This window comes from Streptomyces sp. NPDC048481 (assembly GCF_043200075.1).
In the GTDB taxonomy this organism is placed as follows: domain Bacteria; phylum Actinomycetota; class Actinomycetes; order Streptomycetales; family Streptomycetaceae; genus Streptomyces.
Genome location: NZ_JBICXC010000006.1, coordinates 396063 through 453733 on the forward strand (window position 1 = coordinate 396063; position 57671 = coordinate 453733).

The window sequence follows — 57671 nt, forward strand, 5'->3', positions numbered from 1 at the left end:
TTCTCCACCGGCCGGGGCACGGGGGCGGCCGGACCGCAGGGACGGGAGCAGGTAAGGTAAGGCTAACCTGTTGAAGCTCCCGGAACGGCGGTACCGGCATGCCCCCAGCCCCGTCGGCCACGGCTCCGTCGGCCGCCCTCCCGCCGTCCGCCGCTCCACCGGCCGCCGCCCCGTCCGTCACCGCGGAGGCCTACGCCCGTCTGACGCGGGTGCTGCCGAGCCTGACGGTCAGGGAGCCGGCGCCCGCGGAGCCCTTGCCCCGGGGCGGCGGATGGGTCACGGCGGCCGCCCTGGCCGAGGGCGGCGCGGCCGTGGAGACCTTCCTGGCCTGGGACGACGCCCAGGTCGTCCGCGACCACGGCCGCAGGGCGCGCCCCGACGTGGTGGCCGGCTTCGGGCTGCACCGCTACGCCTGGCCCGCCTGTCTGCTGATCACCGTGCCGTGGTTCCTGCACCGGCGGGTCCCCCGGCTCCTCGTGACGGACGTCTCGTACGACCGCAGCGGGGGCGGCATGCGGATGGCCGTCCGCCCGCCCTCCTCCTTCGCGTGCCTGCCGGGCGACCCGGCGGCCCGCACGCCCGGCGCCCGGGTGGTCCCGGACGAGGAGGCGCTGCGCGCGGAGGTCCGGGCGGCGGTGGCCGAGCACCTCGAGCCGCTGCTCGCGGCCTTCGGCCCGCGCGCCCGGCGGCGCGGCCGGGCCCTGTGGGGCATGGTCACGGACGAGGTCGTCGAGGGGCTCTGGTACGTCGGCGGGCTGTTCGGCGACGACGAGGGTGAGCGGGCGCGTCGGGAGCTGGAGCTGCTGCTCCCGGGGGCCACCCGTCCCTACGTCGGCTCGGCGGCCTTCCGCGAGCTGACCGGCCCCGACGGCGAGCCCCTGCCCACCCGGGACCGGGCGAGCTGCTGCATGTTCTACACCGTGCGCCCGGAGGACACCTGCGTCTCCTGCCCGCGCACCTGCGACGCAGACCGCGTCGCCAGGCTCACCGCCACTGCTTCCGCGGCGAGTTGACGTCGCCTCAGCCGCCGCCGAAGGCGACCCCCGGAGCGAAGGCGCGCCGCACGTCCCGTAAGATCACCCGAACGAGACTCCCGTACGGTCACAGGCGATTCACATATTCCTCACGCGTCACGGGAACTTTCCGTGGAACCACCCTTACGGGTAGTCTTATTCGAACTCAACTCCCGCCCCTCAAGCGGCAGTTCGAGCAGAACGTCGCCCTGGGCATCCCCTTGCACCTCCTTGGCGGCCTCTTGCCCCGAAACCCCCTGAGGCACGGCGGGATTGGGCCACTATGGCGGGCGTTACGCCCTATCCCAATGCAAGGGACCCCAGATGAGACTTACCGACATATCGCTGAACTGGCTGCTTCCGGGCGCCGTACTGCTCCTGGGCATGCTGGCGGCGGTTGCGGTGCTCGCGCGCGGCAAGCGCTCCTCCGGGGCGAGCGCGAGCGCGGACGACTCGTGGGAGCGCACCGAGGAGCGCCGCAGGCGCAAGGAAGCCATATACGGGACCGCTTCCTACGTCCTCCTGTTCTGCTGTGCGGCCGTGGCCGCCGCCCTCTCCTTCCACGGCCTGGTCGGTTTCGGCCAGCAGAATCTCGGCCTCACCAACGGCTGGGAGTACCTGGTGCCGTTCGGCCTGGACGGCGCGGCGATGTTCTGCTCCGTCCTCGCGGTGCGCGAGGCCAGCCACGGCGACGCGGCTCTCGGCTCCCGGATACTCGTATGGACGTTCGCCGGTGCGGCGGCCTGGTTCAACTGGGTGCACGCGCCCCGCGGCCTGGGCCACGACGGCGCCCCGCAGTTCTTCTCCGGCATGTCCCTCTCCGCGGCCGTGCTCTTCGACCGGGCCCTGAAGCAGACCCGCCGGGCGGCCCTGCGCGAACAGGGTCTCGTGCCCCGTCCGCTGCCGCAGATCCGCGTCGTGCGCTGGGTCCGCGCCCCCCGCGAGACCTACAAGGCCTGGTCGCTGATGCTGCTCGAGGGCGTGCGCAGCCTGGACGAGGCCGTCGAGGAGGTCCGCGAGGACAAGGCCCGCAAGGAGGAGACCAAGCTGCGCCGTCGCGAGCAGCAGCGGGTCGAGCGGGCGCAGTTGAAGGCGATCAGCCGCGGCCACGGCCGCTTCCCCGGCCGCGGCGGCGGCCGTCAGGTCGAGGCCCAGGCCGCGCTGGAGCGGGCCACGGCCGAGCGTGTCCCCGCGGAGCCTGCCATAGCGAACTCGGCCGAGCAGCTGCCCGTTCGGTCACGGCCCTCCCTCCAGCCCGTCCGCCACGGCTCCGAATCGACGACGGTCGACCTCACCGCGGAGGACGACACGATGGCGCTTCCGCGCCTCGACTCCCTGGAGCGCAAGCTCAAGGACCTGGAGCAGCAGTTCGGCTGACGACCGGACGGGAATGACGGGAAGGGGGCGCGACCACCACGGTCGCGCCCCCTTCCCGTGCCGCGTGCGGTGCGCCGACCCACGCTCCGGTGGGTCCGGTCCGCTCACGCGGCTCCGGCGCCCAGTTCGAACCAGACGACCTTTCCGCCGCCCTGGGCCCGGACGCCCCAGGTGTCCGCGAGGGACTCGACGAGCACCAGACCCCGCCCGTGCGTCCCCTCGTCGGGGGCCGGCGCGCTCGGCCGGGGCCGGCGGGCGACGCAGTCCCGCACCTCGACCCGCAGACCGGCCGACGAGACGGTGGCCGTCAGGAGCGCGTCGTCGTCCGTGTGCACCAGCGCGTTCGTGACGAGTTCGCTGGTCAGCAGTTCCGCCGTCTCGGACCGGCCGGGCTTGCCCCACCCCCGCAGCAGCTCCCGCAGCGCCCGGCGCGCCTCGGGCACCGCCCGCAGGTCCGCCCGGCCGAGCCGGCGATTGAGCTGCGCCGCGCGATCCCGGTCCGCCGCGTCCCCGGCGGCGTCGTCCCCGGTCTCCCCCGGCTCTCCGGTCGCCGAGCCGTCCACGACCGTCGTCGCGCCGCTTCCCCGTGCCTGCCTCTCCATGACCCCCGCCCGCGTGCCGATGTCGGTTTCCCCCTGCTCGAACACGTTCACGGGGATCCTTGCCCGGTCGGCACCGCGCCAGTCATGTGGAATCGTCAACGACCGGCTGTTCGGCCATGTTCGGACGCGCCGCCGAGGGCGTCCGCACGGCGCGGGGCGGGACGACAGCGTTGTCCGGAGCTTGGCGGAGCCGCCCGCGCGAGCGCCGCACCCGGGTTCCGGCGCGCGGGAGCGGGGCGAGGCACGGACCTCTGCGGCCGATGCGCCGCCGGGAGCGGCGGGCGCGCACGGGGCCGCGTGACGGTCGCCCGACGCGGCCTCGGCGGACGGCCGGGCGCGCGGGCCGGCCCGCCGCCGTCCGCGCCCGACGCCGGGAGGGAGGGCGAAAGCCCTGGTCGAGGCACTGGCCGAGGCACCGGTTCCCGTTGACTCGACGGCGGCGTGCGGGACGGCCCCGGCGACGGGCGGACGCGGCCGCCGGGCGCGGAGCCGCCGAGGGCTCACCAGGGCGGCCGGTCCGTGAGCAGGCCGCACGACGGCGCGGGCAGGCCCCCGGAAGGCGTGCACCGGCGCGGAGCGCTCCCGGCGTTCACCTCCCGCGCGAGCCGAGGTGAGCCGGGGCGCCGGCCCGTCCGGCACGGCCTCCCGCCTGGCCGTTTCGCGCCCCTGTCGCGTGCGTGTCCGGGTGGCCGGGGACCGCCGGGGGTCGTGCCGGCTGCGGGCGCGGGCCTACCGACCTGGTCGTAGACGCGGCGCGCAAGCGGCGATCGCCGGAAGCCGGACACGCACACGACAGGGGATCCGCGGGCCGGCGTCCGGGACGTGCCCGGCCCGCCGGCCCGCGGATCCCCTTCGGGTTCCGGCGCCCCGGTCCCCCGGTCCACGAGGTTGGCCTGAACTCTTCGGTGACCCCGCGACCCCCGAGGCGGCGGTCAGCTGCCCGCGACGCCCTTCGTGCCGATGTGGAAGATCTTGTGGCTCTCGCGGTTCACGTCCACGATCAGCTTCGTGGTGGTGTTCCTGCTCCAGGTGAGGGTGACGACGGCCTCCGTGTGCCCGGTGGCGCCGTTGTCGGTGACCTTCCAGGCGAGCGGGACGTTCTGGGCCCGCAGGACACCGTTGGCGTGGTTGGCCTCCTCCCAGGCGTTCAGCTCCTTCTGGAGGGCCGGCGTCAGGTAGTGCGCGCGCAGCGCGTCCGCGAGGTCGCCGCCGCCCTCGTCGGTCACCGCGTCGATGTAGGCGCCGTAGAAGTCGGCGACGCGGGTGATGTCGTCCGACGACTTGCCGCTGACGCTGCGCGGGCCGCCGGCGGACGCCTGCGCCGTCACGCCGAGCCCGAGGACCAGCGCGAGGCCGGCGGCGACCGCGGTACGGCGGGTGGCGCGCAGACGCGCGGTGCTCTTGACGGCCGTGCCGGTCTCGGTGGCGCCGGTCGTGCTGTTGATGACGTCGTTCGTCATGTCCGTGTTCCCCGTGTCTCTCATGTGGTCGAGCGGTGATCGGTCGAGTGGTGATCGGTGGTTCGGCCGTGCGGTGGTCGTGCCGGTTGCGGCGGGGCCGCCGCCTCTCCCGACCCCCGTGGCGGGAGGGGCGGCGGCCCGCTCTTCTCGGCGGTCTCGTCACGCACGGTTCGTGCGTCGCGTCCCCGTCGGCGTGGGCGGCCGGCCGCGCCCGTGCTCCAAAACGTCAGCGGAGCCTGTCGACGGCGGTGACGGTCGTCTTCCTGAACGCCTTGACCGGGGCGTCGGCGAAGTCGCCCATCTGGCGCCAGTCCACGACCGTCACCCTGGTGCCGTCCCGGCCGACGGAGATGAGCCGGATGTCGCTCGCGCCCGAGGACGTCTCGGTGTGCAGGCCGTAGACGTGGGCGCCCTCCTCGACGTCCAGGCGTCCGTAGTCCCTGAGCGTGGCCTCGACCTCCGGGTCGGCCCGCTCGATCCGCCGGGCGCAGGACCGGATGTCCTGGTCGACCCGCGCGTACCGCCCCTTGGCCGCGGCGACGCTCGGCGTCCGGACGGCGATCTGACGGGCGCTCGTGTCGAGGTCGGTCCGGAAGTCGCGGTACCAGGAGCGGGAGCCGTCGCCCAGCGCCCTGCCGAGGCACAGGTCCAGCTCCACGTCGGGCGCTGCGCCGGCGGTGATCCGGCCGGCGGTCCAGGGGGCGCCGGGGCGGACGGGGAGGTCCGGGGCGGAGAGGAAGCCGGGCCGCTGGGAGGCGGGCCCGTTCGCCGCCGGGGCGGGCGAGGCGCCGAACGCGGTGCCCGCGGCCGTCAGTGCGGTGAGCCCGCCGAGCGTGGTGATCATCATGGCGGTTCGAAAGCGCTTGGGCATGGGTGTCCCCCGTGAGTGAGTGCCGGGTGAGTGCCGGGTGGCTGCATGAGTGCGGGTCGGCGCCGAGGGGCCGGCCGGTCGGTTCCGGCCCGGTCGGTGCGACACCAAGAGCATCGGCGGTTCCCCCGCCGGGCTGCAACGGTCTGCGCCCGATCGGCGGCGGTGGAACCATCCCAGGCCATCTGACGTGCAGGTATATGAGTGCCTGGGATGACCGCCCGGGCCGGACGAGCGCGGGGGACCCGGTGTCGACCGACGACTGTGTGAGCGATGTGACGGAGTTCGCGGCACTGCTGACGGAACTGAAGGGGCGCACCGAGCGCAGCTACGGCTCGCTCGCCCGTCGCGTGGGCATGAACACCTCGACGCTGCACCGCTACTGCGCGGGGGAAGCGGTTCCCCAGGACTTCGCCCCGGTCGAACGGCTCGCCGAGTTCTGCGGGGCGACGCCCGAGGAACGCCTCGAACTGCACCGGCGGTGGCTCCGGCTGGCGGCGGCGCGACAACGCCCCCGGAGCACGACGGCCGCGGCGTCACCGCACCGGGCGGAGGCACCGGGGCAAGCCCCGGACGCCCGGCACAGGTCGCCGGACCCGCACGACCCGCACAACCCGGACGACCCGGACGACCCGCACGACCCGAACGACCCGGATCACGCGCAGGACCCGTCCGACGCAGCCGAGCGGGATGAAGCACCGGCGGCGGGCGGGGTCCGGGAAACACGGGCGGCGTGGGAGGCGCGGGAAACGCGGGATCCGGCCCCGGGGCGGGCGCCCGCGCGCCCTTGGTACCGCCGCCGCCGTACCGCTGTCCTCGCCGGCGCCGCGTGCGCGCTCCTCATCACCCTGGGCACGCTGGCCGCACTGCCCGGAGGAGGCGGCGGACACCGCCCTCCCCGAGCCTCGGACGACGCCGTCCGGTCCGCCGCGGTGCCCGTCGTGCCGTCCCCCGGGGCCGCCCCCGCCCGATCCTCCGCACCCGGCCGGGCGAAGACGACCGCCCCCACCGGTTCCGCCGAGCCCTCGCCCTCGCCCTCCCCCGGACGCACCAGGACCTCGCCCGTGACCGAGGCCGCCCCGGCCGGCGGCGGAGCCGCGGCGGTCCCGGCCGCGGGCGTGCCGCTCACCTGGACCGCCGACTCGCAGGTCTGGGCGCAGGGCTGCGGCCATGACTACGTCATCTACAGGCCGCCGGCGCAGGTTCCGCCTCCCCCGATGGCGCAGGACGCCGGGGCCTGGGCGTCGGCGCAGGGCGCCGTGCACGGACGCGAGACCAATGTGGAGATCACGCTCCAGGGACGCGGCTCCGCCGCCGTCGCGCTGACGGCGGTGCGCGTGCGGGTCGCCCGGCGAGCCGCTCCCGCCCCCGGCACCGCGTACGCGATGGACCAGGGCTGCGGCGGCTCGCTGAGCAAGCGCTACTTCGCGGTGGACCTCGACAGCGACCGGCCCGTGGCGCGCTCGGTCGCCGGCGACGACGGGGAGAGGACGATCCCGGCGGTGCGCCTGCCCTACCACGTGTCCGGCAAGGACCCCGAGGTGCTGCTGGTCACGGCACGGACGCAGACGTGCGGCTGCGACTGGTACCTGGAACTCGACTGGTCCTCCGGGGGCCGCACCGGCACGGTCCGCGTCGACGACCACGGCCGTCCGTTCCGCACCACGAGCATCAAGGGGCTGCCCCGCTACTGGTACGCATCGGACGGCGGCGGAGCACGGCGGTGGGTCCCCGCCACCGACTGACCCGCCGGCCCCCACCGGCCCAGCGGCTCACCCGCCGCCGGAGTGGGCCGGTACTCAAGGCCGGGGCATGTGGCGCAGGTTGGAGCGGGCCATCTGGAGCATGCGTCCCACTCCCCCGTCCAGGACGATCTTCGAGGCCGACAGGGCGAAGCCGGTCACCATGTCCGCGCTGATCTTCGGCGGGATGGACAGCGCGTTGGGATCGGTGACGACGTCGACCAGGGCCGGACCCTTGTGCCGGAAGGCGTCCTTCAGCGCGCCGGCCAGCTGCTTGGGCTTCTCGACGCGGACACCGTAGGCGCCGCAGGCGCGCGCGACCGCGGCGAAGTCGGGGTTCTTGTTGGTCGTGCCGTACGAGGGCAGACCGGCGACCAGCATCTCCAACTCGACCATGCCCAGCGAGGAGTTGTTGAACAGCACGACCTTCACCGGCAGGTCGTACTGGACGAGGGTCAGGAAGTCGCCCATGAGCATGGCGAAGCCGCCGTCGCCGGACATCGACACGACCTGGCGGCCGCGGTCGGTGAACTGCGCGCCGATGGCCATGGGCAGGGCGTTCGCCATGGAGCCGTGCGAGAAGGAGCCGATGACCCGGCGGCGGCCGTTGGGGGTGAGGTAGCGCGCGGCCCAGACGTTGCACATGCCGGTGTCGACGGTGAACACGGCGTCGTCGTCCGCGAGTTCGTCGAGGACGGACGCCACGTACTCCGGGTGGACGGGAACGTGCTTGTCGACCTTCCTCGTGTAGGCCTTCACCACCCCCTCCAGCGCGTCGGCGTGCTTCTTCAGCATCCGGTCGAGGAAGCGCCGGTTGTCCTTGGTCCGCACGCGCGGGATGAGACAGCGCAGCGTCTCGCGGACGTCCCCCCAGACGGCGAGGTCCAGTCTGGAGCGGCGGCCGAGGTGTTCGGGCCGCACGTCGACCTGGGCGATCCGCACGTCGTCGGGAAGGAAGGCGCTGTAGGGGAAGTCGGTGCCGAGGAGGATCAGCAGATCGCACTCATGGGTGGCCTCGTAGGCGGCGCCGTAACCGAGGAGACCGCTCATCCCCACGTCGTACTGATTGTCGTACTGGATCCATTCCTTGCCGCGCAGCGCGTGTCCCACCGGGGACTTGATCTTCCCGGCGAACTCCATCACCTCGGCGTGCGCGCCGGCTGTTCCGCTGCCGCAGAACAGGGTGACCTTGCCGGCCGCGTCGATCATCTCGACGAGCGCCTCGATCTCGGCGTCGCCGGGCCGGACGGTGGGGCGGGCGGTGACGAGGGCCGTTTCGACGGCCTTCTCCGGCGCGGGCAGGTCGGCCACGTCGCCGGGCAGGGACACGACGCTGACGCCGCCGCGGCCGACGGCGTTCTGGATCGCGGTGTGCAGCAGCCTCGGCATCTGCTTCGGGTTGGAGACCAGCTCGCTGTAGTGACTGCACTCGCGGAACAGCTGGTCCGGATGGGTCTCCTGGAAGTAGCCCAGGCCGATCTCGCTGGAGGGGATGTGCGAGGCCAGGGCGAGCACCGGGGCCATGGAGCGGTGGGCGTCGTACAGGCCGTTGACGAGGTGGAGGTTGCCCGGCCCGCAGGAGCCCGCGCAGGCGGCGAGCCGCCCGGTGATCTGGGCCTCCGCGCCCGCGGCGAAGGCGGCGCTCTCCTCGTGGCGGACGTGGATCCAGTCGATGCCCCGGTGGCGCCGCACCGCGTCCACGACGGGGTTGAGGCTGTCCCCCACGACGCCGTAGAGGCGCTTGACCCCCGCGCGGGCCAGGATGTCCACGAACTGTTCGGCGACGTTCTGCTTGGCCATGGACCGACGCATCCCTTCGGTTTCCCGGGTCGATGCTCTCCACAGTGGCCGCGGTGGCGCGCTCACGCCTCCCAGACGGCCGCGGCCGTACGGTCGTCGGCGTAACCCTTGACCCTGACCTGGGTGTCGGCGAGGAAGGCGGCGAGGCCGGGCGGGGCCGGGTCCGACCAGCGCTCCGTCAGGTGCGCGGAGAGTTCCGGCTCACCGCGCAGGGGGTCGGCCATGCCGCCGGTGCACATCAGGAGCGTGTCACCCGGGCGGGCTACGGAGGCCCGGAAGCGGAACGGCTCGCGGGGCGGTCCGGGCTCCGGGTCGTACGGGTCGGGCGGTGTGGGGACGCCCAGGTCCATCGTGAGCCGGTCCCCTTCGGGCGTCTCGGCCGGGCGCGACCCGAACCCCACGACCGGATCGCCCGCGACCTCGCTCACCTGCGGTTCGATGTCCCGCCAGACGCCGCCGCGCAGCCGGAACAGTCCGCCGCCGCCCACCCCGAAGAAGACGCGGGTGCGGCATTCGGGGTCGGCGGGCAGCAGCAGACAGCGCAGGGTGGCCGCGTACTCCTCGGGTTCGAGTCCCTGCTCGGCGGCGCCGGCCCGCAGCCGCCCGAGGCTGCGGTCGGTGAGCCGGTGCAGCCCCGACTTCAGATCGCCGCGCCGGGACGCCCTGATGTCCTCGGCGAGCCGGACATGGCTGCGGCCCACGGCGCGTCCGATCCACCGGCACACCTCGGCGGCCGCACGGTGCGCGCCCGGAGTGGCTCTGGCGCCCGTCGCCATCGCGACCAGGACGAGCGCGTGCTCGCCCGTCCCGAAACGGGCGGTGAGCAGCGAGTCCCGGCGCGGCTCCCCCCGGTACCGGGCGGAGTCGCCGCGCACCGACGCGGCGCGCAGCGCCCAGGACCCGTAGCGGGCGCCCTCCAGGACGGTGTCGGCGACCAGGTCGTCCAGCTCGTCCGGATCGGCGGCGGGCAGGGCGGTGGGTTCGGCGTCGTAGGTGGGCGGGCCGGAGCCGACGTGGTCCGTGGCGGCGGGCGGTGCCGGGATCGTGAGGACGGTGGGCGGGTGGCCGGGCGGAGCGGGCTCGGCCTCCGTGTCCGGACCCGGCTCCGGGGACCGGGCGGGGGCGTACGGCGCGGCGCCGGCCGGGGTGAACGAGGGCGACCGCCCGTCGGTGTGGGCGGTGGGGGCCGTCGGGGGCGGCGGGGCATGGGGAGGCACGGGCGGCGGGGCGGCCGGGGGTACCGCGGGGGCGGAGGCCGGCGCCGGGGTGCCGGGAGGCGCCGGTGCACGAGGGTCCGGCGGTGCGTCAGGGGCGGGTGGTACGACGGGGGCGGCGGCGGATCGGGGCCCGGCCGTCCGTGGCGCCTCGGGCGGAGTCTGCGGCGGGGACGGCGGACGGGGTGGAGGCGGCGGCCGGCGGGCGGGGTCCGCCGCGGGTGACGGGGGTGACGGGGGTGGCGACTCGGGCCGCCGGGGGTCCGCGGCCTCCGTCCACGCCGGCGCGTCGCCGTCGTCCGCGGAAGCGGGTGCGGAGGCGGATGCGGAGGCGGATGCGCCGTGGACGTCCCCGTAGCCGTCCCCGTGGAACGGCTGCTCGGCGAAGCCGGGCGGCAGCGGGCCCGGCGGGAAGCCGGTGGGACCGGCCGCCCCGTCCGACGGCGGTTCCGGCCGGAGGCCCCCGCCCACACCGCCCCCACCGCCCTGCCGGTCCGGCCCGCCGACCGGCCCCGCGTCCGGCGGGGCGGGGGCCGCGGGCGGGCCGGTTCTGGGCTGCGGGACGGTGGCCTTCCGCGGCACGGGCGGGGGCGAGGGCGGAGTCGGGGGCGGGCCCTGCGGCGTCCACCAGTCGGCCCGGGCCTCGGCGCCGGACCGTTCGGCGCGCGGCGAGGGCAGCGCACCGGCCGGGCCGGACGCGGGCCTGCCGTCGTCGGCGCCGTCCACCGCATCGCCGGTCGCGTCGCCGGTGGTCCCGTCCGTCGCGTTCGTGGTGCGCACCGCTCCGGCCGCCGAGGCGAAGCGGTCGTCCAGGGAGTCGGCGGCGGGCGCGGGCCCGGTGTCCTCGGTGGCGTCGTCGTACAGCTGCCGCCACCAGTCGTCCTCGCGACCGGTGGGCCTTCCCCCCTGCTGGCTCATGCCGACAATTGTCCACCGCACGGGCCGCGAGAGAACGGGGCATCCGGAAAATCCGCCACGCCACGGGTGTCGAACAGTCTGGCGAGGGCGTCACCGGGCGAGGCGGGTACGGGGCCCGGTGAGGCGCGAGGGGGGTCGCCGGGCGATTCCACCCCCCACGGGAGAACCGCCCGGCGACTGCGGTGACCTGGGCTCGAGTCCCCTGGTGCGCCCCTGCGCGGCAAGAGCCCGGATCACGTCTCGCGGACCCGGAGGCGCGGCGCGGTGGCCGGGCCGCTCCGGGTGTGGACGGCGGATACAAAGCCCCACCCTGGACGATCGATGGATGATCATATGTTTCCGCCGTGGCCACACATTGGCAGAGTGACCGCCGGTACGGCGATGATGTGGGGCGGCGGGTTCGCGCCGTGGCCGTTTCCCGCCACTCACGAAAGGTGAGGAGGCCGGCCGTCGCCGACGGGACCCGGCGAGGAGGGACGCCACCGCGATGCTGGGAGCGATCGGGCTCGACGAGACGCACGAGTCGGCCTACCGGGCCCTCGTGTCGGTGGGCGCGGCGGACGTGCCCGACCTCGCACGGCGGCTGGCGCTGAGCGAGCACGACACGGAGAGCGCGCTGCGCCGCCTGGAGCGGCACGGGCTGGCCGCGCAGTCCTCGGGCCGGCCCGGACGCTGGGTCGCCGCCCCGCCCGGGGTGGCGCTGGGCGCTCTGCTCACCCACCGGCGGCACGAGCTGGACAAGGCGGAGCTGGCGGCGGCACGGCTCGCCGAGGAGTACCGGGCGGCCGCCGCGGAACCGGCGGCGCACGACCTGGTCGAGGTGGTGACGGGCGCCGCCGCCGTCGCCCAGCGCTTCCTTCAGCTCCAGCTCGGGGCGAGCGACGAGGTGTGCGCCCTGGTCACCGGCTCCCCGGTGGCCGTCACCGGCAGCGAGAACGACGCCGAGGAGCTGGCCGCCTCCCGGGGGGTGCGCTACCGGGTCGTGCTGGAGCGGGCGGTCCTCGATCAGCCGGACGGCATGCGGGAGCTGACCACCGCGCTGGCCCGGGGCGAGCAGGTGCGGGTGGTGGACACCGTGCCGACGAAGCTCGTGGTCGCCGACCGTTCGCTCGCCCTGGTGCCGTTGACCGGCCGCTCGGCAGAGCCCGCAGCGCTGGTGGTGCACGCCAGCGGGCTGCTCGAACTGCTGTCGGGACTGTTCGAGTCGGTGTGGCGGGAGGCGCTGCCCCTGCGCCTGGGCTCGGCCGGCGTCGCCGAGCGGGACCCGGGCACGCCCGACGCCGGCGACCTGGAGGTCCTCTCCCTGCTGCTGGCCGGGATGACCGACGCGAGCGTCGCCAAACAGCTCGGCCTGGGGCTGCGGACCGTGCAGCGCCGGGTGAAGGTGCTGATGGAGCTGACCGGCGCGACGACCCGGCTGCAACTGGGCTGGTACGCCCACGAACGCGGCTGGGTGACCCGCGAACGGTGACGCCACCGCCCGCAGGTGTGCGCACGGCCGTTCAGCCGCCCGCCTTGACCTGCGCGTTCTCTCCGGTTCGGGCAGGCTGGGCAGATGGGAGTGTGGGAACTCCTGCTGGTCGCGGTGGTCATCCTGCTCGGCCTGTGCGGAGTGCTGGTGCCCGGCGTCCCTGGATCGTGGCTGGTCTGGGCGGCGGTCCTGTGGTGGGCGCTGGACGACCCGCGCCCGGTCTCCTGGTTCGTCCTGGTCGGGGCGACCGTGACGCTCCTCGTGTCCCAGGCGGTGCGCTGGGCCCTTCCCCCGCGCCGGCTGCGCGCGAGCGGCGCGACCCCGCGGATGGCGGCCTACGCGGGAGCCGGCGCGTTCGTCGGCTTCCTCCTGCTTCCCGTGCTCGGCGCGATCCCCGGCTTCATGGGCGGCGTCTACCTCTCCGAACGCCTGCGCCTGGGCCGTCGCGGCGAGGCCCGCGCGGCCCTGCGCACGGCGATGCGCTCCGGCGGCTGGAGCGTGCTGGCCGAGCTGTACGCCTGCCTGCTGATCGCGGGAGCCTGGCTGGGCGCGCAACTGTGGGGCTGACGACGACGGGCGGCGGCCCGGCGACCGGCCGGGCGGCCTTGTCGTCACACCGGTGGCGCCGGGAGCACCCCTTCGAGGGTCAGCAGCCGGATCTTGCGGTCCAGGCCGCCCGCGTAACCGGTCAGTGTGCCGTCGGCGCCGATGACCCGGTGGCAGGGCCGCAGGATCAGCAGCGGGTTCGCCCCCACGGCGCCGCCGACCGCGCGTACCGCCATGCGGGAGGTCCCGACCCGCGCGGCGACCTCGCCGTACGTCGTGGTCGCCCCGTAGGGGACCGAGTCCAGGGCGGCCCAGACGAGCTCGCGGAACGCGGTGCCGTCGCTGCGCAGCGGCAGCGTGAACTCCTTGAGGTCGGCGGCGAAGTAGGCGTCGAGCTGCTCCCTCGCGGACCGGAAGGGCCCGGGGTCGTGCCGCCAGTCCGCCAGGACGCTGCGCCCGCGCTTCTGCCCGGGCACGGAGAGCGAGGTCAGCGCGCCGTCGGCGTCGGCGGTCAGCAGCAGCGTGCCGAGCGGGCTCTCCACCCGCGTCCAGTACGCCGTCGGGTCCGCCGCCCGCTCCCGGGGCCGCGCCCGCTCCGGCGTCCTCGGCCGCTCCTCCGTCTCCGCCCGCGGGTCCGGGCTCGGTTCCGTCGGGCCGGTGGGGTCCGTCCGCTCCCGCGGTCCCGGCGGTTCGGCCGGGTGCGGCATACGGTCCGGCAGGGTCAGGTCGGTCATCGTTCCTCCGCGACGCGCAGATGGTGCAGGGCGTAGGTGCGCCAGGGGCGCCAGGTGTCGGGGACGTCCGTGCCGGGCGGCGCGACGTCGGGGTCGCCGAGGGCGCGGGCGCGGATCGCCGCGACCGTCCGGGCGTCCAGGCCGGGCAGGGCCAGCAGGGCCGCCTGGACGTCGTCCCGGTCGGCGCCGGGGTCCAGCCGTACGGCGCCGTCGGCGAGGGCGGCGACGAGCGGGCCCAGCGGCCCGCCGGGCTCGGACTCCGCCAGGACGGCCGGCTCGGGGAAGAGGTGGGTGAGGGTCCCGCAGGGCGCGTCGAGGGCCTTGCCGTAGACGCGCACCAGCCGCTCGGCCCGCGCCCGCCCGGCCAGCGCGCGCACCGCGTGCTCCTCCGGGTCGGCCGCTCCCGGCGCGCGCAGTCCGGGACGGGCGGCGACCAGCGGGGCGAGCCGCGGATCGGCGCCGAGCCGTTCGTCGACGGCGTACGGGTCGGCGTCGAGGTCGAAGAGCCGCCGCAGCCGCTGGACCGCGGTGGTGAGGTCGCGGGGGTCGGTGAGGTGCAGGCGGGCCGCGAGCCAGCCGCCGGGGTTGACGGCCGAGGCCCGGCCCGGGTTCCCCGCGCGCTCGTCGACGGCGACGATCCCGGTGCCGTACGGCAGGCGCAGGGTGCGGCGGTAGGTGCGCCGTCCGGCCGGTCCGCTCACCTCCTCCACGCCGGCCAAGGCCTCGCGCTGGAGCAGGTCGAACACGGCCCGCGCGTGGTACGGGCCCCGGTGGGCGAGTCGCAGCGGGATCCCGGCGGCGGGTGTGGCGGTGCGGTGCTGGGCCCGTACGGCGGCCCGCAGTTCGGTCGGGGTGGAGGCGTACACGGTCCGCACGGTGTCGTTGAACTGGCGGACGCTGGCGAACCCGGAGGCGAAGGCGATCTCGGTGACCGGCAGGCCCGTCGTCTGCAACAGGACCCGCGCGGTGTGCGCGCGCTGCGCCCTGGCGAGCGCCACGGGTCCCGCGCCCAGCTCGGCGGTGAGCTGCCGCTGCACCTGACGGGCGCTGTAGCCGAGCCGGCCGGCCAGTCCGCCGACGCCCTCCCGGTCGACGATCCCGTCGCCGATCAGACGCATCGCCCGGCCGACGACGTCGGCTCGCGCGTTCCACTCCGCCGAGCCGGGCACGGCGTCCGGGCGGCACCGCCGGCAGGCCCGGAACCCCGAGCCCTGCGCGGCGGCGGCCGTCGCGAAGAACCGCACGTTGTGACGTTTCGGCGTCACGGCCGGGCAGCTGGGCCGGCAGTAGACGCCGGTGGTCCGGACGGCGAAGAAGAACTCGCCGTCGAACCGGGCGTCCCTGCTCCGGACCGCTTCGTAGCGGGTGTCCTGGTCCGTCATGGCTCCCAGTCTCGGCCCGCGACGACACACGTGCTAGCGGAAATCGGACGTGACGTCCGTGACGCCGGCACGGCGCCGTCGTCGCGTTCCGCCGACCCGGCCGCCCGCCGCCGGCCCGCCGGCGGCCGGTCAGTGAGGCGGCGCGGGCCGCCACGGGCCGCGGCCCCGCTTGGCCTCTCCCGCGGCACGGGCCTCGGCATGCCTGCGCTTCCAGTCCTGCCGGAACCCGGCGCGCACGCGCGCGTCGGACTTGGCGACGATCCACTCGTTCTCGCGGACGAGTTTGCGGTAGCTCTCCAGTCTGCGCGGCGGCAGTTCGCCGTCCTCGACGGCCTCGCGCACGGCGCAGCCGGGCTCGGCGTCGTGGGCGCAGTCGTGGAACCGGCAGCCGCGGGCGAACTCCTCGATCTCGGAGAACACCCGGCCGACGCCCTGGCCGGCATCCCAGAGGCCGACGCCGCGCAGTCCGGGCGTGTCGATGAGGACGCCGCCGCCGGGGACGGGGAGCAGGTTGCGGGTGGTGGTGGTGTGCCGGCCCTTGCCGTCCATGTCACGGGTGGCCCGGACGTCCATCATGTCCTCGCCGACGAGCGCGTTGGCGAGGGTGGACTTGCCCGCGCCGGACACCCCCAGCAGCACGGAGGTGCCCTGCCCGATCAGCGCGGCCAGTTCCCCGACTCCGTCGCCGTCCCGGGCGCAGACGGTCAGCACGGGCACGCCGGGCGCGCCGGCCTCGACATCGTCGACCAGGTGGGACAGCGCGACCGGATCGGGCACCAGGTCGGCCTTGGTGAGGACGACGACGGGCTGGGCGCCCGACTCCCAGGCCAGTGCCAGGAACCGCTCGACCCGGCCGAGGTCGAGTTCGACGGCCAGGGACACGGCGACGACGGCGTGGTCGACGTTGGCGGCGAGGATCTGTCCTTCCGAGCGCTTGGAGGAGGTGGAGCGCACGAAGGCGGTACGCCGCGGGAGGATCGTGCGCACGTACCGCGGATCGCCGCCTTCGGGGTCGACGGCGACCCAGTCGCCCGTGCACACGACCTTCAGGGGATCGCGGGGCACGACGAACTCGGTGTCGGCGCGGACCACGCCGGCCGCCGTCACGACGTCGCACAGACCCCGGTCGACGCGCACGACACGGCCGGGCAGCAGATTCTGCTCGGCACAGGGAAGGAACGCGGACTCCCAGCCCTCGTCCCAGCCGTAGGCGACGAGAGGATGCGAGGAACCCGCAAAGCCCGAAGAGCCCGAAGTCCCTGAAGAAGCCGGGGAATCCGGGAAATCCGGAGAAGACGGGGACGCCGGAGAACCGGAAGAAGCCTCGGAATCGCGGGGAACCGAGGAAGAGGAGAAATGCAAGGGGGACCCTTCACAGGGGCGGCCCCGGCAGCGCTCCGCCTCCGCACGGCAAACACGTCACGTGCGGAAATGAGAAGAACAGAGCGGAGAATTCGGTCAGCCGGAGACCGCGGAGGTGGAGTGGACGAACGTCCGGTCGCTGCGCACAGCGCCCTTGGCAGTGACAGTCATCGGTCACACCCCCTGTCTCGCACGGCTGACGGCGGCGGCCGGCCCGGCCCCGCTCGGAACTCCCTCAGCGTACGGACGCCGTCGACGGGTCGCCACTCCTTTTTCCGGAACACGAACGGCGACGAGAACCGCACGAGCGCGCCGGGAACCGGAACGAGAAAAGGCAAGGAGACAACCCGCTCCCTGCCACTCTCAACGTATAGCGCGGCGGGGGGCTTGCCGCAAGGCCCCCGTCGTCACCGAGAATTCCGGGCCGGGAACGACGTCAGGGAAACGGGGTAGCGATGATCGACGTCATCGTCGTCGGCGGTGGACCGACCGGGCTGATGCTGGCGGCCGAACTGCGGCTGGCCGGCGTGCGCACGGTCGTGCTGGAGAAACTGGCCGCACCGACCGGGGAGTCCCGCGGCCAGGGCCTGCATGTGCGCAGTGTCGAGATCATGGACCAACGCGGTCTGCTGGACCGGTTCCTGGCGATCGCCGGGACGTTCTCGGTGGGCGGGCACTTCGGGGGCATCGCCAAGCCGTGGCCGGAACGGCTGGACACCGCGCACCCCTACGGGGTCGCCGTCCCCCAGCCGGAGACCGAGCGGCTGCTGACCGAACGGGCCCTGGAACTCGGCGCCGGGATCCGCCGCGGTCACGAGGTCGTGGGGCTCGGCCAGGACGAGGCCGGGGTGAGCGTCGAGCTGGCGGACGGCACGCGGCTGCGCTCGCGGTATCTCGTGGGCTGCGACGGCGGTCGCAGCACCGTCCGCGGGCTGCTCGGCGTCGGCTTCCCCGGCACCCCGGCCACGGTCGAGACACTGCTGGGCGAGATGGAGGCCACCGAGGATCCGGCGGTCGTCGCGGCCGTCGTCGAGGAGGTGCGCAGGACGCAGCAGCGGTTCGGGGCCGTCCCCCTCGGGGGCGGGACGTACCGCGTGGTGGTGCCCGCCGAGGGGGTGCGCGAGGACCGGGCGGCCGCGCCGACGCTGGAGGAGTTCCGGGAGCGGCTGCGGGCCGTGGCGGGGACCGATCTCGGCGTGCGCGCGCCGCGTTGGCTGTCCCGGTTCGGCGACGCGGCCCGGCAGGCGGAGCGTTACCGGGTGGGCCGTGTGCTGCTGGCGGGCGACGCGGCGCACGTGCATCCGCCGACCGGCGGGCAGGGGCTCAACCTCGGCGTCCAGGACGCGTTCAACCTGGGCTGGAAACTGGCCGCCGAGGTGAACGGCTGGGCTCCGGAGGGGCTGTTGGACAGCTACCACGCGGAGCGGCATCCGGTGGGCGCCCGTGTCCTGGCCAACACCCGGGCGCAGATGGCGCTGCTGGGGACCGACCCGGGCGCGACCGCGCTGCGCGAGCTGCTGTCCACGCTGATGGACTTCGAGGAGGTGAACCGCCACCTGACCGGGATGATCACCGCCGTCGACGTCCGTTACGACCTCGGCGAGGGCCATGAGCTGCTCGGCCGCCGGCTGCGCGACGTGCGGCTGGGGCGGGGGCGTCTCTACTCGTTGACGCACGCCGGCCGCGGTCTGCTGCTCGACCGGACCGGCCGGCTCTCGGTGCGGGGCTGGGCGGACCGGGTCGACCATGTCGTCGACGACTGCGAGGAGCTGGACGTCCCCGCCCTGCTGCTGCGGCCGGACGGTCACATCGCATGGGTCGGTGAGGACGGGCGGGAGCCGGCCGGCGCGCTGGAGCGGTGGTTCGGCGCGCCCGCCGCCCTCCCCGGGACCTGACGCCGGCCGGCCGGGCGGCCCCGCCCCGGGAAGGCGGCCGCCCCGGCCGGCCGTCGTCCGCCGTCCGCTCAGGAAGCGGTGCAGGTCTTGCCGTTGAGGGTGAACGCGTAGGGCGCGGAGTTCTTCTGGTGCCAGGAGGCGAGGAAGCCGAAGGTGAGCGTGCCGTTGGCGGACACGGTCCGGTTGTAGTCGGCGTTGGCCGCGGTGACCCGGGAGCCGCTCTGGGCGAGGCTCGCGTCCCACATCTGGTCCACCCGCTGGCCGTCGCGGAAGGACCAGGCCACGCGCCAGGAGTCGAGCGCCTGGGCGGTGGTCACGGTGACGGTGGCCTGGAAGCCGTCGGGCCACTGGTTGACGAGGTCGTAGCGGACCTCGCAGGCCGCCTCCCGGCCGCTTCCTCCGGCGGCCGCGGTGGACGAGGAGGTGCCCTGGGGCTCGGTGTCGGGCTTGCTCGCGCCGTCGGCTGCGGTGCCGTCCGCCGACGGTGTGCCGTCCGCGGAGGGCGCGGGGCCGGACGAGGACGGCGCGGGACCGTCCGCGGAGGCCGCGGGCGAGGAGGCGGACGGCGGGGCGGAGCGCGGCCCGGCCACGGGGCTGCTGTCCGTGGGGCTGCCCTTGGCGAGGGCGTCGCCCCCGCCGTCGCCGGGCATCATCGAGACGGCGAGCGCCAGTCCGGAGACGAGAACGGCGGCGGTGAGCAGCGCGTTGCGCCGTACGCGCGCCCGGCTCGCGGCGGCCCGGACGGCCGCGCCCTCCGGGTCGGCGGTGTCGGGGCGTCCGGGTCCGAGGCGCACCTCGGCGGCGCGCCGTCGGCGTTCCAGGTAGGCGAGGCCGCCCCAGCCGATCACGCCCTGGGCGAGGGCCGCGGGCAGCCCGCCCCCGTGCAGTCGCAGACAGGCGGCGGCCTCCGCGCACTCCACGCAGGTCGCGAGGTGGCGGGAGAGGTCGGGCGGGGTGTCGGCGGCGGGCGAGCGGGTGACGGCGTCCAGCAGCCGGACGTAGCTGCGGCACTCCGCGTCCATCGGCGTGTCGAGATGGTTGCGGTGGCAGCGGTCCCGGAACAGGCCGCGGACCTCGTTGAGTTCCTCGACGGCCGCGGACGGGTCCAGGCCCTGGCGGCGGACGACGGCGTGCAGCGGCAGCGCCTCCACCTCCGCCAGCCACAGCAGGGCGGCGTCCGGTTCCTGCATGTCCCTCAGGCCGCGCAGGGCGATGGGGCGGCTCAGCGGGGGTCCGACGTAGCGTGCGGCCTTGCCGGAGTTCAGCCACAGGCGCAGGTCGGGGTCGAGTTTGTGGCCTTGGCCGCGGGCCTCCCAGGCGGCCGCCGTGGTGCGCACGGCGGTCAGCAGCAGGGGGATCCGGGGCAGTCGGGACGAGCGGCGGCCGCCGCCTCGCGCGGTGCCGTCCTCGGCGGCGCGGGCCTCGCGTATGCCGAGTGCGAACGCCTCTCGGGCCAGCTGGTTCGCCTCGGTCGAGCCGGACGTGCACAGGTCCGCGTACGACAGGACGGCGTCCCAGCACTCGGAGAACAGCGCGGCCTCGGCGGCGTCCTTCGGGGTCGGCAGGTCGGGCATGGGTCTCCTGCATCCACAAGCAAGGTCAACTCACCATGACGGCAATGGAGTTGGGGGGAACCTCGCGGCAGGGGCAGAGCTTTTCACGTTTCTCGCACAACTGACAAGCGCCCTGTTCAGATGTCATGTCAGGACAGCAGGACAGGGCGCAGAGGCGGCCGCGTCCGCCGCTGCGCCCTGGTGTACGGACGCGGGCCGCCCCGTGCTCACCGTCGGCGCGTCTTTTTTCGGACCTGTTGCGAAAACCCTCTCGCGACGAGCCGTTCGGGGCGGTCGCGCCGGACTATACGGCCGCCTCGTCCCGCGCCGGAAGGCTGTCCATGAAAGAGCTCACCGAGAACACGGCGCGGCCGGGTCCGGGCGGGCCGTAGCCGGGCGGCGAGGCGAGGCCGAACTCCTCCATGGTGGCGCGGTAGGCCTGGAGCAGCCTGATGTGGTACTCCAGCGGCGCGCCGTTCGGGTTGGCCTTGCCGAGCGGGGTCGTCGGCTCGGGGCACCAGGTGGTGAAGCGGGGCGTGATGCCGTGCGACATGAAGAAGCGCAGGCCCTCGGTGGTGGACGCGATCGCCTCGTCGACCGTCTTGAACCCGAAGGGCTCGGCCATCTCGACGCCCGCGACGAAGTTGGGGATCACGTTGCGCGCGCCGAACACCTCCGCCGAGTCGAGGATCCGCTTGTGCCACTCGTCGCGGCCGACGTAGCGCTCCTTGCCCGGGCAGTACATCTTGAACAGGTACTCGTCCCACACCTCGTAGTTGGGGTGGTAGATCTGCACGCCGTGGTCCTTGAACCGCTGCACGTCGTCCTTGGGCAGCGCCTGGGCGACGACCTTGCCGATCCAGCGGCCCGGGAACCGCTCCTCGATGGCCTTGGCGTACTGCCCGTAGAAGTCCGCCTCGTCGCGGCCGGCGACGGTCTTGGTGATCGCGCCGCCGGTGAGCGTGTAGGCGGTGGACGCCTTCTGGGTGTCGTAGCGGTCGATGATCTCCAGGGCCTCGAGGACCTCCTCGACGTCCTTCACACCCGTGTAGGGCCGCCCGGCCGCCTTGTGCTGGCGCCAGTTGTGGTTGATGTCGCAGTACTGGCACTCCTCCTTGGCGCCGAAGTACTGGCACACCCGGAAGACGGTCAGGTAGATGAGGTAGCCCCACTGGATGGTGGGCGCGACCTCCATGACGGACTTCCCGTTGGAGAGCTTGTGGCGGTAGTACTCGGGCATCGGCGGCACGCCGACGTCGGCGATGCGTTTCCCGTCGAGGTACAGACCGAGCAGGCCCTGGTCGTCGGCCGCGACACGGTAGGGGGAGGCGGGGTTCACCCGGACCGAGACGACCGTGCGCCGCAGGTCGTAGGGGCCTCCCGTGAGGATGATCTCCTCGGGCGGGCGGCGCAGGGCGGCCTCGCCCAGTTCGGGCAGGGTGCCGTGGTCGAAGGAGAAGATGAAGTACGACTTCGGCTTGACCTCACCCGACTCGTTGTCGCTCAGGGCGGAGGCGTCGAAGGCCACGCCTCCGCGCAGGAGGTCCTCCTTGATGACGGCCTCCCGCGGCACATGCGGAAACCGCTCCATCAGATCCTCGACCAGCGCGGTACGGCTGTCCATCCGACTCTCCTCCCGGCTCAGGCGTACGACTCCTCACGGTATGCCCCGGCCGGCGCGGGGGTGGGGGCGGGGGGCCTCGTGTTGCGGGCAGGGTAGGTTCGACCTGGGAACCGAGGGTTCCCGATCTTCCTCGGAAGGGGCGAGCAGCCGCATGACGCAGACCGTGACCAACTGGGCCGGCAACATCGTCTTCACCGCGCGCGAGGTGCGCCGCCCGCGCTCCCTGGACGAGCTGCGCACGCTGGTCGCGGGCAGCGCCCGGGTGCGGGTGCTCGGCAGCGGGCACTCGTTCAACGAGATCGCCGAGCCGGGCGCGGACGGGGTGCTGCTGTCACTGGACGGCCTGACCGGCGGGATCGACGTCGACACGGCGGCCCGCACGGTGCGGGTCGGCGGCGGCGTCCGGTACGCCGAGCTGGCGCGCCGGGTGCACGAGCACGGGCTCGCCCTGGCGAACATGGCCTCCCTGCCGCACATCTCGGTCGCCGGGTCGGTGGCGACCGGCACCCACGGGTCCGGGGTGGGCAACGGTCCGCTGGCCTCCTCGGTGCGCGAGGTGGAGATCGTCACCGCCGACGGCTCCACCGTCGTCGTCGGGCGCGGCGACCGGCGGTTCGAGGGCGCCGTCACCTCGCTGGGCGCCCTCGGCGTGGTGACCGCCCTCACGCTCGACCTGGAGCCCGCCTATGAGGTGGAGCAGCATGTGTTCACCGAACTCCCGCTGGACGGGCTCGACTTCGAGGCGGTGGCGGGAGCGGCGTACAGCGTCAGCCTGTTCACCGACTGGGGTGCGCCCGGATTCCGGCAGGTGTGGGTGAAGCGGCGCTCGGACGAGCCGTTCGGCGGCTTCCCGTGGGCCGAGCCCGCGGTGGAGGCCCTTCATCCGGTGCCGGGGATGCCGGCGGTGAACTGCACGGCGCAGTTCGGCGAGCCCGGGCCGTGGCACGAGCGGCTGCCGCACTTCCGCGCGGAGTTCACCCCGAGCAGCGGCAACGAGCTGCAGAGCGAGTACCTGCTCCCGCGTGCGCACGCGCTTCAGGCGTTGCGGGCGCTCGACGGGATCCGGCGGACGGTCGCCCCCGTGCTCCAGATCTGCGAGGTGCGCACCGTGGCGGCCGACGGGCAGTGGCTGAGCCCCTCCTACGGCCGGGACACGGTGGCGCTCCACTTCACGTGGATCGAGGACACGGCGGCGGTGCTGCCCGTGGTGCGGGCCGTGGAGGCGGCGCTGGAGCCGTTCGAGCCGCGTCCTCACTGGGGCAAGGTCTTCGAGACGCCCGCCGGCGCGGTGCGCGGCCGCTACCCCCGGATCGACGACTTCACCGCCCTGGCGCGGGTGCTGGATCCGGCCGGAAAGTTCAGCAACGCCTTCGTGCGGGATGTCCTGGGCGGCTGACGTCCGAGGGGGCCGCCGACTTTATAAAGCCCCTTTCCTAACCCCTTGTCGAACGTCGTGGCACGCCATAGCCTGGCGCGGCGCCGGTGCCGTCGCAGTGCTGGCCCGCCCGGCATGCGAAGGGACGGCAGGGATGAGGGGGCACGCTCCATGAAGCGCGGCACGTCACGGGACATCCGCACGGCGAACCGGTACGAGGTGCTGCGCCAGATCATCGCCGCGTCGCCCACCTCGCGGCAGGAGCTCGCGGCCGCGACCGGCCTCTCGCTCGCCACGGTCGCCACCCTGGTCGGCGAGCTGCTCGACCTCCGCATGATCACGGAAGTCGGGTTCGAGGACTCGGCGGGCGGCCGCCCCCGGGGACTCGTGGCCGTCAACGCGTCGGGGGGCGCGTTGATCGGCGTGGACATCGCGGAGACGTACGTCCACGTCGAGCTGTTCGATCTGGCGCTCAACGTGCTGGCGCGCGCCGAGGAGAACATGCGCCCCGGTGAGAGCCGTCCGCAGCAGGTGGTGGGTCATGTCGCCGCGGCGGCCGGCTCGGTGGTCGCGCAGGCCGGGGTCGAGGCCGCGCGGGTGCTCGGCGTCGGGGTGAGCGTGCCGGGCCAGGTGGACCGGGCGACCGGCGTCTCGGAGTACGCGCCCAACTGGGACTGGCACGACGTGCCGTTGCTCGACCTGCTCGCGGAGCACATCGCGTACCCCCTCTACCTGGACAATCCGCTGCGGGCCGGCGCGGTCGCCGAGCTGTGGTTCGGGGCGGCCCGGGGGCACGGGGACGCCCTGGTGGTCAACCTCGGCACGGGCGTCGGCGCCGGTCTGGTGCTCGGCGGCGAACTGCACCGGGGGGTGAGCAACAGCGCCGGCGAGTGGGGGCACACCACCCTCGTCCTGGACGGCCGGCTGTGCCGTTGCGGCAACCGCGGCTGCGTGGAGGCGTACGTCGGTGCGCCGGGCATCATGCAGAACCTCGGCGAGCTCTTCCCGGACAGCGCGCTGCTGCATCCCGACGACCAGACGGCCACCATCGACGCGCTGGCGGCCGGGGTCGCCGCGGACGAACCGGAGGCCGTCCAGGTGCTCCGCGAGACCGCGCGGTATCTCGGGGCGGGCATCGCCAACCTCGTCAACCTGCTCAACCCCGAGGTGGTCGTGCTGAGCAGCTGGGTCGCCGCCAGGCTCGGCGAGCCGCTGGTGCGGGAGGTGCGCGAGGCGGTGGCACGCCATGCGCTGAAGCGGCCGCTGGCGGCCAACCGGATCGTCGTCAGCCCGATCCCGACCGATCCGGCCTGCCTGGGAGCGGCGACGTTCGCACTGGAGGGGGCGCTGCGGTCGGTCGGTCAGCGCAACGTCAGACGCACCGCCTCCGCGGGAGGGCGCGGCCGCGCGGCCGCGGCCGGATGAGCGGGAGCAGCCGTGTGCGGCGGCCCGCCGAAGGCCACGAGAGCGCGCCGGTGACGCGCATCCGGAGTCGGCCCCGCGGCCCACTCGGATCCGCCGGGGCCGGCGCGGCCCCCGGGATCGCGGAGATCCCCGAGGCCCCCGGGGTCCCGTCCGGGCGGTAGCCCGCCCGAGGACCTCCCTCGGACCGAGGGTCGCCGGCCCCTGACACCGGCGGCCCTCACCTCTTTTTCCCGGCCCTTTCCCGCCTTTTCGCCGCGCTCCGGCAGGTCGCCTGTTCGCCATACCGAACCGATCGCAACGCTTCGAACAGACTTCGTCCAACCCCTTGCCGAAGCCTTAGCCGAAGGTTAACGTCCGGCTCCGCAACGCCATTTGGGCCATCCGGCACCCAAGCCGTCGAGCCGCAGCCGTACTCGAGACAAGGACGTCGCCATGTCGGCAATGAGCAACAGCAACTGGTCCCGCCGATCCCTCTTCCGGGCCGCGGCGGGCATGGCCGCGGCCGGCACGCTCGCCGCCTGCGGCAGCAACAACGGCAGGAGCGGGGGGTCGGGCTCGGGCGTCGACCTGACGCAGTTCTTCCACGCGTACGGCGAGCAGGGCACCGAGCAGGCGATCAAGAAGTACGCGAAGGCCTACGACAAGGCGAACGTGACCACGCAGTGGATCACCAGCGCCGACTTCGAGAGCAAGCTCTTCGCCACCCTGCTCACCAAGAACGCGCCCGACGTCTTCGAGTTCCACCCGCAGATCCAGATGGTCAAGAGCGGGCAGGTGGCGGACCTGACCGACATCATCGATCCGGTCAAGAGCGACTTCAACCCGGCCGACATCAAGTCGCACACGGTCGACGGGAAGATATACGGCGTCCGCATGATCGACGACCCGCAGTTCTTCTTCTACCGCAAGTCGATGCTGGAGAAGGCCAAGGTCCAGGTCCCGACCACGCTCGACGAGCTGATGGAGGCCGCCGACAAGCTCACCACCGGCAAGGTCAAGGGCTTGTACATGGGCGACGACCTGCACAGCGTCATCGACACGATGATCTGGTCGGCAGGCGCGGACCACCTTGACGAGAAGAACGAGATCGCCTACCACACCCCCGGCGTCATCGAGGGCATCAAGAAGATGCGCAAGCTGTTCACCAGCGGCCATCTCCTGCTCGGCGCACCGACCGCGTCCTGGGACCCCTCCTCGCTCAACCAGGGCCTGTGCGCCATCCAGTTCTGCGGCATGTGGGCGATGCCGGCCATCCAGAAGGCGCTCGGCGACGACTGGGGCGTCTTCCCCTTCCCGAAGACCGTCGACTCCGGCAAGCAGTCGGTCTACAACGGTGGCTGGTCGATGTTCGTCAACGCCAAGGGCAAGAACGTCGACGCCGCCAAGGAGTACGTCAAGTGGCTGTGGATCGACCAGAAGAAGTACCAGGAGGAGTGGGCCACCTCCTTCGGCTTCCACATCCCGCCGCGCACCTCGATCGCGCAGACGGCCACCAAGCTCAAGTCGGGCAACGCCGCCGAGGGCGTCCGGCTCTTCAACGAGTTCGGGCACTTCGACAACATCGGCTGGACCCAGGCCATGCGCACCTCCCTCGAGGACGTCTTCGCCAACTCCGTCCGCAAGGACATGGACCCGGAGGCCGCGCTGGACAAGGCCGACGCGGCCGTCAACCGCGAACTCAAGAAGCTGTTCGGATAGGCCGCGGGACGGACTGCGACATGTCGACGACCAAGACGCGCGACCTCGCGCGCCCCGCCCCGGCGAAGGCCTCACCGGCCAGGCCGCGGCGGGGTCTGCGGGGCAGCCCCGCGTTCAACTTCTGGCTCTTCTGCGGGCCGTTCCTCATCGGCCTGGCGATCTTCGTGTACGCGCCGATCCTGTGGAGCATCTGGCTCAGCTTCTTCGAGGCCCGCTTCACCGTCACACCCGACAAGTTCGTCGGTTTCGAGAACTACACGTACATGCTGACGGACGACGACTTCGTCGGCTCGCTCGTCACCTTCACCGTCTTCGCCGCGTTCATCGTGCCCACCACCTGGGCGCTCTCACTGGGCCTTGCGCTGCTGGTGAACCGGTTGCGCTTCATGCGGGCGTTCTTCCGCTCGGTCTTCTTCCTGCCGACCGCGTGCAGCTATGTCGCCGCCGCGCTGATCTGGAAGATGTCGATCTTCAGCGGGGTCCGCTTCGGCCTCATGAACACGGTCCTCGCCTGGTTCGGGATCGACAACATCGCCTGGCTGGTCGACCCCAACCCGCCCTGGTACTGGGTCGTCATCGTCTCGGCCCGGCTCTGGCTCCAGTCCGGCTTCTACATGATCCTGTTCCTGGCCGCGCTGCAGAACATCCCCGGCGAGCTGTACGAGGCCGCAGCCATCGACGGCGCCAAGCCGGGATGGCAGACCTTCCGCCACATCACCCTGCCCCAGCTGCGCGCCACGTCCACCGCCGTGATCCTGCTGCTGCTCATCGCCGCCTACCAGGCGTTCGACGAGTTCTTCAACCTGCTGTCGAAGACCACCTGGGGCCGCCCGCCGCTCGTCGAGCTGTACTACAAGGCCCTCGGCGAGAGCCAGGACTACGGTTCCGGCAGCGCCGGCGCGGTCATCCTGACCGTCCTGATCTGCGCCGTGACCCTGCTCCAGGGCAAGTTCCTGGGCTTCGGAAGGGGGGACGAGTCCAAGTGACCACCACGACGCCCGAGGTGGGCGAGTCCGCACCGCCCCCACCGAAGCCCCGCCGGGGCGGGCGCGGCGGCGTGATGAGCTCCACCGGGCTCTACATCGCCACCGGGACCGCCGCCTTCTTCTTCCTCGTCCCGTTCTACCTGCTGGTCCGCAACGCCCTCTCCACCGACACCGAGATCACCGGCGAGAACTGGAAGTTCTTCCCCACGGACATCCAGTGGGGCAACGTCAAGGAACTGTTCACCGACGAGACGGTGCCCTTCGGCCAGTCCCTGTGGAACTCGGCGGTGGTGGCCACCCTGCACACCGCCGGCGTCCTGCTGGTCTGCTCCCTGGCGGGCTACGCCCTGGCCCGCATCCCGTACCGGCACGCCAACAAGGTCTTCTACGCCGTCCTGGGCACCCTGATGGTCCCGACGGCGGTCACCTTCGTCCCGAGCTTCGTCCTGGTGTCGTCGCTCGGCTGGGTGGACACCTACCGGGGTCTGATCATCCCGGGCCTGTTCAGTGGTTTCACCTGCTTCCTCTTCCGGCAGTACTTCCTCGGGTTCCCCAGGGAACTGGAGGAGGCGGCGCGGGTGGACGGACTCGGATACTGGGGCGCGTACTGGCGCATCGTGGTGCCCAACTCACTGAACTTCTTCGCGGCGATGGCGACCATCACGTTCATCAACGGCTGGAACTCCTTCCTGTGGCCGCTGGTCATCGGCCAGGACCCGGGCTCGTGGACCGTCCAGGTCGCGCTCTCCAACTACATGACCAACCAGACCGTCATCTTCCACCTGATCTTCATGGCGACCGCCTTTTCCATCCTCCCCCTGGTGTTCGTGTTCCTCTTCCTCCAGCGCTGGCTGGTCCAGGGGATCGCACAGACCGGCATCAAGGGCTGACCTAGGAGTTCGATGACCTTGCGCACCTCCCCCTCCCTCGGTTCCGCACGGGCGGGGGGACCCCCGTCCGTCGACTACGTCGAGAGCGTCTCGCCCGGCTCGGGGGCCCTTCCGCCCCGTGCCTGGTACGCCGTCTCGGACGCGAAGTCGTACTCGCTGAACGGACGCTGGCGGCTGCGCCTGTCGGCGACCGCCGACGCCGAGGACGACGCGTTCGCGGCGCAGGGGTACGACGCCGGGGACTGGGCCGAGGTCACGGTCCCCGGCCACTGGGTGCTCCAGGGAGACGGCGCGTTCGGGTTCCCCGCCTACACCAACCACCTCTACCCCTTCCCGGTCGACCCTCCCCGGGTGCCGACGGAGAACCCGACCGGCGACCACCTGCGCGTCTTCGACCTGCCCGACGGATGGCCCGACCTCGACGACGGCGGCGCCGTGCTCCGCTTCGACGGCGTCGAGTCCTGCGCTCGGGTCTGGCTGAACGGCACGGACATCGGCGAGTTCAAGGGGTCCCGGCTGGCGCACGAGTTCGCGGTGGGCCATCTGCTCAAGGCCCGCGGCAACGTCCTCGCCGTCCGGGTCCACCAGTGGTCGGCGGGCTCGTACCTGGAGGACCAGGACCAGTGGTGGCTGCCGGGCATCTTCCGTGACGTGACGCTGCTGCACCGCCCGGCGGGCGCCGTCCTCGACTTCTTCGTGCACGCCTCCTACGACCACGTCACGGGCGAGGGCCGGCTGTGCGTCGACTCCGACGTGGACGGGCGGGTCGTCGTGCCCGCCCTGGGCATCGACGTCCCGACCGGCCGGGCGGCCACGGCGGCGGTCCGGCCGTGGACGGCGGAGACGCCCACGCTCTACGACGGCGAGCTGGTCACGCCCGGCGAACGGGTGCCCCTGCGCATCGGCTTCCGCACCGTCGAGCTGGCGGACGGTCTGATCAAGGTCAACGGGCGTCCGGTCCTCTTCAAGGGCGTCAACCGGCACGAGTGGCATCCGGAGACGGGCCGCGCCCTCGACGTGGAGACGATGCGCGAGGACGTGCTGCTGATGAAGCGGCACAACGTCAACGCCGTCCGCACCTCGCACTATCCGCCGCACCCGGCGTTCCTCGACCTGTGCGACGAGTACGGGCTGTGGGTGATCGACGAGTGCGACCTGGAGACCCACGGCTTCGTCGAGCAGGACTGGCGGGACAACCCCGTCGACGACGACCGCTGGACCCCCGCCCTCCTCGACCGCGCGGCCCGCATGGTCGAACGGGACAAGAACCATCCGTCCATCGTCATGTGGTCCCTCGGCAACGAGGCCGGCACCGGGCGCGGACTGACCGCCATGGCCGAGTGGATCCACGCCCGCGACTCCTCGCGCCTGGTGCACTACGAGGGCGACCTCGGCTGCCGTGACACGGACGTCTACTCCCGCATGTACGCCTCCCACGAGGAGGTGGAGCGGATCGGACAGGGCCTGGACGGCGGCACGCACGGACGGCGCGAACTGCCCTTCATCCTCTGCGAGTACGCGCACGCCATGGGCAACGGCCCCGGCGGACTGGCCGACTACCAGCGGATCTTCGAGGCCCACGACCGGCTCCAGGGCGCGTTCGTCTGGGAGTGGATCGACCACGGCATCCGGCACCCGGAGCTGGGATACGCCTACGGCGGCGACTTCGGCGAGGAACTGCACGACGGGAACTTCGTCTGCGACGGCCTTCTCTTCCCCGACCGCACCCCCTCCCCCGGCCTCGTCGAGTTCAAGAAGGTGATCGAGCCCGTCGCCCTGGAGGCCACCGCACAGGGCACGGTCCGCGTCACCAACAAGCACGACTTCGCCGGCCTGTCGGCGCTGGCGTTCACCTGGGCCTTCCAGGCGGACGGCGAGACACTCGCCTCCGGGACCCTCACCGTGCCGCCGCTCGCGCCGGGCGAGTCGGCCGACGTCGCACTGCCCGAGCCGCCCGCCGGCGTCCCGGCCGGCACGGAGACGGGATGGACCGTCCGGGCCGTATTGGCCGAGGACGCCGCCTGGGCGGAGCGGGGGCACGAGGTCGCCTGGGGCCAGGTGGCGGCGGCGCCACGGACGCCGCCCTCCCTCGGGCCGGCGGTCGCGCCCGCCGCCGGGGACCGGCTCGTCACCGTGGGCCCCGCCTCCTTCGACGCCCGCACCGGCGAACTGCGCGCCCTGGGCCCGGTGGCGGTGACCGGACTGCGGCTGGACGTGTGGCGGGCGACCACCGACAACGACGACGGCGCGGCCTGGCAGACGGACGTCCGTCACAGCGAGCTGTGGCGCAAGTTCGGCCTGCACCGGATGCGGCACCGGCTGGACGCCGTCGAAGTCGGCGATGACGCTGTGACGGTGCGGACCCGGGTGGCCCCGGCCGGCTGGGAGATCGGCCTGTCCACGGCCTACCGGTGGACGTCGGACGGCGACCGGGTGCGGCTGACCGTCTCCGTGACCCCCGAGGGCGACTGGACGTTCCCGCTCCCCCGCCTCGGCATCCGCTTCGGCCTGTCCGCGGCGGACCGGGTGACGTGGTTCGGCGGCGGCCCCGGCGAGGCGTACCCGGACAGCAGGTCGGCGTCGGCCCTCGGCCGGTGGCGGTCGACCGTCGACGCCCTCCAGACGCCGTACGTCCGCCCCCAGGAGAACGGGGCCCGGGCCGACGTCCGCTGGGCGGAGCTGGGCGGACTGCGCGTCGAGGGGGACCCCGCGTTCTGGTTCACCGCGCGGCGCTGGACGACCGAGCAGCTCGACGCCGCCGCCCACCGCACCGACCTGGTCGCGGGCGAGACGGTGTGGGTCAACCTCGACCACGGTCAGCACGGCCTCGGCTCCCAGTCCTGCGGCCCGGGCCCGCTGCCCCGGTACTTCCTGGACGCGGCGCCCGCCCGCTTCTCGTTCGTCTTCACGCCCACCGCCTGACCGGTCGGCCGACCCGTCGGCCGGGCAGCCGGCGGGTCGGCCGGTCAGTGGGCCGGCCGGGCCGGGGTGTTCCCGCCTGGAACCTCTAGGATCCTGGCTGAACCCTGCCGGTCCCCGCACCCAAGGCGGTCCCCATGCCACGAGTCGGCCTGACCACCGACCGCCTCGTCGAGGCCGCCGCCGAGCTGGCCGACGAGGCCGGTTTCGAGAACGTCAGCCTCTCGGCGCTGGCCCGCCGGTTCGGAGTCAAGGACGCGAGCCTGTACTCCCACGTCGGCAGCCTGCGCGAACTGCGCACCCGGCTGGCCCTGTTCGTCGGCGCCGAGATGATCGACCGCATCGCCGCGGCCGTCGTCGGACTGGCCGGCAAGGACGCGCTGGCCGCGTTCGCCGGCGCCTACCGGGACTACGCCCTGCGGCACCCGGGCCGGTACGCCGCGACCCAGATCCGCATCGACCGGGAACTCGACCGGGAGCTGACCGTCGACTCCCCGGCCCTGCGGCGCACCGGGGAGATCACCTACGGGATGCTCCGCGGCTACGGCCTCGACGAACCCGACCTCACCGACGCCGTCCGTCTGCTGCGCAGCACCTTCCACGGCTACTGCCTGCTGGAGGCGGGCGGCGGCTTCGGCGCGCCGCGGGACGTGCGGCGGTCGTGGGACAAGGCGATCGACGCACTGCACACGGCCCTCACCCACTGGCCACGGGAGAGCGAGACCGACGAACGGCCGCCGGACGAGCACCGGGCGACCGCCGGGTGATCCGCGGGTGGGGGAGGGTGGCCCACGGCTGTTCGCGTCCGGTCGGCGGCGGTCGGTGCCGGTCGGCGCAGTGCTGCCGTGTCAGCGGCCCGCGGGAGTGGGGGCGGCGAGTTCCAGCGTCTGCGCGTACGTCGGCGTGCGGCCGCTCACCGGTCGTCCCGCGCCGATCTCGTCCAGCGCCTCCAGCGCGGCGCCGAGGGCCCGCCGGTAGAGCAGTGAGCCGAGGCTGACGCGGGCGACGCCCAGGCTCGCGAGGCGGGCGACGGTGGGGCCGGTCGGCGAGTAGAGGATGTTGAGCGGGACGCCGATCCGGCCGACGAGCGCGGCGATGCGCCGCTCGTCCGCCAGTCCGGGGACGAACACGCCGTCCGCGCCCGCCTGTTGATAGGCGTCGAGCCGGGACAGCGTCTCGCCCTCGTCGTGTCCGCCCAGCCAGTACGTGTCCGTGCGCGCGTTGACGAAGAGGCCGGGCGCGGCCGCTTTGACGGCCTCGATCTTCGCGGCGTGGCGGTCGACGGCGCCCATGCCGTCCTCGAGGTTGACGCCGGCCACGCCCGCGGCCGCCAGCCGGCACGCGAACTCGGCCACCTCGTCCGGGTCGTCGCTGAACCCGTTCTCGGCGTCGACCGACAGCAGGAAGGGCTGCGTGCCGAGCGTCAAGGCCAGTTCCAGCGTCCGGTCCCGCGTCGCGCCGGTCCCGTCCGGCAGGCCCGCCGCCGCGGCCGCCGCGAGACTCGTCGTTCCGACCGCCGGGAAGCCCTGCCGTGCCATGGCCACCGCGGAGGCGTGGTCCCAGGCGTTGGGCAGGAGGAGCGGGACGTCGCCGTGGTGCAGGGCGGAGAAGGGGCTCGTGGTCACACCGGGTGCAGGCATGCCGCTCATGCTGGCCGCGACTTTGTTCGGCGGACGCCGAACCGTCCCCGCCCGCCGTCGCCCGCCCGCCCCCAGCCCGCCCCGTCGACTCAGCCGGCTGCCCGTTCCGCCGCGCTGCGCTCCACGCAGAACTCGTTGCCCTCCGGGTCGGCCAGGACCGCCCATCCCGTGCCGTCCGGCCTGCGGTGGTCGTCGACGAGGGTGGCTCCGAGGGCGAGCAGGCGCTCGACCTCCTCCTCGCGGGTGCGGTCCTGCGGCTGAAGGTCGAAGTGGATGCGGTTCTTCCCCTTCTTGGCCTCCGGCACCGTGACGAAGAGCAGGCCCGCGTCCTCGATGAGCGCCTCCTCGTCGCCCGGCCGGTCGTCCTCGTGGCGAGGCCGGCCCAGCACCTCGGACCAGAAGCCGGCGAGGGCGTAGGCGTCGGAACAGTCGATGGTCACGTGCCGGAGGGCGGAAGTCATGCGGGGATTGTCGTGGAGGCCGGGACACGGGGCAACGCAATTGGGGCGCTCCGGCGACGTCCGGGAGGGGGCGCCCTGCGGTCCCGCCGACCACCCGCCGGCCCTCGTCTCCCGGCCCCCGGCCCCCGATCCCTGCGGCCGTCTCACCGCGGGGCCACGGACCACGGCCCCGGTTGCGACCCCGTTTCCGTCCCCGCGTCCGAGGCCGTGGGCCGGAAACGGAACCGCTGCTGCGGGCCGTCGGGCCGGCGGACGGTCAGATCCCGGGCACCGTCGGCGGTGGCCTGTCCCACCTCCACCGACACCGAGTCCGCGAGGGGCCGGGGGTCCTGCTCGGCGGTCAGACGGGCCAGCGCGACGAAGAGCGTCGGCCCCTCCCCCACCGCCCCCGAGAGCACGCAGTCGCCCGCGGACCCCGAGTCCCCCGTCAGCCCGTGCACGCCCACCAGCTCGGCCCGTTCGTCCGTGCCCTCCGCCGGCGCCCAGCCCGTGATCTGCACGGGCGTCCCGGGGGGCGCGCCGGACACCAGGTGGGCCCGGACCTCCACCGCTCCCTCGGCGACCACCAGGCTGGTGACCGTGGCGCCGGAAGCCCGCGTGTGCCGGGAGGCCGCCCAGCCCGCGCCGACGCCGAGGGGGACGATGCCCTCGCGGTGCGGATCGCCGCCGACCGTGACGGAGTTGTCCGGCGGCGAGACCCGTGGCCGGGTGGCCGTGGAGTAGGCGAAGCGCGTGTAGAACGGGTCGTAACGGACGTCCTCGGAGCCGTGGTTGTGCAGCCGCACCAGGCCGTCGGAACTCGTCGACTGAAGCAGCCAGTTGGGGGCGGCGACGGGAGTGACCGCGCTCTCCCGCTCCGCGGGCCCCGCTTCCTCGCGCGCCGTCCACACCGGGTGGTCGGACGGCAGCAGCAGGCCGAGGAAGCCCTTGCTCGCCCAGTAGGGGGAGGCCGGTCCGGAGTACCCCTGCAACACCGACTCGTCGGGTCCGTGCCAGCCGAGCGTCAGCAGCCCCCGCTCGTCCACCGCGTCGCGTTCCAGGAAGTACTTCAGCGCGCCCGAGGCCAGCCGGCGGGTCTCGCCGGGCGGCAGCGGGGTGTGGCCGGTCAGGGCGCCCAGCCACAGCGGCGCGGTGGTGGCGAACCGGTAGGTGAGGGAGCGGCCCTGGTGCAGGGGCGCGCCGTCGCCGCCGAACAGGCGGGCGTAGTCGCCGAGATGGGCCGTGAGACGGCTTCCGTAGCGGGCGAGCAGGTCGGGGTCGTCGGCCAGCCAGGCGTGCAGGACCGGGTAGAGGTGCATCGCCCAGCCGTTGTAGTAGTCGAAGGCGCGGCCGGGGCCGTCGGTGTACCAGCCGTCGCCGGCGTACCACTGCTCGATGCGTTCCAGGCCGCGGTCGACCGCCTTGCGGGAGGCCTCCGGCTCGTGGCCGATCTCCGCCAGGAAGCCGCCCACGGTGACCGGGAACAACTCCCAGTTGCAGGGCCACGGTTCGGCGGTCAGCGCGTCGCCGAGCCAGTGCGCGGCGCGCTGCCGCACGCCGTCGTCCAGCCGGTCCCAGAGCAGTGGGCGGGTCAGGCGCAGGGCGAGGGCGATCGACGCGGCCTCGACGAGGGGCTGGCTCCGGTCCCCGATGCGGGGCCAGACGCCGGCCACGCCGGCGGCGAGGCCGCTCGCATAGCGCTCCAGCGCGCTCTCGTCACGGCGGAAGGCGGCCAGGAGGAGGGTGCGGGCGTACCCCTCCAGTCCGTCGGAGAGGCGTCCGGACCAGCTCGTCCGGGAGCCGGGGAAGTGGTAGAGGGCGCGGTCGTCGGTGGCGTGGGGTTCCGCGGCGGCGAGCAGGGCGTCGGCGGCCGCCTCCCAGTGGGCCCGGGTGTATCCGGTGCGCGGGCTGCGGGCGGCGTCGGGCGGGGGGAGCTGCATCTGTCGTTTCTTTCCTCGGCGACCGGTCGGCAAGCGGGGAGGGCGGGGCGGGAGCCGGGAGCGCCCGGGCTCCGGGCGTGGGCGGGACCTGGGGGCGTCCCGGTTCCGGTCGGGGCGCCCCCAGGCGTTCATCCCACGCGCACGGCGCCCTTCGGCACCAGGTGCCGGGCTACGAGTCCGTCGCGGACCAGGCCCGCGAAGACCGTCGCGCCGTACGGGGAGGTGTGCGTGTTGTCGCGCTTCTCGTTGTAGAGGTAGAGCGCCTTGGAGCCCTCCACGCCCGCGGACTCCACCAGCGCCTTGGTCTGTGCCGTCAGGTCGATCAGCGGTACGCCCCGCGCGGCGGCGACCGAGCGGACGACCGCAGGGTGGTCGACGCCGAGTCCGTTGACCAGCAGGGCCGTCGGGTTGTTCAGTGTGCCGTCGGCATTGAACCACCGGCGCACGACGGGGGTCACCAGGACCGGCCGCCCGCCCTGCTTCCTCACCCCCGCCACCAAGGTCTCGAGGTTCGTGCGGTACGTCGTCTCGTCGGTCGTCTTGTCGTTGTGGGCGAGCTGGACCAGGACGAGGTCGCCGTGACGGATCAGCGGCCGGACCGTGTCCCACAGCTGTGGGTTCCCCAGATAGGTGACCGTACTCTCCCCGGAATCGGCGTAGTTGGCGACCGAGACGCCCTTGCGCAGGTACTGCGGCAGTTGCTGGCCCCAGCCGGTGTACGGCTCCGCGGGCTGGTCGCACACGGTGGAGTCGCCGACCAGGAAGATCCGCCGCGCGTGCCGGGCGGGAGTGACCCTGACGTCGGCCAGTGCGGGCGCGGCGCCGCCGAGCGCCAGGTCCAGTCCGGGGGCGCCGTCCGGGCCCGTCGGTTCGCCCTCGGGGGTACGGACGTCGACCGTGAAGGTGCGCGCGGTGCGGGCGCCGGCGGGGACGGCGGTCTCGGGCAGCACGGCGCGCCGGGTCTCCGCGGTGACGGCGGTGCTCGACGCGGCGGCGCCGCCGAGGACGACCCGCACGTCGTAGGAGCCGGGCGGGACGTCGAAGTGGCACGCGGTGGCGGTGCAGTGGTCGATGCCGAGGGGCGCCCGGCCGGTGTGGGCGGAGGCGGGGAGGGACGCCGGACCGGTGCGGGCGGACGCGGGGACGGACGTCGGACCGGCCGTCAGGGCCAGCGCCGCCAGTACGGCCGGGGTGAAACGTCTCACGTGCGGCTCCTCCGTTGGGGGACAGGGGGTGGCGGCAGGACGGTACCGCCTTCGGCAAGCGCTTTCTAGACCTCGACAGGTATTCCCACGATCACCGACATCGCAGGCGTGAAAGCCCTTTCGCAAAATCGATTCAACTGTCACCCTCTCAGGCACCCGCGCCGCCGGCTCGGCCGCGCTCGCCGGGCCGCTCGCCGTCCCGGCCGCCGCGGCGTCGTTCGGCTACACCGACGACGGCGCGGACTACGTCGTCGACACCGGCGCCGCGCTGGTCTTCAAGGTCAGCAAGACCACCGGCGACCTCACCTCGCTCGTCCACCGGGGCGTCGAGTACCAGGGCTACGGGGGCAAGAACTCGCACATCGAGTCGGGCCTCGGCAGCTCCACGGTGAGGATCTCCCAGTCCGGGGCGACGATCCTGGTCTCGGTCACGCACGGCACGCTCAAGCACTACTACGCGGCCCGCAGCGGTGAGAACAACGTCTACCTGTGGACCCACAAGGCCGACGCGTCCGTCTCCGCGACCCGGTACATCCTGCGGGTCGGGGCGGGCTTGTTCCTGAACGACGAGCCCGACTCGTACACCTACACGACCAGCACCGTCGAGGCCTCCGACGTCTTCGCCGAGCCGGACGGCCAGACCCGCTCCAAGCACTACTCCCGGCTGCGGGTCATGGACTACGACCACGTCGGCTGGGCGAGCGGCGGCGTCGGCCTGTGGATGGTGCGCAGCAACCACGAGAAGGCCTCCGGCGGCCCGTTCTACCGTTCCCTCCTGCGCCACCAGAGCGCCGACGGCGGCGGGTTGTACGAGATCCTCTACTACGGCCAGAACCAGACCGAGGAGCAGCGTTTCGGGCTCCAGGGCCCCTACGTGATCGCCTTCACGGACGGCGGCGCGCCGTCCTCCGCGCTCTTCTCCCGGAACCTGACCACGCCCTGGGCCGACTCGCTCGGCATCTCCGGCTACGTCGGCGCCAGCGGGCGCGGCCGGGTCGCGGGCGTCGGCATCACCGGCCGCGACCCGGCGTATCCGTACACGGTGGGCCTTGCCAACTCGGCCGCTCAGTACTGGGGTCCTGCACGCGCCTCGGACGGCTGGTTCTCGATCGCCGGGGTGCTGCCGGGGACGTACACGCTCACCGTCCACAAGAGCGAGCTGGCCGTGTACAGCACACAGGTGACCGTGTCCGCCGGCGCGACGACCACCCTGAACTCCATCGCCGTCCCGTCGTCGAACGACCCGAGCAACGCGCGCGCCGTCTGGCGCGTCAACGACTGGACGGGCACGCCGAGCGGCTTCAAGAACGCCGACCTGATGACGTACGCGCACCCCTCGGACGTACGGGCCGCTCCCTGGACCGGCAATGTCGTGATCGGCAGCGGCAGCGAGACCTCGTCCTTCCCCTGCTACCTCTGGAAGGACGTCAACAGCGGTCTGCTGGTGTACTTCCGGCTGACCGCGGCCCAGGCCGCCGCCGCGCACACATTGCGCATCGGCGTGACGACGGCCTACGCCAACGGCCGGCCGCAGGTCGTCGTCAACGACACGTGGACCTCGCCGGTCCCCTCCCCGCCCGCCCAGCCGACCACCCGGTCCCTGACGAACGGGTCCTACCGGGGGAACAACCACACGTTCACCTACAGCGTCCCGGCGAGTGCGTGGCTCACGGACACCGGCCGGTACAACGTGCTGAGGATCAACGTGGTGAGCGGTTCGGGGGCGGCCGCCTATCTCAGCGCGGGCACCGCGATCGACGCCCTCGACCTGCTGGACTGACGACGCCGTCCACAATCCCGTGAGCCCGTGAGCCCGTGACGCCGTCACGTCGTGAGCCCGTGGGCCCCGGTCTCATGTGCCGCGCGTCCATTGCTGGTTGGCGCCCCCGTTGCACGCGTACGTGATGACGGCGGCCCCGTTGGCGGTGGACGCGCCGTTCACGTCCAGGCACTTTCCGGTGGCGCGGGACGTGAGGTTCACATAGCCGCCGGACGTCACCGGCGACCACTGCTGGGCGGTGACGGCCGCGCCGCAGTCCTCCTGGGTGACGGTGCCCGCGTTCTCCTGCACGCACAGGGAGCTGTTCCTGACGACCAACTGGTAGTAGCCGCCGCCTACGGGCTTGAACCAGTACCTCTGGTTGTTGCCGCCGTTGCAGTCGTACTGCTTGATCTGGGCCCCCGCCCGCAGGGACTGGCTGGTGACGTCCGCGCACCTGCCGCTGTGCCGGGCGACGAGCGTGTTGTACACGGCGCTCGTGCCGGTGACCGTTCCCGCGGCCGTGTCGACGGTGATCTCGGGGGTCCACGACATCGACATCGAGGTCGACGTGGGGAACGCGAGCGGCAGCCAGACGTAGCGGGAGTCGTTGACGGTGCCGCCGAAGGAGTTGCCCCAGCGGTCGCCCAGGTAGAGGTAGGAGGTGCCCGAGCCGCCCTGGACGGGCAGGACGTACGCGGTCTGCGAGCCGTACGCGGTCGCGTCCCCGACGTCCTTCATGGCCGTCCAGGGGCCGGCGAGGGAGGTCGCCGTGGCGTACTGCTGCTGGTTGGGGTTCCAGCCGGTGGCGGCCGAGGTGAGCATGAAGTAGACGCCGTTGCGCTTGAACAGGGCCGGCGCCTCCCGGTGCCCGCCGTGCCAGGGGTCGGCGACCAGACTCGCGATGCCGGTGTAGTCGGCCGTCAGCCGGTAGATCTGAAGGTCGTAGTTCTCGCGTGCGGCCGAGATCATGTAGCCGGCTCCGTCGGTGTCCACGAAGACCGTGATGTCCCGGGACATGTGCTGGCCGAGCGGGCGGAAGCTGCCCTGCCAGCTGTAGTTCCCGTCGACGGTGTCCGACACGGCGACGGCCGCCCGGGCCTCGCTGTAGTCGACGCCGTTCTCCTTGTGCATCCACATCACGAACTTGCCGGTGGCGGCGTTGTACATCACCTTCGGCCGCTCGATGTTGGCGGTGGCCAGCTCCGAGGCGCTCGACCGGGTGAGGACGTGGTTGCGGAACTCCCAGTTCTTCAGGTCGGTGGAGCGGTAGGCGTCCACGTACCGGAAGGTGTTGTCGGCGTTGCGGTCCTCGCCGAACCAGTAGTAGTAGGAGCCGACTTTGAGGACGCCTCCGCCGTGGGCGTGCACCGGATCACCCGAAGTGTCGGTGAACTGGACGCCGTTGGCGATCGTCACGGGCGCCGCCTGGGCGGGTCCCGCGGTGACGAAGGCGCCGATCAGCGCCAGGCAGAGGGCCAGCAGGGCCGTGTACGCACGTCTCATCTCACGCACTCTCCTTCAGAGGGTCGCGGTGGGGGGGATGGCGGTGGGGGTGAGGGGGGTGGGGGCAGGGGGTGGCGGGTGGGGGGATCACTCGGAGGCCGCCGGCGTCCGGTCCGGCGATGCCGGGCCGCGGACGGTTCGCGGGGTAAGCGGTTGCCCCTCGAGAGAGGGGTGCGTTCGGAACTGCGAACGGCATGTGGAATGACGAACGCCGAAAAGGTAAGGGCGCGTTACGAGCAGGTCAACGGGTCCGACAGGACTTGGCAGAAAGCCCTTTCCGGAATTTTCCGGCCGGACGGTGGTTTTCCGGGGCGCGCAAAGCGGCCGCCGCGACCGAGTAGAAAGATTTCTGTTATCCGACCCGCCGTGGCGCGTCTCCCAGGTGTGCGCAGCCCTCTTCACACCTCGACCGCGGCCGCCGGCGCCCTCGCAGCCGTCGCGGCCCTCCTCGCCGTAGCCCCTCCCGCCGTCGCCGCGGGCGTCCGCGATGTCACCGCCGACGTGCTGGCCGACCGGGACGTGACGCTCGCCGGCGACTCCGCGGTGACCGTGCCCGCCGGGACGACGACGTACAGCGGCGTGTTCCGCGGCCAGGGAACGCTCACCGTCCGGGGCGGGGGGACGCTCGTGCTGAGCAAGGACAGCGACTTCACCCTGCCCGCCGCGCGCCGGCGGCAGGTGGTGCGCACGCAGGGCGGCAACCACCCGTACACCACGGTCGGCGCCCCCGACCCGCCGGCGATCACGGTGGAACGCGGGACGACCTTGCAGTACGGCGTCGGCGGGGCCACCGGGCTGATCGGGCACTTCCCCTACGACACTCCCGGCTACCGGCTCAACCAGCTGAACATCCGCGTCGACGGCACGCTCCGCCTGTCGCTGACCCGCACGTTCAACATCGGCACCATCAGCGGCTCGGGCCTGGTCACCCAGCCCCGCAACATGTGGGGCACCCTCGACCTGGCCGGCGCCCACCCGTTCTCCGGGGTCATCGACAACGGCACCGGCATGGCGGTCGGCCGGCCCGAGTACCCGGTGTCGCTGCCGCACGCCCGGGCGATCCTCAACCAGGGCTCCTGGATCATCGACACCCCGCTGCACCAGACGGTCACCCTGCGCCAGAACTTCTACCAACGGCAGTACGGCAGCGACGTCAACGTCCACACCCGGCCCGGCAGCAAGGTCGTCCTCACCGGCCAGTACAGCTACAGCGACCGGGGCGGCGACACCGCGCCCGCGCTCAGCGACCCGGGCCTCAACTGGCGTGCGATACCCCACCAGTTGAACAAGCGCGGCACGAACATCGAGGGCGCGGACGTGCGGTGGGGCGACGGCACCACGCACGACATCTTCATGCCGGGCACCCGGGACACCGTCTACATCAACCTGCACGAGGCCTCCGGACGCCGGTCGCTGCTGACGTTCGACTACGACGGGCCGGTCACGCTGGGGGCGCCGATCGGCGGCGGCAGGTACCACGACACGCTGGCCGCGCCGGGCGCGGGCGACGTCGTCATCGCGGGGACCAAGGGCAACGACGTCACCTTCGCCGCCGCGCAGTACTACGACGGCTCGACGACCGTGCAGAAGGGGGCGGTCCTGCGCCTGGGGTCGGCGCGCGGGGACGGCTCCCTCCTCACCGGGACCGACCGGCGGCGGATCGTGAACGACGGGACGCTCGTCGTGCACAACGCGAAGAAGGCGGTCTCCCTGTCCCGCGTCGGCGGCGGCGGCTCGCTCGTGCAGTCCGGGGCCGCGACGACGACCCTCACGGGATCCGCGGTGACCTACACCGGGACGACCACCGTCGAACGCGGAACCCTCGCGCTCGCCGACGGGGCGACGCTGGCCAACAGCAGGGCCGTCCGGCTGACGTCCGCTGCGGCACGGCTCGACACCGGCGGCTCGGCCCTGCGGGTGACGAGCACGCTGAGCGGCAGGGGAACCGTACGCGGCGCCGTGACGAACGAGGGCGTCGTCACCGGCGGCCTGACGGTGTCCGGCGCCTACACCCAGCGCGCCGAGGGCCAACTGGTGCTGACGTCGGCCCCCTTGAAGGTGTCGGGCAAGGTCACCCTGGCCGGCGGCCTCGACCTGTCCGGCGCACGGACCGCCCCCACGGGGACCGGTTCCGGCGCCCCGTCGGGCAGCGCCGCCGCCCCAGGGCGCACCGCGGCCGCTCCCGGCAAGGCCTCCGGAACGGCGGGCCGCGACCCGCTGCCCGCCGTCACCGTCCTGGAGCACGCCGGAGGCACACCCGTGAGCGGCACCTTCGACGGCCTGCGCGAGGGAGCCGAGGTGAGACTCCACGACACCGTCTACCGGATCACCTACAGGGGCGGCGACGGCAACGACGTCGTCCTGACGGCGACGGCCGCGACCCCGCCGGCGGCCGGGGACGGGCGGGGGCCGCAGGGAGCGGTGACGGCCGAGGCGCACGGCGCCGGCGCGGGCGGTTCCTCAGCGTTCGGATGGTGGCCGTACGTCCTGTCGGCCGGACTGCTCGGGGCGCTGCTGGTCCCGAAGACCAGGCGCTCACGGAGCGCACCGCGCGGCAGGGGCGGCCGGCACTCCGCACCGAGGCGGTAGACCCGGCGGACCGAAGCCGCGCGCCGGCCCCCGGCCGCGCGGCCCCCGCCCCTGTCCGTCCATCATGTGGTCGTGCTGCTCACGCACTGGACACATCGGGCTGTGCCCCGCCCGTTCGACTAGCGTCGTGGCATGACCAGCGACACCCCCTCCCCCCTCGCCGAGACCTCCCTCGCCGCGGCGCTCACCGCCGCGACCGTCGTCCTCGACGGCGGCATGTCGAACCAGCTGGAGTCCGCCGGGCACGACCTGAGCGACGAGCTGTGGTCGGCACGGCTGCTCGCCGAACAGCCCGAAGCCGTCGTCGAGGCGCATCTCGCCTACTTCGAGGCCGGCGCGGACGTGGCGATCACCTCCAGTTACCAGGCCACGTTCGAGGGTTTCGCGAAGCGCGGCATCGACCGCGACGAGGCGGCCCGGCTGCTCACGCTGAGCGTGGAACTGGCCCGGGAGGCGGCCCGGCGGGCAGTGGACGGCGGGGTCACGCGTCCGCTGTGGGTGGCCGCGTCGGTCGGACCGTACGGCGCGATGCTCGCGGACGGCTCCGAGTACCGGGGACGCTACGGCCTGAGCGTCCAGGAACTGGAGCGTTTCCACCGCCCCCGTCTCGAGGTGCTGGCCGGCGCCGCGCCCGACGTGTTCGCGCTGGAGACGGTTCCCGACACCGACGAGGCCGAGGCCCTGCTGCGCGCGGTGCGCGGACTCGGCGTGCCGGCCTGGCTCTCGTACTCGATCGCCGCAGACCGCACACGCGCGGGGCAGCCGCTGGAGGAGGCGTTCGCCCTGGCGGCCGACGCGGACGAGGTGATCGCGGTCGGTGTGAACTGCTGCGCGCCCGAGGACGTCGACGCCGCCGTGGCGACCGCGGCCCGGGTGACGGGCAAGCCCGTCGTCGTCTACCCGAACAGCGGCGAAGCCTGGGACGCAAAGGCCCGGGCCTGGAACGGCCGCTCCTCCTTCCTTCCGGAACAGGTGCTGGGCTGGCGGGAGTCGGGGGCCCGCCTCATCGGCGGCTGCTGCCGCGTCGGCCCCGGCGCGATCGCGTCGATCGCCGAGACGTTGTCCGCCGCGTAGACCGGCCGGGCGCAGCGGGCGCTCCACGACGTCACTCCGGCGAAGGCGCGCCGCCCGCCGACGGCCGACTCCGCCGGGCGGCCGGTTTCCGCACCGGGCGGCCGCCCGCCCCGTACGCTCAGCGTCCTCGTATGCCTCCGGCCCGGCGCAGTCGGCGCACCGCCGATCTCAGCTCCGCGCGGCGTGCGGCCTTCCCGGGCGCCGGGTCCCGCGTCGGCGTCGCCTCGACGGGCCCCTCCGGGGCCGGTGCTTGCGTCTCGGCCGCCGTCCACAGCGCCAGCTCACGGTCCCGCAGCCCGTACGCGGTGTAGGCGACGGCTTCCCCGGTGGCCGGGAGGTCGCCGCGCCCGGTGCGTGGGCCGCCGGCCGGCTCCCCGGCGCCCTCGCCCACCGCCTCACCACCCCCGTCGGCCGCCGTCGCGCCCCCGCCGTCGGTCTCGCGCGCCACCGCGTCGAACACGCCGAGCCCTTCCCGCACCCCGCCGGCCACGCCCACACCCGCGTCACCGGTCCCGCCGATCTCACGCACGCCCGTCACGCCCGCCTCACGGGTCTCGCCGAAGACGCGCACCGGATGCGTGGCGTCCCAGGCCTCCCAGCCCGGGCTGCCCGTGCGCACGAACCGGGTCCACGCCTCGTGCATCGTGTCGGCGAGCGCCTGCGGCGCTCCGTCGCCGGCGAGCTTCGCGGACTCGGGCGTCTCTCCGGTGTCGAAGACGAAGCCGAGTTCCAGCGCATGGCAGGCGCCGAGTCCGGGGCGCAGCGAGGGCCAGGCGAACTCGTACACGTAGGACGTCCCGGGCCGGGCGTCGGCGAGTTGCCGCAGCGGCAGCCGCAGCAGTTTGTCGGTGACCATCTGGCCGACGAGTTCGGCGGTGCCCGCCTCCGGGCGCAGGGCTCGGTAGCCGCGGGGCACCTCAGGGCCGCAGTGGCAGCGGGCCATGGCTCCGGCGAGAGCGACGGGACCCATCCGGTCGACGCGCTCCACCAGGCCGCCCGGCGCGAGCCAGAGCCGGTACTCGTCGCGGGTCCAGCCCACGAGCAGGTCGGCGCCGCGGGCCGCGTCTGCGTCGACGAGGGCCCGCAGGGGGTCGCGCGGGACGAGGTCGCCGTCGACCACGATGCCGAAGGCGGGGCCGCCCAGTACCGGGCTGCTCAGCCTGCCGACCTCGGCCTGGGTTCGCAGCAGCAGGTCGCGGTCGACGCCGGCGAAGGCCTCGGCGGTGGCGGGGATCTTCAGCCGGTTGGCCATGCGGCGCACCATGCGCCGCACCTTGTCCCGCTCGAAGGCCTCCGGGGGGCCGCTCTGGAGGACGGCCCGCCGGAAGAGTCCCTGGGCCTGCGGAGCGGCGATCAGTGCGCCCACGCTGATGGCGCCTGCCGACTGGCCGGCCAGCGTGACGCGGCCGGGGTCGCCGCCGAAGGCCCCGATCGCCCGGTGGACCCATTCCAGGGCGGCGAGCTGATCGCGCAGCCCGGGGTTGGCGGGGGCGTCGGGGAAGAGTCCGTAGCCCTCGACGCCGAGCCGGTAGTTGATCGACACGAAGACGATGCCGTCGCGGGCGAACCTCCCTCCGTCGTACACCGGAACCGCCGAAGAGCCCCTGGTCAGGGCGCCGCCGTGCAGCCATACGAGCACGGGCAGGCGGGCGCTCGGGGAGGGGTCCGGCGTCCAGACGTTGAGGTTGAGGCAGTCGTCGCCCGCGATGACGGGGTCGGACAGGTACCGGGCGAAGGCCTCGGAGTACGGGGGTTTCGGCGGCGTCGGTCCGAAGTCCCCCGCGTCGCGCGTGCCGTCCCAGCGCTCGGGCGGGACGGGCGGCCTGAACCGGAGCGGCCCGAAGGGCGGCGCCGCGTAGGGGATCCCCCGGAAGGCGGCGACGCCGTTCTCTTCTCGCCCGCGGACGGCCCCGTAGGGGGTCCGGACCACGGGACGGGCGGACGACGCCCCGAAGGCGTCGTCCACAGGGTTCGTCCGGTCTGCCGCCACCTGCTCACCAGCCCTTCGCCGCGCTCTCACGCACCGGTAACAACAGAGCACCACACCCACGCCGGGTATTCCGGCGCTCGCCCCCGCGGGAGGGCTGTTCGGGTTCATCGGCACACGGGGCGTGCGGGCCGCGACCGCGACGGCGGCAGGTCACGGCCGCCACGGCCACGACCTGCTCGACCCGAACCCGCCCCCACCCGACCGATTGACCGTGGCCGCGGCGCGGACTTACGGTGGGAGCGAGTCGCAGAAAGCGCTTCCTACGGCGCTTCCCCCGCAGTTTCCAGGCATCCCGGGAGAGACATGCCCAGCGCCTCCTTGCCGAGGGCCGTGTTCGCCATGGATCCGGTGCACCTGCCCCTGCTGTTCCCGGAGCCGCTCATGGCCCGGCTGCGCCGCACGGCCGAGATCGACACCGCGCTCGTCGTCGACGACCTCTCCGACCCGGCGGCCGCGGCGGCCCTGGCCGGCGCGGAGGTCCTGATCACCGGCTGGGGCTGCCCCCGTCTCGACGAGGACGCCGCCGCCGCGGCCCCCCGGCTGCGCGCGGTGCTCCACGCCGCGGGCTCGGTGCGCTCACTGGTCGGCGAGGCGCTGTGGGAGCGGGGGGTGGCCGTCTCCAGCGCGGTCACCGGCAACGCCGTCCCGGTGGCCGAGTACACCCTCGCGATGATCCTGCTGGCCGGGAAGGACGCCTTCGCCCACCGCGAGCGGTTCCGCCGCACCCACGCCCAGCCGACCCCCGCCGAGACCGCCGGCACGGGCAATCTCGGCCGCGTGGTCGGCGTCATCGGCGCGTCGCGGGTGGGCCGGCGGCTGCTGGAACTGCTGCGCCCCTTCGACTTCGACGTCCTCCTCCACGACCCCTACGTGGACGAGGCCGAGGCCGCCGGACTCGGCGCGAGGGCGGTCTCCCTGGAGGATCTCCTGCGGCACAGCGACATCGTCAGCCTGCACGCGCCGGACATCCCCGAGACCCGTCACCTGCTCGACCGCGCCCGCCTCGCCCTCGTGCGCGACGGCGGCATGCTCGTCAACACGTCCCGGGGCGCCCTGGTGGACCACGTCGCCCTCACCGACGAGCTGGTCGCGGGCCGGCTGCACGCGGTGCTGGACGTCACCGACCCGGAGCCGCTGCCGGCCGACTCCCCGCTCTACGACCTGCCGAACGTCTTCCTGACCCCGCACATCGCCGGATCCCTCGGCAACGAGCTGGAGCGGCTCGGCCGCATCGTCGTGGAGGAGCTGGAACGGCTGGCCGACGGGCTGCCCCTCGCCCACGAGGTCCGCCACGCCGACCTCGCGAAGGTGGCCTGAACCTCGCGGCGGCCACCCGACCGCCCACCCCGCGCGACGCCCGGCACAAGCTCACGCTCACCGGAGCCTTTGCCGGGCCACCGCACACCACCGCCTCCACAGCCCGCGCGCACGCCACCCGTCCCCCGCCCCGGCCGCCGCCCCGCCCCGGCCCGGTCGTCCGGGCCCCGTCCGCACCCCTTCCGGCCGCCGTTCCCGGCCGTGCGGGCCGCCGGGCCGGCGGTTCATGATCCCGCGTCACCGCGCGTCTTCCCGCCCGCACTGGGGCACACCTAGGATAGCAAGCGCTTTCTGCGGGCGGTCGGGCTCCGGCGCCGGCCCCTCGCAGCACTGGTCGAACTTTCGCTGGCCCTCGGGCGGGCCGGAGAGGTGGTTCCCGATGGTGCGCACGGCGGGTGCGGGCGCGACGGCCGGGCCGACCCTGGCGGTCGTGGCCCGAGAGGCGGGAGTGTCCGTCCCGACCGCCTCCAAGGTGGTCAACGGGCGCGAGGACGTGGCTCCCGAGACGCGGCGCCGGGTCACGGAGGCGCTGAACCGGCTCGGCTACGTGCGCAGACCCCGGTTCGACGCGTCCAGGCCGCCCCGGCAGGTGGATCTCGTCGTGCACGCGCTGGACAGTTCCCGGTCGGGCGCGGTCCTGCGCGGCGTCGAGGAGGCGGCGTACGAGGCCGGTCTGGATCTGGTCGTCTCCGCCGCGCTCTCCCGCACCCGCGCCGGGCACCCGCAACGGGGCTGGCTGGACCGGCTGGCCGTGCGCGGTTCGGCCGGAGTCCTGTTCGACGTAGCGGAGTTGACGCAGTCCCAGTACACGTGGCTGGCGCAGCACCGCATCCCGTTCGTGATGATCGACCCGGTCCTGGAGCCCCCGGCCGGGGTGATGTCCGTGGGCGCGGCGAACTGGCAGGGCGGGGTGACGGCGACGGAACATCTGCTGGCCCTCGGGCACGAACGCATCGCGGTGATCGCCGGTCCGAGGCGCAGGATGTGCAGCGGCGCCCGCGTGGCCGGTTACCGCTCCGCCCTCGCCTCGGCGGGCGTCGCACAGGACCCCGGGTACCTGCGCGACGGCGGCTTCGACGAGACCCTCGCGTGCCGGCGCATGCGCGAGCTGCTGGACCTGCCCGCGCCGCCGACGGCCGTGTTCGTCTGCTCCGACCGCATGGCCCTGGGCGTCTACCGTGCCCTGGCGGAGCGGGGGTTGCGGATACCGGACGACATCAGCGTGGTCGGCTTCGACGACCTGCCCGAGTCCCGCTGGACCACCCCCGCTCTGACCACGGTCCGTCAGCCGCTGGCGGAGACGGCGGCCACGGCGCTGCGCACGCTGGTGCGGATGATGGACGGGGAGCGGCCGGAGGGCACGCGCACCGAGCTGTCCACGCGGCTGGTGCAGCGCTCCAGCACGGCGCCGCCGCGGACCTGACGCCCCGCGGACGCTCCCCTGCTGCGCGTCCCCTTCCGGCCTCCCCCTCGCCTCTCACTCCGCTCTCGCTCTCCTTTCACCACCGGCGCGGGAGAGCGCACCGGCGGGTCACGGGTGCGCCGTCACCGCTGCCTCCGGTTCCTGCGCCGTACGCCCGGCCGCCGCCTCCTGCCGCGGGGCGGGGCCGGGATGCGCCGCCGCCGGGCGGCGGTGCGCGATGTTGCCCTCCAGGAGGCGGGTCGCGGTCGCCACTCCGACCCCGTTCGCCGCGTCCGGCGCGGGCAGCCGCCCGTCCGTGCGCTTGAGGTCCGCGAGGGCCGAATGCATCGCCTCGTGCGCGGCGAACAGACAGGGGGTGCTGTAGATCGCCACGTCCACGCCGAGGTCGGACAGTTCGCCGAGGGAGAGGCGGGGCGACTTGCCGCCGGCGATCTGGTTGAACAGCAGCGGCTTGCCGCCGGTCACGGCGCGGATCCGGCGGATCCACTCCACGCTGCGGACGCCGTCGACCAGGACGACGTCCGCGTCGGTGGCGGCGAGCGCCTCGGCGCGGCGCAGGATGTCCTTCTCGTCGGTGGCGTCCGTGCGGGCGACGACGACCAGGTCCGCCCGGGTCGCCAGCACCATGTCCAGCTTGGCGAGGTACTCGTGCAGCGGCAGCACCTGCTTGCCGTCCGCGTGTCCGCAGCGGCGCGGCCGTTTCTGGTCCTCCAGGACGACGCCGGAGGCGCCGATGCGTTCCAGCCCCTCCACCACGTGACAGGCGACCTCGGGGTCGACGTAGCCGTCGTCGATGTCCACGAGCAGGTCGTGCCGCGGGAACGCGCCCCGCAGCCGCTGGACGAACGCCATCATGTCCGGCCAGGCGATGAAGCCGATGTCGGGCAGCCCGTAGTAGGAGGCCGCGAATCCGAACCCGGAGACGAACATCCCGTCGTAGTGCTGTGCCGCGATCGACGCCGAGTACATGTCGTACACGCCGATCAGCGGATGCGTCCCGGGGCCGGCGATACGCTCCCGCAGCTTGGTCCCGTAGGTCACGGCAGTGCTCCTCCTGGATGTCCCCTTGCGGAACCTCTTTCCGCAAGGGCGTCTCGGAACAGGCTTCCGGGACAGAGGATCCCGACGCTCTCGCGGACACCGTCCGCCGTGCGGCCCCGGTCACCCCGATGGCGCAAGCGGTTCACCGGAGAAACGTCACTTGTCACCGCTCGACGCCGGCCGCCCACCGCAGCCCGCCCCGCAGGTGGGCGAGGAAGCGGGGGTCCCGGTAGGCGTCGGCGGCGTGCCCGAGCGCCGTGTAGAAGACGCGTCCCCGTCCCTGGTCACGGCACCACACCAGCGGATGGTCGGCCCCCATCCCCCCGCCTTCGTACGACGACTCGTCGGCGACGGCCAGGACGCGTACCCGCTCGCGCGGATTGCTCCGGAAGTCGTACCACTCGTCGGTGAGGCTCCAGACGGGCGGCAGCGGGCGGGTCGCGGGGTGCTCGTGGTCCTCGACGACCGCCCTGCCCGGCTGGTACTCGGGGTGGCGGGCGAACCGCGCGCCCAGGAGCTCGCCGTAGTACGGCCAGTCGTCCTCGGTGCAGGCCGCCGCGTGCACCCCGGCGAAGCCGCCGCCGGCCTCGACGTATCCGGCGAGCCGCTCCCGTCCGGCCGGGGTCAGCACCTCGCCGCTGGTCGACAGGAAGACGACGGCCGCGTACCCGTCGAGGGGGGCTTCGAGGGCCGCGGGCTCCTCGGTGTGGTCGACGGCGAACCCCTCCAGGGCCCGTACGGCGGCGACGGCGGCCGGGATGGAGTCGTGGCGGTAGTCGGCGGTGCGGGTGTACACGAGCAGCCGAGCGGTCATGCAGCCCGACCCTATGGGGACAGGGATCCGCCGCCCAGTGCTCCGCGGACGGCACGACGTGTCCGTTTCCTTCAAGCCCGCGCACCCCGGTCCTGCCTACCGTGGCCCCATGAACGCACGATTCGATGCCATCGGCCTGGTCGTCTCCGACATGGCCGCCGCCGTCTCCTTCTATCGCAGGCTCGGGTTCGCCTTTCCCGAGGGCGCCGAGCGGGAACCGCACACGGAGGCCGGGCTTCCCGGCGGGCTGCGGCTGCTGCTCGACACCGAGGACACCGTCCGCTCGTTCCATCCCCGCTGGCAGCGCCCGTCCGGCGGCGGCCGCGCCTCTCTCGTGCTGCGCTGCGACTCGCCCGCCGACGTCGACACGGTCTACGCGGACCTGGTGGGCGCCGGCCACCACGGCGAGCTGAAGCCGTTCGACGCCTTCTGGGGCCAGCGGTACGCCGTCGTGCACGACCCGGACGGCAACGGCGTCGACCTGTTCGCGCCGCTGCCCGGATAGCGGGACCGCGCGAGTGCTCCCTCACAAGGCGCGTAAGCCGGCCCGGTCACGCGCCCGGCCGCCGGTGTTCCGTCACGGCGATCCGTGCGGGCGACCGTCCGGACCGCGCCGCCCTTGCCGGCTCAGCAGTTCTCCCAGCGTGCGACCGGTGAACTCCCGGACGTCGCGTGACAGGTGGGCCTGGTCCGCGTAGCCGGATGCCACCGCCGCCCGCGCGTACGGCACGCCCGACCGGGCCAGTGCGAGAGCCCTTTGCAGCCGCAGGATCCGGGCCAGCGTCTTGGGGCCGTAACCGAAGGCGGCCAGGGAGCGGCGGTGCAACTGGCGGGCGCCGAACCCGAGTTCGTCCGCCGTCGACGCCACGGAGCGGCCCGCGGCGAGGGCCGAGACCAGTGTGCGCAGATCGGTGCCGGGCGGCTGGGCACGCTCCAGGGCCAGCGCCTCCAGAGCGGACGCGGGATGCGGTGCGGCGGCGATCCGGCCGCTCAGGCGCCGCACCTCGCGCGCCGGCCACAGCTCCGCCAGCGGCACCCGGCGGTCGAGCAGTTCACGGGCGGGCACGCCGAGGAGCGCGGGCGCCGTTCCGGGATAGAGGCGCACGCCCGACCAGCGGGCGGCGGGGCCTTCGGGGAGGTGGGCCCGCGTGTCCGGTCCCGCGACGAGCAGCTCGTCCTCGTTCCACAGCAGGTCCATGCAGCCGTCGGGCAGCACGGGGAGCGCGTCGGCCCGGGACGACGGAGTGTGCGTCCACACGACGGCCCCGCTCAGCCGGGAGGCCCGCTCCTGGTACACGCGTGCCAGGTTACGCCCGCGGGCGGCAGGGCCACGGTGCCGCGGCCTCCGGCCCGACCGCGTGCGTCCTGAGGTCCACAAATCCTCGCAAGGTCACTTCTCCGGGGGCCCGTCCTCTTCCTCTCCCCCGTCCGCGCCGTTGACGCCGTTCGCCTTCGAGGAGTTCTTCACGTGGGCGCGGAAGCGTCCCGTCACGTCCTCCGGCGGGAGGAAGCGCGACCACCTCTCCGGGAACTCGGACGGCATGTCGGGATCGTCCGGGTCGTCGTCCTCGTGGGTGTGGACCGCGGCCATGCGCGCGACGTACTCCGCGGCCTCCTCCTGGCGCAGCCGCTCGTTGGCGGCGCGGGCGGCGGCCGTCGCGGCGGCCGGCCAGACCCGGTCGATGGCCGCGTTGACGGCGGCCCCCACCAGCACGGCGAAGGCGGACACGCCGATCCACAGCAGGACGGCGACGGCGGCCGCGAGGGAGCCGTAGATGGTGGCGCCCTCGATCGTGCTGGTCAGGTAGATCCGCAGCAGGAAGCTGCCCAGCACCCACATGGCGAGGGCGACGAGCGCGCCGGGGACGTCCTCGATCCACGGGGAGCGCACGGGCACGGAGACGTGGTAGAGCGTGGTCAGGAACGCCACCGACAGCACGATCACCACCGGCCAGTACAGGACCTGCACGACGGTCGTCGACCACGGCACGATCCGCACCACCGCGTCGGGTCCCGCGACCATCAGCGGCAGCGCGACCGAGCCGATCAGCAGGGCGGCGACGAACAGCAGGAACGCCACCAGCCGCGTCTTGACGATGCCGCGCACGCCGTCCAGGCCGTACATCACGGTGATGGTGTCGATGAAGACGTTCACCGCGCGCGATCCGGACCACAGGGCGAACAGGAAGCCTATGGAGATGACGTCGGGGCGGCCGCCCTTCAGCACGTCGTCGAGGATCGGCTGGGCGATCTGCCGCACGCCCTTGTCGGACAGCACCGTGCGGGAGGCCTCGATGAGGTTGGTCTCCAGGCTGGTGATGGTGTCGGTGCCGGTCCAGTCGTCGACGTAGCCGAGCAGGCCGATGAGGCTGAGCAGCAGCGGAGGCACGGACAGCAGGGTGAAGAAGGCGGCCTCGGCGGCGAGCCCCAGGATGCGGTACTCGACGCAGGAGTTGACGGTGTCCTTCAACAGCAGCCAGGCGGTCCGCCGCTTGGAGACGTTCCGGTACAGGGCGCGCGCCCGGTGGAGACGCCCGGCGGGGCTCCCGGGTTGCTCGGGTGACTGACTTGCTGGCTGCACGCCCTAAAGGTATCCGCCGTTCGGGGTCGCACTCACCTCCGGCGAGGCGGCTTCACCGGGTCGGGGAGCCCGGCGCGGGCTCCGGGCGGCCATGACCGCCGTACCCGGGGGTAGGTTCGGACCATGGCAGGCAGCACGCACACCGTGACCAACCAGCCCCCGCCCCTGACCGGCTACGACGTGTACGGCTCCGACCGGGCGCTCGTGGCGGCCGTGGAACGGCACCTGGATCCGCGTTCGGCCGACGAGGCGCACGGGGAGTTGTCGGCCCTCGGCCGGGCGGCCGGATCCGCTCAGGTGCAGGAGTGGGCGGCGCAGGCCGACCGGAATCCGCCGGAACTGCGCACGCACGACCGCCACGGTCACCGCATCGACGAGGTCGACTTCCATCCGGCCTGGCACCGGCTGCTCGGCAAGGGGGTCGGGGCCCGTCTCACGGCCGCCTGGGACCGTCCGGGCGGGCATGTGCGGCGGGCGGCCGGGTTCCTGGTGTGGACGCAGGTCGACGCGGGCACCTGCTGTCCGCTGTCGATGACCCATGCCGCGGTGCCCGCGCTGCGCGCCGACCCGGAGCTGGCCGCCGAGTGGGAGCCCCGGCTGACGTCGGCGATCTACGACCGTGAGCTGCGGCCGGCCCGTCTGAAGGCCGGTGCGCTGTTCGGAATGGGGATGACGGAGAAGCAGGGCGGCAGCGACGTCCGGGCGAACACGACGGTCGCCACCGCGCTCGCCGAGGAGGGGACGTACGAGCTGACCGGGCACAAGTGGTTCTGCTCGGCCCCGATGTCGGACGGGTTCCTCGTGCTGGCGCAGGCCGGGTCCGCGCGGGGCGGCGGCGGGCTCACGTGCTTCCTGGTCCCGCGGGTGCTGGAGGACGGCGCCCGCAACGTCTTCCGGCTCCAGCGGCTCAAGGACAAGCTGGGCAACCGGTCCAACGCCTCCGCCGAGGTCGAGTTCGACGGGACGTGGGCGCGGCGGGTCGGCGAGGAGGGGCGCGGGGTGCGCACCATCATCGACATGGTCGCGGCGACCCGGGTGGACTGCGTGCTCGGATCGGCCGGGCTGATGCGGCAGGCGGTGGCGCAGGCGATCCACCACTGCACCCACCGTGAGGCGTTCGGCGGGAAGCTGGTCGACAAGCCGCTGATGCGCAACGTGCTGGCCGATCTGGCGGTGGAGTCGGAGGCGGCGACGGTCCTCGGGCTGCGGCTGGCGGCTGCCTACGACGACGGCGGCGAGCAGGAGCGGGCGCTGCTGCGGATCGCGGTGCCGGCGGCCAAGTACTGGGTGACCAAGCGGTGCGCGCCCGTGGTGGTCGAGGCGTCGGAGTGCCTGGGAGGCAACGGGTACGTCGAGGAGTCGGGGATGCCCCGGCTGGTGCGCGAGTCGCCGCTGAACTCGGTGTGGGAGGGCGCGGGCAACGTCCAGGCGCTGGACGTGCTGCGGGCCCTGCAACGGGAGCCGCAGGCGCTGCACGCCTATCTGCGGGAGGTGGCTCTGGCACGCGGGGCCGATCACCGGCTGGACGCGGCGATCAAGGCCCTGCTGACCGACCTGGCCGATCTGGACGGCGCCGAGGGGCGGGCCCGGCGGCTGGCGGAGCGGTTCGCACTGGTGCTCCAGGGTGCGCTGCTCGTGCGGTTCGCGCCGCCGCAGGTCGCCGACGCGTTCTGCGCCTCGCGGCTGGGCGGGGACGGCGGCGCGGCCTTCGGGACGCTGCCGCACACGCTGGACCTGGCGTCGGTCGTCGAACGGGCCGCGCCCCGGCCGTGACGGCCCCCGGCCGCTGAGGCCCCCGCACTGACCTGCTCGAACGTGCGGAACGCCGACGGAAGCAGGAAGCGGGGGTGGTGCTGCGCCGACACGGCACCACCCCCGCCGCGATGGCCCTGCGAGGCCAGAATCGCCGCTCGGGACGACGTGGCTCAAGTTTCAAACAGTTGCGGGACGTCCACCAGGGTTGCAGGGGGTTGCAACTTGTCGGGGGTTGTCGACCGGACTGGGCCCGTCCGGCGCGCGCGGGCGGCAAGATGGGGGCCTTCAGCGGAGACCGGAAACCGTCGGCGCGCGCTCGTGACATCCGGTCGTCGGCCTGCGTGCCCCCGGGAGGCCCAGTGGTGATGCCGATGAACGTGCCGCAGCTCGCGGCCGTCGACGCCGCGCGGGCGGCACGGATGCTCAACGAGGTGCGCGACGCCCGGCTGTCCGGCCGGCCGCCGCGCGTGGCGCCGCGCCCGGTGATCGAGCAGTCCTGGGAGCGCATGCTGCGCAGCGGGGTCGACCCGGAACACGATTTCCGCTCCGGCCTGCTCAGCTCCGACGAGGTGCGGCGACGGCGCGAGGAGTCGCCGTTGCGGGAGGTGCTGCCGGTGCTGCGGGAAGGGCTGCTGTCGGTCGCCGACGTGGCCCACCACATCATGGTCGTCGCCGACGAGGAGGGCCGGGTGCTGTGGCGGGAGGGCTGCAACCCGGTGCTGCGCAAGGCCGACGGGCTCGGCTTCGAACTGGGCGCGGACTGGGGCGAGGCGGTGGTCGGCACCAACGGCGTGGGCACGCCGGCGGTGGTGCGCCGGCCGGTGCAGGTATTCGCCGCCGAGCACTTCGTGCGCTCGCACACGGCCTGGACCTGTGCGGGCGCCCCGATCACCGATCCGCGCAACGGCCGGCTGCTCGGGGTGGTCGACGTCAGCGGTCCGCTGGAGACGATGCACCCGGCCACGCTCGCCTGGGTCGACTCGGTGGCCAAGCTCGCCGAGGCCAGGCTGCGCGAGAGGCATCTGGGGGCGCTGGAGCGGCTGCGCGCGGTGGCGGCGCCGGTGCTGGCCCGGCTCGGCGGCCGGGCGGCGGCGGTGGACGCGGACGGCTGGACGGCGGCGGTGACCGGGATGCCGTACACGAGCCGGATCGCGCTGCCCAAGTCGCCGTCGCCGGGCCGCCGGTGGCTGCCGGTGTTCGGGGCGTGCTCGGTCGAGCCGCTGGCCGGCGGGTGGCTGGTGCGGTCGGTGGACGAGGCCGCCGAGCCGGCGCCGCGCGACGCGACGCGGATCGTGCTGGACCTGGCCCGGCCCGGGCGCTGGTCGCTGACGGTGTCGGGGAACGCGGGTTCGTGGTCGCGGGAACTCAGTCCCCGGCACGCCGAGTTGCTGTACCTGCTGGCCGCGCACCACGAGGGCCGCAGCGCGTCGGGACTGGCGGAGGACCTGTTCGGCGACCCGGCCCGGACGGTGACGGTGCGGGCCGAGATGTCCCGGGTGCGGCGGTATCTGGGCGGATACCTGGACCACCGGCCGTATCGTTTCTGCGAAGGTGCCGAGGTGGAGGTGCTGCTTCCGGCCGACCCGCGGGGCCTGTTGCCCCATTCGACCGCGCCCGCGGTGGTGCGCGACCGCATGTCGGCGCCGGGGCGGCGATGACGCGCCGCCGCTCCTTCGATGACGTCTTCCGCATATTTGCGCGGTCTTCGTCCCCCGGCCCGGTCCACTGCCGTAGCATCCTCTACGGGTCACCCCACCTGCTCCTCGGTCAACGTACGGATCATCAGGCGCAGTTGGCCCGCTCCGGGAGGACGAATGAGACATCGCGGCCGACATCGCCGGCGTAGGCGGGGCAGGGCACTGCGGGCGTTCCTGTCGGGAACGGCCCTCGCGCTGACCGCCGCCGCCACCATCGTCAGCGTCTCCCAGGCGACGATCACCCACGACGGGCCGGGACGCCTGAAGCCGATCGCCTCGTCGGCCGGGACCGCGGGCCTTCGGCTGACGGAAGACCTGGTGCCGCGGGCCGCTCTCGACCGGCTCGCCGCGGGAATGGGCCGACCGGTCGGTGTCGGGGCGGTGCTGGGGGCCGCCGACCGCACCCTGCGGGACGCGGCCGACTGCTCGCCCGCCGAACGCGGGGCCCTGCCGGTCTCCCCCACGGCCACCCGCGCGTACTGCTGGAACACGGACGACACGCGGGGATGGCGGCCGGGCGCGGTCACCACGTCGGGGGACGCGGACGACGACGGCGTCTGGGGCACGAACCGGGTGATCCTCTCCGGCTGGTCGCGCAGCGAGGGGACGACGTCCGGCCAGGGGCTGGCGCGCGTCGGCTTCGTGAACGCGGGCGACCCGAAGCACCTCTCCTACACCTGGGCGCTGCTCGCCGTCCCGGTCGACGGCGGGCGGGACTACCGGGGGCTGGTCTCCCACGTCTCCGGGATGGTCTGGTACCAGGACAAGCTGCTGGTCACCGCCGACGACGGGGACCGGGCCGCGCTCTACGTCTACGACATGAACCGCGTCCAGCGCGCCACGGTGGCCGGGGACGCGGTCGGCCGGGTGCCGGGCGGCTGGTCGGCCCACGGCTGCCGCTTCGTGCTGCCGGCCATCGGCTCCTACCGGCTGGACGGCGGTTCCGGCGCGCCGCGCCCGGCGACGGTCGCCCTGGACCGCAGCACCGCGCCGGACAGCCTGGTCGCCGGCGAATGGACCCTGGGCGACGGTGACCGGGGAGCCCGGCTGTGGCGCTACCCCTTCAGCACCGCCTCCGGTCACGCGGGGCTGCTCGCGACGGACACGGCCGGGCGAGTGCGCGCCTCGCAGGCGTACGAGACGAAGCTGACCGGCGTGCGGGGCGTGCTGGCCTACCGCGACCAGTGGTACGTGACGCGCGCCGCCGGTCCACGCGACCGCCACGGGACGCTGTGGCGCCAGACCGCGGACGCCGGCGAGGAGGGCGACAAGGGGAGCGGCTCCGGCGCCGCCGTGTGCGGATCGGCGAAGACGCACAACTGCTGGAGCCCGCAGACCGAGTCCCTCTCCTACTGGCAGGCGACCGGCGAGGTCTGGACGCAGTCGGGCCGAGCGCTGTTCGCGCTGCCGCTGGCCTCGATCGACAGAACGACGGAGTAGATGATTCCCTGACGGGCATGGCCAACATCCCCGTGACCACCTGGTCCCTGGAGCAGACGGACCCGACGGACCTCCTCCCGGCCGCCGCGCCCGAGGGCGACGTGCGGATCGTCCGCTCCGGGGTCCCCTCCCCCGAGTTCAGCCGTTTCCTGTACGCGTCCGTCGGGGGGGACATCCGCTGGATCGACCGGCTGGGCTGGACGTACGCGCAGTGGCAGGAGCACCTGGCGCGGCCGGGAGTGGAGACGTGGGTCGCCCAGGACCGGGGCACGCCGGCCGGGTACGTCGAGCTGGAACCGCAAGGCGACGGCGTCGTGGAGATCGTCTACTTCGGGCTGCTCCCGGCCTTCCGCGGGCGGCGGATCGGCGGTCGCCTGCTGTCGTACGGCGCCGCGCGGGCGTGGGACCTCGCGGAGCGCTGGCCCGGACTGCCGCAGACCAAGCGGGTGTGGCTGCACACGTGCAGCCTGGACGGCGAGCACGCGATGGACAACTACCTGCGGCGCGGCTTCAAGCTGTTCGACACCAAGGTCGAGGAGCAGCCCGAGGTGCCCGCGCCGGGTCCGTGGCCAGGGGCGTTCCCGGCCTGAACGGCCGCCCCTTAGC

General features: G+C 73.7%; 43 protein-coding genes. 23 read left to right on the plus strand and 20 right to left on the minus strand.

Features of this window, described 5'->3' with window-relative positions; all coding sequences use genetic code 11:
- The first annotated feature begins 98 nt into the window (after positions 1-98).
- Together ACGFSH_RS21170 and ACGFSH_RS21175 are read left to right on the plus strand one after the other, a co-directional pair.
- The gene (locus ACGFSH_RS21170; RefSeq protein WP_393350777.1) at positions 99-1013 is read left to right on the plus strand and encodes a (2Fe-2S)-binding protein; all 915 of its coding nucleotides are present in this window, start codon (positions 99-101) and stop codon (positions 1011-1013) included.
- 324 nt (positions 1014-1337) lie between these two features.
- Entirely contained in the window at positions 1338-2390 is a 1053-nt protein-coding gene (locus ACGFSH_RS21175; RefSeq protein WP_393350779.1) for a DUF2637 domain-containing protein, read from the plus strand.
- 104 nt (positions 2391-2494) lie between these two features.
- Here the strand turns inward: ACGFSH_RS21175 and ACGFSH_RS21180 are convergent, their stop codons facing one another.
- The 3 genes from ACGFSH_RS21180 to ACGFSH_RS21190 all read right to left on the minus strand — a co-directional run bounded on the left by ACGFSH_RS21180 (position 2495) and on the right by ACGFSH_RS21190 (position 5323).
- Entirely contained in the window at positions 2495-2992 is a 498-nt protein-coding gene (locus ACGFSH_RS21180; protein WP_393350899.1) for an ATP-binding protein, read from the minus strand.
- A 932-nt stretch (positions 2993-3924) separates the two neighbouring features.
- A complete protein-coding gene (locus ACGFSH_RS21185) occupies positions 3925-4452 on the minus strand; it encodes a hypothetical protein (RefSeq protein ID WP_393350782.1) in 528 nt (175 codons plus the stop codon).
- A 226-nt stretch (positions 4453-4678) separates the two neighbouring features.
- On the minus strand, positions 4679-5323 hold the full coding sequence (locus tag ACGFSH_RS21190; RefSeq protein ID WP_393350784.1) for a hypothetical protein: 645 nt from the start codon (positions 5321-5323) through the stop codon (positions 4679-4681).
- A gap of 197 nt (positions 5324-5520) precedes the next feature.
- Between ACGFSH_RS21190 and ACGFSH_RS21195 the strand changes: the two genes are divergently transcribed.
- On the plus strand, positions 5521-7065 hold the full coding sequence (locus ACGFSH_RS21195) for a helix-turn-helix domain-containing protein (RefSeq protein ID WP_393350786.1): 1545 nt from the start codon (positions 5521-5523) through the stop codon (positions 7063-7065).
- 54 nt (positions 7066-7119) lie between these two features.
- Here ACGFSH_RS21195 and ACGFSH_RS21200 read toward each other — a convergent pair whose 3' ends face one another.
- On the minus strand, positions 7120-8862 hold the full coding sequence (locus ACGFSH_RS21200) for a pyruvate dehydrogenase (RefSeq protein WP_393350788.1): 1743 nt from the start codon (positions 8860-8862) through the stop codon (positions 7120-7122).
- Between the two features lie 62 nt (positions 8863-8924).
- Positions 8925-10994, minus strand: coding sequence for a protein phosphatase 2C domain-containing protein (locus tag ACGFSH_RS21205; RefSeq protein ID WP_393350790.1), 2070 nt, complete (start codon positions 10992-10994; stop codon positions 8925-8927).
- 487 nt (positions 10995-11481) lie between these two features.
- Between ACGFSH_RS21205 and ACGFSH_RS21210 the strand changes: the two genes are divergently transcribed.
- Entirely contained in the window at positions 11482-12465 is a 984-nt protein-coding gene (locus ACGFSH_RS21210) for a helix-turn-helix domain-containing protein (protein ID WP_393350792.1), read from the plus strand.
- Between the two features lie 84 nt (positions 12466-12549).
- Positions 12550-13032, plus strand: coding sequence for a DUF456 domain-containing protein (locus ACGFSH_RS21215; RefSeq protein ID WP_393350793.1), 483 nt, complete (start codon positions 12550-12552; stop codon positions 13030-13032).
- 44 nt (positions 13033-13076) lie between these two features.
- Here ACGFSH_RS21215 and ACGFSH_RS21220 read toward each other — a convergent pair whose 3' ends face one another.
- From ACGFSH_RS21220 to rsgA, 3 genes are all read right to left on the minus strand, one after another.
- Positions 13077-13553 carry a methylated-DNA--[protein]-cysteine S-methyltransferase gene (locus tag ACGFSH_RS21220; RefSeq protein WP_393350902.1) on the minus strand — a complete coding sequence of 159 codons (477 nt, stop codon included), beginning with the start codon at positions 13551-13553 and terminating at the stop codon, positions 13077-13079.
- 188 nt (positions 13554-13741) lie between these two features.
- Entirely contained in the window at positions 13742-15127 is a 1386-nt protein-coding gene (locus tag ACGFSH_RS21225) for a DNA-3-methyladenine glycosylase 2 family protein (protein ID WP_393350794.1), read from the minus strand.
- 129 nt (positions 15128-15256) lie between these two features.
- Positions 15257-16264 carry a ribosome small subunit-dependent GTPase A gene (gene rsgA, locus ACGFSH_RS21230; RefSeq protein WP_393350795.1) on the minus strand — a complete coding sequence of 336 codons (1008 nt, stop codon included), beginning with the start codon at positions 16262-16264 and terminating at the stop codon, positions 15257-15259.
- A 680-nt stretch (positions 16265-16944) separates the two neighbouring features.
- On the opposite strand from rsgA, the gene rox reads away from it, so the two are divergent.
- Positions 16945-18384: a rifampin monooxygenase gene (gene rox, locus ACGFSH_RS21235; protein ID WP_393350797.1), complete on the plus strand. Its 1440-nt coding sequence runs from the start codon at positions 16945-16947 to the stop codon at positions 18382-18384.
- 68 nt (positions 18385-18452) lie between these two features.
- Here rox and ACGFSH_RS21240 read toward each other — a convergent pair whose 3' ends face one another.
- A complete protein-coding gene (locus tag ACGFSH_RS21240) occupies positions 18453-19958 on the minus strand; it encodes a cellulose binding domain-containing protein (RefSeq protein ID WP_393350799.1) in 1506 nt (501 codons plus the stop codon).
- A 283-nt stretch (positions 19959-20241) separates the two neighbouring features.
- Positions 20242-21561, minus strand: a complete 1320-nt coding sequence (locus ACGFSH_RS21245) for a radical SAM protein (protein WP_393350801.1) — start codon at positions 21559-21561, stop codon at positions 20242-20244.
- A 151-nt stretch (positions 21562-21712) separates the two neighbouring features.
- Between ACGFSH_RS21245 and ACGFSH_RS21250 the strand changes: the two genes are divergently transcribed.
- The 7 genes from ACGFSH_RS21250 (at position 21713) to ACGFSH_RS21280 (ending at position 31621) form a co-directional block, all read left to right on the plus strand.
- On the plus strand, positions 21713-22957 hold the full coding sequence (locus tag ACGFSH_RS21250; RefSeq protein ID WP_393350804.1) for an FAD-binding protein: 1245 nt from the start codon (positions 21713-21715) through the stop codon (positions 22955-22957).
- Between the two features lie 150 nt (positions 22958-23107).
- On the plus strand, positions 23108-24361 hold the full coding sequence (locus ACGFSH_RS21255; protein ID WP_393350807.1) for an ROK family protein: 1254 nt from the start codon (positions 23108-23110) through the stop codon (positions 24359-24361).
- Between the two features lie 432 nt (positions 24362-24793).
- The gene (locus ACGFSH_RS21260; RefSeq protein WP_393350810.1) at positions 24794-26059 is read left to right on the plus strand and encodes an ABC transporter substrate-binding protein; all 1266 of its coding nucleotides are present in this window, start codon (positions 24794-24796) and stop codon (positions 26057-26059) included.
- A 20-nt stretch (positions 26060-26079) separates the two neighbouring features.
- The gene (locus tag ACGFSH_RS21265) at positions 26080-27045 is read left to right on the plus strand and encodes a carbohydrate ABC transporter permease (RefSeq protein WP_393350813.1); all 966 of its coding nucleotides are present in this window, start codon (positions 26080-26082) and stop codon (positions 27043-27045) included.
- A complete protein-coding gene (locus ACGFSH_RS21270) occupies positions 27042-27935 on the plus strand; it encodes a carbohydrate ABC transporter permease (RefSeq protein ID WP_393350815.1) in 894 nt (297 codons plus the stop codon). Before ACGFSH_RS21265 ends, ACGFSH_RS21270 begins: the two co-directional genes overlap by 4 nt.
- 12 nt (positions 27936-27947) lie before the next feature.
- Entirely contained in the window at positions 27948-30857 is a 2910-nt protein-coding gene (locus ACGFSH_RS21275; protein ID WP_393350817.1) for a glycoside hydrolase family 2 TIM barrel-domain containing protein, read from the plus strand.
- A gap of 134 nt (positions 30858-30991) precedes the next feature.
- Entirely contained in the window at positions 30992-31621 is a 630-nt protein-coding gene (locus tag ACGFSH_RS21280) for a TetR/AcrR family transcriptional regulator (RefSeq protein WP_393350819.1), read from the plus strand.
- A gap of 81 nt (positions 31622-31702) precedes the next feature.
- Here the strand turns inward: ACGFSH_RS21280 and ACGFSH_RS21285 are convergent, their stop codons facing one another.
- From ACGFSH_RS21285 to ACGFSH_RS21300, 4 genes are all read right to left on the minus strand, one after another.
- Positions 31703-32503: an isocitrate lyase/phosphoenolpyruvate mutase family protein gene (locus tag ACGFSH_RS21285; protein ID WP_393350821.1), complete on the minus strand. Its 801-nt coding sequence runs from the start codon at positions 32501-32503 to the stop codon at positions 31703-31705.
- Between the two features lie 80 nt (positions 32504-32583).
- On the minus strand, positions 32584-32955 hold the full coding sequence (locus ACGFSH_RS21290; RefSeq protein WP_393350824.1) for a VOC family protein: 372 nt from the start codon (positions 32953-32955) through the stop codon (positions 32584-32586).
- A gap of 143 nt (positions 32956-33098) precedes the next feature.
- A complete protein-coding gene (locus tag ACGFSH_RS21295; RefSeq protein WP_393350826.1) occupies positions 33099-34874 on the minus strand; it encodes a DUF2264 domain-containing protein in 1776 nt (591 codons plus the stop codon).
- Positions 34875-35002: 128 nt separating this feature from the next.
- A complete protein-coding gene (locus tag ACGFSH_RS21300) occupies positions 35003-36079 on the minus strand; it encodes a rhamnogalacturonan acetylesterase (RefSeq protein WP_393350829.1) in 1077 nt (358 codons plus the stop codon).
- A gap of 127 nt (positions 36080-36206) precedes the next feature.
- Between ACGFSH_RS21300 and ACGFSH_RS21305 the strand changes: the two genes are divergently transcribed.
- Positions 36207-37859, plus strand: coding sequence for a rhamnogalacturonan lyase B N-terminal domain-containing protein (locus ACGFSH_RS21305; RefSeq protein ID WP_393350905.1), 1653 nt, complete (start codon positions 36207-36209; stop codon positions 37857-37859).
- 72 nt (positions 37860-37931) lie between these two features.
- On the opposite strand, the gene ACGFSH_RS21310 is transcribed toward ACGFSH_RS21305, so the two are convergent.
- Positions 37932-39344 carry an RICIN domain-containing protein gene (locus ACGFSH_RS21310; protein ID WP_393350831.1) on the minus strand — a complete coding sequence of 471 codons (1413 nt, stop codon included), beginning with the start codon at positions 39342-39344 and terminating at the stop codon, positions 37932-37934.
- A gap of 384 nt (positions 39345-39728) precedes the next feature.
- Between ACGFSH_RS21310 and ACGFSH_RS21315 the strand changes: the two genes are divergently transcribed.
- Positions 39729-41933 carry an autotransporter gene (locus tag ACGFSH_RS21315; protein ID WP_393350907.1) on the plus strand — a complete coding sequence of 735 codons (2205 nt, stop codon included), beginning with the start codon at positions 39729-39731 and terminating at the stop codon, positions 41931-41933.
- 132 nt (positions 41934-42065) lie between these two features.
- The gene (mmuM, locus tag ACGFSH_RS21320; RefSeq protein WP_393350833.1) at positions 42066-43007 is read left to right on the plus strand and encodes a homocysteine S-methyltransferase; all 942 of its coding nucleotides are present in this window, start codon (positions 42066-42068) and stop codon (positions 43005-43007) included.
- Between the two features lie 118 nt (positions 43008-43125).
- Here mmuM and ACGFSH_RS21325 read toward each other — a convergent pair whose 3' ends face one another.
- A complete protein-coding gene (locus ACGFSH_RS21325) occupies positions 43126-44937 on the minus strand; it encodes a carboxylesterase/lipase family protein (RefSeq protein ID WP_393350909.1) in 1812 nt (603 codons plus the stop codon).
- Positions 44938-45300: 363 nt separating this feature from the next.
- Between ACGFSH_RS21325 and ACGFSH_RS21330 the strand changes: the two genes are divergently transcribed.
- Together ACGFSH_RS21330 and ACGFSH_RS21335 are read left to right on the plus strand one after the other, a co-directional pair.
- Positions 45301-46314, plus strand: coding sequence for a hydroxyacid dehydrogenase (locus ACGFSH_RS21330; protein ID WP_393350836.1), 1014 nt, complete (start codon positions 45301-45303; stop codon positions 46312-46314).
- A 379-nt stretch (positions 46315-46693) separates the two neighbouring features.
- Entirely contained in the window at positions 46694-47737 is a 1044-nt protein-coding gene (locus ACGFSH_RS21335) for a LacI family DNA-binding transcriptional regulator (RefSeq protein ID WP_393350838.1), read from the plus strand.
- A 108-nt stretch (positions 47738-47845) separates the two neighbouring features.
- Here the strand turns inward: ACGFSH_RS21335 and ACGFSH_RS21340 are convergent, their stop codons facing one another.
- On the minus strand, positions 47846-48778 hold the full coding sequence (locus ACGFSH_RS21340; RefSeq protein ID WP_393350840.1) for an oxaloacetate decarboxylase: 933 nt from the start codon (positions 48776-48778) through the stop codon (positions 47846-47848).
- 163 nt (positions 48779-48941) lie between these two features.
- Positions 48942-49592 carry a ThuA domain-containing protein gene (locus ACGFSH_RS21345; protein WP_393350842.1) on the minus strand — a complete coding sequence of 217 codons (651 nt, stop codon included), beginning with the start codon at positions 49590-49592 and terminating at the stop codon, positions 48942-48944.
- Between the two features lie 109 nt (positions 49593-49701).
- On the opposite strand from ACGFSH_RS21345, the gene ACGFSH_RS21350 reads away from it, so the two are divergent.
- Positions 49702-50097: a VOC family protein gene (locus ACGFSH_RS21350; protein ID WP_393350843.1), complete on the plus strand. Its 396-nt coding sequence runs from the start codon at positions 49702-49704 to the stop codon at positions 50095-50097.
- A gap of 72 nt (positions 50098-50169) precedes the next feature.
- Here ACGFSH_RS21350 and ACGFSH_RS21355 read toward each other — a convergent pair whose 3' ends face one another.
- Positions 50170-50889, minus strand: a complete 720-nt coding sequence (locus ACGFSH_RS21355; protein ID WP_393350845.1) for a helix-turn-helix domain-containing protein — start codon at positions 50887-50889, stop codon at positions 50170-50172.
- Between the two features lie 93 nt (positions 50890-50982).
- A complete protein-coding gene (locus ACGFSH_RS21360) occupies positions 50983-52173 on the minus strand; it encodes a YihY/virulence factor BrkB family protein (protein ID WP_393350847.1) in 1191 nt (396 codons plus the stop codon).
- A 123-nt stretch (positions 52174-52296) separates the two neighbouring features.
- Here ACGFSH_RS21360 and ACGFSH_RS21365 point away from each other — a divergent pair, with 123 nt between their 5' ends.
- The 4 genes from ACGFSH_RS21365 (at position 52297) to ACGFSH_RS21380 (ending at position 57655) form a co-directional block, all read left to right on the plus strand.
- Entirely contained in the window at positions 52297-53946 is a 1650-nt protein-coding gene (locus ACGFSH_RS21365; RefSeq protein WP_393350849.1) for an acyl-CoA dehydrogenase family protein, read from the plus strand.
- Positions 53947-54299: 353 nt separating this feature from the next.
- Positions 54300-55586: a GAF domain-containing protein gene (locus ACGFSH_RS21370; RefSeq protein WP_393350851.1), complete on the plus strand. Its 1287-nt coding sequence runs from the start codon at positions 54300-54302 to the stop codon at positions 55584-55586.
- 156 nt (positions 55587-55742) lie between these two features.
- Complete coding sequence (locus ACGFSH_RS21375) at positions 55743-57065, plus strand: hypothetical protein (RefSeq protein WP_393350853.1); 1323 nt, start codon at positions 55743-55745, stop codon at positions 57063-57065.
- Positions 57066-57082: 17 nt separating this feature from the next.
- A complete protein-coding gene (locus ACGFSH_RS21380) occupies positions 57083-57655 on the plus strand; it encodes a GNAT family N-acetyltransferase (protein WP_393350855.1) in 573 nt (190 codons plus the stop codon).
- Positions 57656-57671: the final 16 nt, after the last annotated feature.

Excerpts from the sequence above, each read along its gene's own strand:
- ACGFSH_RS21170 (WP_393350777.1), top strand. The coding sequence starts at position 99 with ATGCCCCCAGCCCCGTCGGCCACGGCTCCGTCGGCCGCCCTCCCGCCG.
- ACGFSH_RS21175 (WP_393350779.1), top strand. The coding sequence starts at position 1,338 with ATGAGACTTACCGACATATCGCTGAACTGGCTGCTTCCGGGCGCCGTA.
- ACGFSH_RS21180 (WP_393350899.1), bottom strand. The coding sequence starts at position 2,992 with ATGGAGAGGCAGGCACGGGGAAGCGGCGCGACGACGGTCGTGGACGGC.
- ACGFSH_RS21185 (WP_393350782.1), bottom strand. The coding sequence starts at position 4,452 with ATGACGAACGACGTCATCAACAGCACGACCGGCGCCACCGAGACCGGC.
- ACGFSH_RS21190 (WP_393350784.1), bottom strand. The coding sequence starts at position 5,323 with ATGCCCAAGCGCTTTCGAACCGCCATGATGATCACCACGCTCGGCGGG.
- ACGFSH_RS21195 (WP_393350786.1), top strand. The coding sequence starts at position 5,521 with ATGAGTGCCTGGGATGACCGCCCGGGCCGGACGAGCGCGGGGGACCCG.
- ACGFSH_RS21200 (WP_393350788.1), bottom strand. The coding sequence starts at position 8,862 with ATGGCCAAGCAGAACGTCGCCGAACAGTTCGTGGACATCCTGGCCCGC.
- ACGFSH_RS21205 (WP_393350790.1), bottom strand. The coding sequence starts at position 10,994 with ATGAGCCAGCAGGGGGGAAGGCCCACCGGTCGCGAGGACGACTGGTGG.
- ACGFSH_RS21210 (WP_393350792.1), top strand. The coding sequence starts at position 11,482 with ATGCTGGGAGCGATCGGGCTCGACGAGACGCACGAGTCGGCCTACCGG.
- ACGFSH_RS21215 (WP_393350793.1), top strand. The coding sequence starts at position 12,550 with ATGGGAGTGTGGGAACTCCTGCTGGTCGCGGTGGTCATCCTGCTCGGC.
- ACGFSH_RS21225 (WP_393350794.1), bottom strand. The coding sequence starts at position 15,127 with ATGACGGACCAGGACACCCGCTACGAAGCGGTCCGGAGCAGGGACGCC.
- rox (WP_393350797.1), top strand. The coding sequence starts at position 16,945 with ATGATCGACGTCATCGTCGTCGGCGGTGGACCGACCGGGCTGATGCTG.
- ACGFSH_RS21240 (WP_393350799.1), bottom strand. The coding sequence starts at position 19,958 with ATGCCCGACCTGCCGACCCCGAAGGACGCCGCCGAGGCCGCGCTGTTC.
- ACGFSH_RS21245 (WP_393350801.1), bottom strand. The coding sequence starts at position 21,561 with ATGGACAGCCGTACCGCGCTGGTCGAGGATCTGATGGAGCGGTTTCCG.
- ACGFSH_RS21250 (WP_393350804.1), top strand. The coding sequence starts at position 21,713 with ATGACGCAGACCGTGACCAACTGGGCCGGCAACATCGTCTTCACCGCG.
- ACGFSH_RS21255 (WP_393350807.1), top strand. The coding sequence starts at position 23,108 with ATGAAGCGCGGCACGTCACGGGACATCCGCACGGCGAACCGGTACGAG.
- ACGFSH_RS21260 (WP_393350810.1), top strand. The coding sequence starts at position 24,794 with ATGTCGGCAATGAGCAACAGCAACTGGTCCCGCCGATCCCTCTTCCGG.
- ACGFSH_RS21265 (WP_393350813.1), top strand. The coding sequence starts at position 26,080 with ATGTCGACGACCAAGACGCGCGACCTCGCGCGCCCCGCCCCGGCGAAG.
- ACGFSH_RS21275 (WP_393350817.1), top strand. The coding sequence starts at position 27,948 with ATGACCTTGCGCACCTCCCCCTCCCTCGGTTCCGCACGGGCGGGGGGA.
- ACGFSH_RS21280 (WP_393350819.1), top strand. The coding sequence starts at position 30,992 with ATGCCACGAGTCGGCCTGACCACCGACCGCCTCGTCGAGGCCGCCGCC.
- ACGFSH_RS21285 (WP_393350821.1), bottom strand. The coding sequence starts at position 32,503 with ATGAGCGGCATGCCTGCACCCGGTGTGACCACGAGCCCCTTCTCCGCC.
- ACGFSH_RS21290 (WP_393350824.1), bottom strand. The coding sequence starts at position 32,955 with ATGACTTCCGCCCTCCGGCACGTGACCATCGACTGTTCCGACGCCTAC.
- ACGFSH_RS21295 (WP_393350826.1), bottom strand. The coding sequence starts at position 34,874 with ATGCAGCTCCCCCCGCCCGACGCCGCCCGCAGCCCGCGCACCGGATAC.
- ACGFSH_RS21310 (WP_393350831.1), bottom strand. The coding sequence starts at position 39,344 with ATGAGACGTGCGTACACGGCCCTGCTGGCCCTCTGCCTGGCGCTGATC.
- mmuM (WP_393350833.1), top strand. The coding sequence starts at position 42,066 with ATGACCAGCGACACCCCCTCCCCCCTCGCCGAGACCTCCCTCGCCGCG.
- ACGFSH_RS21330 (WP_393350836.1), top strand. The coding sequence starts at position 45,301 with ATGCCCAGCGCCTCCTTGCCGAGGGCCGTGTTCGCCATGGATCCGGTG.
- ACGFSH_RS21335 (WP_393350838.1), top strand. The coding sequence starts at position 46,694 with ATGGTGCGCACGGCGGGTGCGGGCGCGACGGCCGGGCCGACCCTGGCG.
- ACGFSH_RS21345 (WP_393350842.1), bottom strand. The coding sequence starts at position 49,592 with ATGACCGCTCGGCTGCTCGTGTACACCCGCACCGCCGACTACCGCCAC.
- ACGFSH_RS21350 (WP_393350843.1), top strand. The coding sequence starts at position 49,702 with ATGAACGCACGATTCGATGCCATCGGCCTGGTCGTCTCCGACATGGCC.
- ACGFSH_RS21365 (WP_393350849.1), top strand. The coding sequence starts at position 52,297 with ATGGCAGGCAGCACGCACACCGTGACCAACCAGCCCCCGCCCCTGACC.
- ACGFSH_RS21370 (WP_393350851.1), top strand. The coding sequence starts at position 54,300 with ATGAACGTGCCGCAGCTCGCGGCCGTCGACGCCGCGCGGGCGGCACGG.
- ACGFSH_RS21375 (WP_393350853.1), top strand. The coding sequence starts at position 55,743 with ATGAGACATCGCGGCCGACATCGCCGGCGTAGGCGGGGCAGGGCACTG.
- ACGFSH_RS21380 (WP_393350855.1), top strand. The coding sequence starts at position 57,083 with ATGGCCAACATCCCCGTGACCACCTGGTCCCTGGAGCAGACGGACCCG.